This window comes from Acinetobacter sp. R933-2 (genome assembly GCF_030325485.1).
GTDB classification, from domain to species: Bacteria; Pseudomonadota; Gammaproteobacteria; order Pseudomonadales; family Moraxellaceae; genus Acinetobacter; species Acinetobacter sichuanensis.
This window is the reverse complement of record NZ_JACAIJ010000005.1, coordinates 115,343-173,013: the sequence shown is the minus strand read 5'-3', so window position 1 is coordinate 173,013 and position 57,671 is coordinate 115,343. Positions and strand designations below refer to the sequence as shown.

Here is a 57,671-nt window from a genome sequence, read left to right as displayed (position 1 = left end):
ACGCTTATATACAAGGCATTCCACCTGAAGCATTAACAATGGGTGCAATAGGTATATTAGCGCTGATTGCAAATGTGGTTTCTGCGGTTGTGTTATATGCATTTCGTGATGGTGACTCAAATATGCGTTCAGTCTGGTTGTGTAGTCGTAATGATGCCATTGGAAATGTTGCGGTAATTATGGCGGCAATAGGTGTTTTTGGCACAGGAAGTATGTTTCCTGACATTATTGTTGCAGTAATTATGGCTGTTTTAGGTTTGACAGGAGGTTATCAAGTGATTAAAAAAGCACAAGAAGAACGAAAAGCAGAAGTTCATTTGAGCCATTAAAAAACAATTTTTCAAAAGACCACCGATTTGTGGTCTTTTTTATTACTTGATTCAGTAAGATTGATTTATAGCCTAAAAAGACAAATTTGTGATTTGAACAATAAAAATTATTTAAAAAAGAATAGAGTTCATTGCATTATTGAATGTATATTAAGAAAAATGATATTTAATAAAAAATGAAAAAATCAGGACATTTCTCTATTTTAATTTTTGATATTTAGGCTAAGATGCTTTTAATTACAAATTTTAAAATTGATAAAAAAAGGACAGAATGATGAGAAGATTACCTGTTTATTTATTGCTAGATACCTCAGGATCTATGTTAGGTGAGCCGATAGAAGCCGTAAAAAATGGGGTCGAAATGTTGGTTTCATCTTTAAGACAAGACCCTTATGCTTTAGAAACTGCATATCTTTCGATTATTAGTTTTGATACCAAAGCAAAGCAGTTAATGCCATTGACTGAATTAGCCATGTTTAATACACCTAACTTACAAGCAACAGGTACAACTCAACTGGGTGAAGCACTGTCTTTGTTGGCAGATCAAATAGAACGAGAAGTCCAAAAAACCACGCCAGATACACGAGGAGACTGGAAACCATTGGTTTTTATTATGACAGATGGTGCGCCCACAGATGACTGGAAAAAAGGTTTTGAAAAATTAAAAAAAGTTAAAACAGGTATGGTGATTGCATGTGCAGCAGGACACAATGCTGAAACTGCAATTTTAAAGCAAATTACAGAAGTTGTTGTGGAGTTAGCTACAGCAGACTCAAATACCATCAAAGCATTTTTTAAATGGGTATCTGCAAGTATTTCAACAGGCAGTCAGAAAGTAGATGCAGGTCAAAAAGAAGTGACAGGTTTAAGTGATTTACCACCACCGCCACCAGAAGTGAATGTTGTACTGTAGTTTTGAGTCTTTATAAGCTTGGACAATGAAATTCTAGGTTTCAATTGCCCTCAAATTTTTAACGAAAAACAAAAAGGAAAATAACGTGGGAATTACACTCGCAAAAGGACAAGGTCTTTCATTAGAAAAAGCAGACAATAACTTGTCATTGGTAACCATTGGATTAGGTTGGGATATTGCTGAGCAGAAAAAAGGCTTTTTAGGTGGGCTATTTGGTGGGCAAACTGCTGAATACGACTTAGATGTCATCGCTTTTTTATGTGATAACAATGGCAAGGTTCAAAATTTGGGGCGAGATGCTTCAGGGCATCCGACATTAAATAATAGTGATGTAATTTTTTTCAATAATTTAAAACATCCATCAGGTCATATTTGGTTAACAGGAGATAACCGAACAGGTGCGGGTGATGGTGATGATGAACAAATTATTGTGAAATTAAATTCATTATCAACTGCTTATCATAAAATTGTTTTTATTGTGCAAATTTATGAAGGAAATAAAAATAAACAACATTTTGGTCAGGTACAAAATGCTTTCATTCGTGCTGTTGATGCGTCGGGTAAAGAAATGGTACGTTTTAACTTATCAGGGCAAGGGCAGTATGAACAACAACGATCATTACTTTTTGCTGAATTAGTACGTGAAAATTCAGGTTGGAAATTTAATGCGATAGGTTCATCTTCACCTTCAGATAATTTTGTTGAATGGCTAAAAGATTACGTTTAAAACTAGACCTAAATAGTTAAATAGATAGAGAATAATATGCGTCGACTCCCTGTTTATATTTTATTGGATACTTCTGGCTCTATGCGAGGAGAGCCCATTCACTCTGTAAATGTTGGTTTACAGTCGATGCTGAGTGCATTAAGGCAAGACCCTTATGCACTTGAAAGTGTATATCTCAGTGTGATTACTTTTGATATGCAAGCAAAGATTTATTTACCTTTGACACCTTTAGATCAAGTGCAATTGCCTGATATTGAAGTTCCAAGTGTTGGTGCAACATTTATGGGTGCCGCACTTGAATTATTGGCTGAAGATGTGCAAAAAAATATTAAAAAAAGTACAGAAGATCAAAAAGGAGACTGGCGACCTTTACTTTTTTTAATGACTGATGGCTCACCTTCAGATGTTTATGCGTATCAGCAAATCATCCCAACGATCCAACAACTTAATTTTGCTACAATTGTTGCATGTGCCGCAGGACCTAAAGCAAAAACTGAAGCTTTACAGCAACTGACTTCACAAGTGGTTGTGTTGGATTCGATGGACTCAAGTTCTTTTGCGAGTTTTTTCAAATGGGTATCAGCGAGCGTTGTTGCGGGAAGTAGTAGTGCTGGTGTTGTTGATAATATTGAATTGCCACCACCACCTTCTGAGATCCAATTGGTGTTGTAATAGACGTGACTGAACAGGTTTTTACTGATTGTATATCTGTAATGTCATGATTTTCTGATTTTAAATTTACACTCAAATACAGATTTTATAATAGGCAACGAATAACAATAAAAGGATGATTTTATGCGTCGACTACCGGTATTTTTTATGATTGATTGTTCAGAGTCTATGGCTGGACAACCCTTAAAAGCAGTACAAGAGGGAGTAGATTTTATTATGAGTAGTCTACGCACCGACCCTTATGCTTTAGAAACTGTATATATTTCTGTCATTGCTTATGCTGGTATTGTACGAACTTTAGTCCCATTAACAGAGTTATTTGCTTATCAAAAATGTGAATTACCCTTAGGTGGCGGAACACATTTAGGTAAAGCCTTACAGCATTTAGGCAGAGAAATTGATCGCTCAGTGATTAAAACCACAGCAGATGTCAAAGGAGACTGGAAACCCGTCGTTTACTTATTTACCGATGGTCGCCCTACGGACGAGTACCAAAGTGCGATACAAGAATGGAAAGCTCAATATGGTCATCGAGTGACGATGATTGTCATTGGATTGGGTCAAGATGTTGATTTTTCAATTTTAAAAGAATTAACAGAGCATTGTATTTCAGTCGATCAAATTGATCATGAATATGTCAAAGGTTTATGTAAATGGATTAGTGCATCAGTCGTATCACAAAGTGTGAGTGTAGCAAAATTTCAAAATGCCGAAGAGTTGCTTCCACTTGATCAGCGTTATATGAATTTAGCCAAATCAAAATTAACATTTAGAAAAAGTCATGCTGATGATCGAGTAGTTACATTTGTTGGGCGTTGTCAAAAATTACATCATCCTTATCTTTTAAAATATAGCCGAAATTTACAATATGGTGGTTTATCTGATTTAAATATTAATCTTTATAATTTTAAGTTAGAAGCCTGTGAAGCCATTAGTGAAGAGTATTTTAGTTGGACAGATCATAGTGCAGAAAAACCACAAATTAATACTTCAAAATTAGAAGGTTGGTCGCAATGCCCACACTGTTATGCCGATACCGCTTTTGCGATGTGTGGTTGTGGTAATTTGATGTGTTATGACGGCTATAGCGAGTATGTAACTTGTCCGTGGTGTCATCGTCAAATTAGCTTTTCCACAGAGGGCGGCGATTTTGATTTAACACGTGGGCAAGGTTAGAGCATCTTAAAATGGGTCATTTTAGAGGGATATTATGCAAGAGTTAGCGTGTAAAATAAAAAAAATTTTAGCAGTCAATGATCTTGGTTTGGATGAACAATTTATTGATTTCTTTAAAACAGAGCAGCAGTTACAACAATTATCTAGATTGATCTCTGAATTAAAAAAACAAAGCTCAATACAACCTGTACTCAATACAATTTCAGAACCTCATCAAGTTGAAAATAAAACTGAAATCGCATCGCAAGATGTCATGATAGACAAAGCCTTAGATTTAAATATTGAAAATGCGGTCGTTGTGGTTGAACCTGAACCAACTAAAAACAACTTAGATGTAGAAGATAAAGAACAAGATCATTTAGAACAAAATACAGCGCTTGTATTTGACGCTCAGCTTGACCAGAAAATTGATTTAGAACTGACCCAAGAACATCTTATTGCAGAGGCAGAGCAAAATGAGCAAGATCAATTGAAATTAAGTGAGATTTTAATTGATCCAGAGCAAGCCCGTACTGTACCTGAACAACAAGCACAAATTGAAAAAAATAGAGCAGAGATTACAGATGTGTTTAAATCAAAAATGATCAATGAGTTAAAATTCCAAGTAGATAATGCACGTGCAGGGCAAGAATATTGTTCAAAAATTCAAGTGATATCTACATTAGTACCAGAAAATATTGAATTTATTACTGAAAGTTTTAAATTTCCCAATGAGCAATTTCAGTTTGATGAACCATCACAAAGTATTCAAGGTCAACCCACTGAAGCTGACGAGTTTAATTTTTCATTTCAATATCGTGTGAATCATGAAATATATACAGGACAATGCCGTATCAATGTAATCCCAGACCCTCGTAGTTTATGGAAAGTGATAGAGCCTAAAGAAGGTCAAGCTTTTATTAAACCTCATACGGATCAATTGTGCATTGATACAGAAAATTATCAATTAATTGCAGCAAGTCGTCGTGGACGTTCACATGAACATGCGGGCAGTTTTAGAGATGATGATTTTTGTATTGCACATATTGCAAAAAGCTCTTGGTCTATTTTAGCCGTTGCAGATGGAGCAGGAAGTGCTGAATATTCTCGTGAAGGTTCTCGTGTTGCTGTAGAGATTGTACAAAAAGAATTTCAACGATATTTTAATGAATATACGATTGATGCTTTGGATGCTGATATTAAGTTATGGCAAGTAGATCAGCCGCAAGAAGCTGAAACACAACGTATTGCAAATAAATTAAACCAACAATTTTATAATGTATATTATGAAATTTATCGTTCTATTTTGACGCAACTCGATCAACTTGCACAAGAAATGAATGTTGCAGCGAAAGCATTTTCGACCACACTTTTGGTTGCGGTGATTTATCAACATCCTGAAAAAAATCTAATCAGTACTTTTTCAGTTGGAGACGGCGCTATTGCTGTTCTTAGTGACGATATGGTACGTATGATGAATGTTGCTGATGGTGGTGAATATGCAGGGCAGACTAAGTTTTTAGATCGTAGTATTCATCATGAGTTAGGTAGTCGTATCAAAATTGGCTGTTTTAAAGATTTAAATGCCGTATTGCTAATGACCGATGGTATTTCAGATCCAGTTTTTGAAACAGATGCGGGTTTGGCAAATCAGCAAAAATGGCTAGATTTATATGCAGAATTACAACCTATTTTTGCTCAAACTCAACCTGAGCAAGCGCTTTTAGAATGGATGCATTTCTTTAAAACAGGGCATCATGATGATCGTACTTTAGCGGCATTATGGAAGAAATCTTCTGAAAAATAGTACGGATTGTGGAAAATAATCTAGTTTTGAACTAAAAATATTTAAAAATCAGGTAGTCAAGCAATGTCGGCAAAAATCGTAAAATGTACTACAGTTGATGGACGTCCAATCGAATTTGTAGATGAGGTGATTGGATCAGGTGCCATGAAAGATGTCTATTTTTCACCTGATCGTAGTTATGTTGTATGTTTTTTTAGTAAAGAAAAAAATAAATTTTATGAGTCTAAAGCTGCATTTGAACAGCAAAAAGACCGCTTAAAAGAAATTGTGGGTAATAAATGGCAAGGTATTTTTAATGGTGTAGGCGGCGATTATTGGAAAAATATTTTTTGTTGGCCAGATGGTTTGATTGAGCATAATAATCTACTTGGAATTACGGCGCCAACGTATAAAAAACAGTTTTTCTTTGATTATGGCTCAAAAAATAATGATTTTTTAAATATTAAAGGGAAAGAAAAAGAAGGAAAGTGGTTTGCAAGTGCGAATAATCAAAACCGTTTCTTGGATGATCGAGAAAAAGGAACTTGGTTAAATTATTTAAAAATCAGTATATTGATATCACGTGCAGTACGTCGCATGCACGCTGCAGGTTTGGCACATTCAGACTTATCCTATAAAAATGTGTTGATAGATCCTGTGACAGGGAGTGCCTGCGTAATAGATGTTGATGGTTTGGTTGTACCAGGGAAATTTCCACCTGATGTTGTAGGAACGCCAGACTTTATTGCGCCTGAAGTGGTGATGACAAGCCATTTATCTAAACACGATCCTCAGCGTATTTTACCCAGTATTGCCACAGATAAGCATGCACTTGCAGTATTGATTTATATGTATTTATTGTATAGACATCCTTTGCGTGGTGGTAAAATTCATGATGTAGATGATCCACAAAAAGATGAAAATCTAGCGATGGGAGAGCGTGCTTTATTTGTTGAGCATCCAACAGATCAAAGTAATCGAGTAAAAGCGAATCAACTCAAACCTTCACAGTTACCTTGGGCTGATCCCGCACAAATTCCCTATACTGTGACAGGACCTTATTTAACTGAGTTATTTAATCGAAGTTTTATTGATGGTCTACATGATCCTAGCAAGCGCCCTTCAGCAAATGAATGGGAAACAGCTTTAGTGAAAACAGTAGACTTGGTACAACCTTGTTTAAATTCAGCATGTAGTCATAAGTGGTATGTATTTGATAATACGACAAAACCGAGTTGTCCATTTTGTAAAACAGTATTTACAGGAAAACTCCCTATTCTAAATTTATATTCAGCGCGACAAGGTTCGAGTTATCGTCCTGATAATCATCGTTTAATGGTATGGACAGGGCAGTCTTTGTTTGCTTGGCATGCCAATAGTATGATTGCACCAAATGAGCGTTTAACGACTGAACAAACAAAACGTAAAGGGTATTTTGTATTGCATCAAGATCGTTGGTGGTTGGTTAATGAAGACTTACCTGACTTGACTGATGTCCGCAGCAAGACTTCTATTCCAATTGGTGGAAAAGTAGAACTTACAGATGGTGCACAAATTTTATTATCTAAACAGGATGGTGGGCGTTTGGTGGTGGTGCAAATGGTTGAGGCTTAGCGCTTATTGTTCAATATAGATTTAAAAAAAATGGCGAAAATTTTCGCCATTTTTAGCTATTTAAGTTTTAAGCATTTAATTTAAACACATCATTTTGATGTGCTAGGTTGGATTTATCTAAACCAAAAGTTTTATAGCGTAATAAGACCATTTCTGCCCAATTACGATGTGTTGCAGGCTCAAGCATTGATCCCTGACTTTTAAATACACTTTTAGCATCAATTGCTAGGACTTGTTGCGCTTCTTGAAATTCGTCTACAGAAACCTGAAACGCTTTGTGAATGAAATCAATTTGAGAGGGATGAATTGCTGTTTTGGTATAAATACCGTTATTCATATCTTGTTCGAGTTCACTTAAAAGAATCTGAGTATTTTCAATGTGTTCACATACAGGTGAACTTAACTGAAAACCTGCAGGAATAAATAAACCTGCTAATTGTGAAATTAGCATACCTACAGGTGTTTGATAAATCGTTGTATTTTTAGGTCGACGTAAATGTAAGCAAGACAGTAGGTCATTGCCACCAATTCTTAAACATAAGGTTTTATGAAAGTCATATTTTAAAGCTTGTTGTAACTCAACATTATGCCCCATATCAAATATTTCTTTGGTTTCAAATGTTGGCATAAGATGAATGTGTGAGGGTAAAACGTCCATCCATTGCATTAAATTATGTAAGGTAAACTTAGGTAAAATCATTCCACTGATTGTGTGATTAAAATCCCAGTCAACAATATATTTTGCCATTTCAATATGACGTGGTCGGATAAAAACAGCAGGTGCTTTGAAGTCTGGATGTTCAGAACGGCGTTGTAATAACGCTTTTAAATTGACCATAGCCGTTTGTACATCTTTTTCTAACACAGCATCTTCTAAACAGACTGCAATAGATTTTAAATTTGGAAATTTTATACCTTGGGTGACTTCCCATAAATTTTCATGAGTTGCGGGAATATACATGGTCGCGCCAAGTTCTATAGCATGTTGTAATTGTTTCATGATTTTATTTTCCAACTTTTTTTATTAAGGTCACCGCATGATATGGACCTAAACGAGAACCTAAAATATCGATAGGAACATTTTGTTGTTGTGCAAAATGCAGCAATAATTGAACATGTGGATTGTTTTCATCGCGAATTAAAATTTTTTCAGGAACGCGGCGTAAAACAGCACGTGTGGCTTCAGCAATACTTGGTTTAATATGGTTAATATTTTCAATTTCATATTGTTTAGCAATCCAATCAACTGTACTTAAACAAAGTTGTTGTTGCTGTAGACGAATGTCATTGTTCCATTCAATGCTAGATTGAAGATGTTGTGTATCAATAATTTTTAAAATATCTTGAATAAATTTTACAGATAAATCATGATCTTGTAGGTGGTTGTAAATGACACAATCATGCCATTTTTCAGGATTAAAACAATCCTGTTCAGCTTCGGTTTGTAAAATCTCCTCCCTTAAAATGCTACGAGATGTTAAACCTGAAATCACTGAACCTAAAATACCAAAAGGAATGAGCCAGTCATCACAACTAGCACTTAACCATGAATATCCCCCTAAATCGGATAAGGTAACAAGGCGAGGAATAGTCCAACCTTCATCAAACAATGCAGGATAATCTTGTAAACTTTTTGTTAATTCACGGCAAATAGCCCCTTTACCTGTCCAACCATCAACAAAAACAATATTTTCAGCACCATGTTGTTGGATAATGGCATTTAAAGCAGCAAAATCTATACCACGATCTCGAATAATACTAATACCATAATGAAAACATTGTTGTTGTTTCGCAATGCAATGTTTTAACAAGACACCTAAAGGAATACCCGCACGGACTAAGCTGACTAAAATAATCGGTTGCTTTGGAAAATGAGTCATCAAAGCTAGACCAAGTTGCTGTACTTCTTGTGCCAAACGTTCCGCGCCATGTACAAATGCATGCTGAAAATGTTTTAAATGTTCAGCCGTTGGCGCTTTTTCTTCACTAATCATTTCTGAGTAGTGTTTTTTACCCGATTGAATCAGTCGTTCTTTTTCTGCGACAGGGGTGGTTTTGATCTGAGTAATATTGAGTAAAAATGTAATATCTTCTGGGCGATAAGAACCATGAAAACCTAAATTAGCTAAGATTGGGTTGATATCATTTAAATTAGACATGTCCTAAGAATCCTTTCTGTCGGTGATCATTGATGAGGTTTTGTGCTAAAAATTGGTCGAGTTGACTATTTTTTGGCATGCCAAACCAATCACAGCAGCTTAAAAAACCTGCATCTGAGAGACTATCTCCCCAACCTAAAATAGCACGTTCGCCTTTTGGATCATGTTTTTCAATAAAAAATTCAACTGCTTTTTGTTTCGAAACAAATTTTGGAATAACCGCTAAATTATTGCCATTGATATGAATATAACAATGCTCAATCACTTCGGCTGGTAAATGCTCAACCAATTGATCTAAGAACAAACCATTCTCTGGCTGATTTTGTTTAGCGACTGAATATATTTTTAGCCCATTTTCTTCGACTGTCCAAGTGCGGATTGAACCTAAATCTTGTGCAGTTTTGAGTAAAATATCAGGTAATTCATGTAATAATTCATTGAATTGTGCAACAGCTTGTTGTTGAATATTAAACCAATCTTGGTCAATATTTTGTTGATGGTCAATAATTGTGCCACCATGTGAGCATACCGCACCATATTGAAATGGTAAATGTACACGTTTTAAGGCTTCTACAGAACGGGCGGTGACAGGAACAACATCAGCAGATGCAAATAGCCAATTCACAAAAATCTGTTGCTTAGGTTTCATATACGATAAAGGCTGTCCACTAATATCAGTCGTTGCAATTTTATGCAAATCTGTGGGTGTCGATTTACGATTGGTTTGAAATAAAGTATCGTCTAAATCAACAAAAATTAATGGCTTATGGTTCATAGCTAATCACTTCTAAATTTTCAATTTGTGCAAAAAGTGCAGGATCTACACTATTTTTTTCTGTTTCAACGACCAATAAAACGCGGTCAAATTTTTGATGTTTCACGTTATAAGCGTAATTATTAATATTCAGCCCATAGTTGTCAGTAAATGAACAAATGCTTTGGATGGCATGTCCTTGCATAATAGGAGAGCGTGTTGTGGAGCTATAATAAACTTCAGCACCTTGTTGCTCTAATTGTTCTGCAAGTAAAAAGGGAATCCAACTAAACTCACCTGAGCCTAAAACTAGAATTTTTTCATGAGGATGTTTAAGTTTGACGTTAGACCATGCTGTACAGTCTAAAAAGCTAGGTTCACGCCCCCAGTTATGTGGAGCAATAATTTTCTGTGCTTCCTGATTGGTTTTATTTACATCAGGCATATGAATCTCAATGGCTTTATCATTATCTTGCCATTGCCAATGCCCATGTAACAAAGACACTACTTCAATTGGAACACCAACATCTAAGTCATCTAAATGTTGTTCTGCCCAATTCACTAAAGTCACTAAAATAATACGTTCAACTTGTGCTAAACCTGCTTTTTGTAAACTTAAAATGAGATTTTTAAAAGTTTTGCCAGTTGAAATCTCATCATCAACTAAAATGAGCGTTTTAGAATCAATAATATGCTGATGTTTTTTAGGATCATGACTGCTTAAGATAAATTGATCTTGTGCATGACTGTGTTCTTCTAAAAATAATCCTAAAGTGGGTAGAGCATCAACAGGATGACGTGTTGTAGTTAAAAATAAAGCATTCTCAGCAAAATCTTGTTTTAACTCACGATAAACGCCTGCACCTAGACCTACCGCCGTTTCAGCCATCCCAATCACTGAAATCGGATAAGGAAGGTCTTTAGGAATTAAAGCAGATAAATCAGCATAACTCCGTTGCATTGTTGAAGGGGCAACAGGAATATGTTTACCTAAGACTTTGGAAACAAACAAAAATGCGCGTTTAGGATTAATTCTTTCTGCAAAATCTAATAAATGATCTAAATCCCAATCAGGATGATGTTGACGAACTGAAACACGAATACAACCACGACTTAATTCAATTTCTTTCATTAATTAATCTTAATCCATTTTAAAGCTTTGTACTAAAGGCAATACTTTGACAGGTGAAAGCGGTGCCTCACGAGCTAAATCCAAGCCTAATTTTTGTGCAAAAAGTTCTGCAACTAAATTCACCCCAGTATGCTGGGTATATGCAAATCCGCCCGCAGGACGTGCATTAATTTCTAAAATATGCCATTTTTGATGTTGGTCTTGTTTAAACTGAATATTAATTAAACCGTCGCAATTAAAATGTTGAACGAGTTGTGTGCAAATTTCATGACAAGGGTGATCTAAAAAACACACTTGATGAAATTGATGTTTAATACGTGTGACTTGTGCCAAAACTTTACCATGATCACAAGCAATATCAACAGAACACTCTTCACCATTCAAATACGGCATAATCAAGTATTCAATACCTTGTTGAAGCTGTGCATACGCTTCGATAAATTGTTGTGTATTGGCAACAAAAGGTGATTTAAAGTGTTGAAAATAATCAATATCATTTTTTAAATTTACAAAGCCTGCACCATATACGCCATGTACAGGTTTGGCACAAATTTCACCAAACTGCGCTTGAGCAGTTTCAATGGCATTTTTTAAACTTGTCGTTGAATCTACTTTAAATGCAGGAATATAGGGTAAATTTAATGCTTTACATTTTTCTGTAAAAGCGTATTTATCATCCATAAGTTCAAGTTCAGCTAAGGACGATGCACCTGTAACCAATTGAATATTATGTTGTTTAAATTGTTCACGATAAGGTTCAATGTATTGGGCTCTTTTACCACAAAATAACAGATGAACTTTGTGAAAAATACATTGTTCTAACAACCATGCTGCTGACTCTTCAATAGGTGGTTGATGTATAAATAAATCTGCGATATTTAACAGCTCAGGGCGCTGCAAATTGTGTGAACAGATGATATGCAGTTGAGTGTTTAAAGTGGAATTTTTTAAAGCAGCAATAATATCTTTTTGACAGGAAAAACTTTCAGCAATCCAAACAGTAAAATAATTTTTCACAGTCAGTTTTATTCTCAAGTAAGTTAAATTTAAAAAAATTAAAGTTTAATAATAAATTTCTTGGATATTATTTTGTATATTTCTCGATATAAGAGAAAATAAAACAATTACAAAAAATTATCTCAGAAGCTAGGTAATCAATTATTAAAATCTTTTGCAATATATAATTAAAATAGAATCACTTGCAATCTTTTTTTAAATCTGCTTTGTTTATATTTTTGTTAAAAAAAAGAATTATATGCTTTGGTATGTCACATTTTTATGATAAAAATGAGTTATTCAAATATATTAAATCAGAGTAATTTAAATTTTGATTTCATTGGGAAATTCACTTTTTATAGATTTATAACAATGGCTTTGAGGATAATATGCAATTGATTGCAGGTAGTAATATTGGACTAAATCAACAAAATGTTGAAATTTTAATAAAAACAAATGTCCCAGCGCATGTCGATTTAGACATCACCGCTTATTTGTTAAACCAAACCACACAAAAAGTTCGTGGTGATCAGGATATGATTTTCTACGGACAAAAACAGACCACGAATCAAAGTGTAATCTTAACTGAATCTAACAGTAAAGCACCTTATCAGAGTAAATTAAGCTTTAATACGGCTTTAATTGATCCTCAAATCAGTAAAATTGCAATTTGTGCCACTTTAAATGAACCGCATGCAGTTCATGTACTCGCTCCAATTCATATCGAGTTACAGGAAAATGGGCAAACAGTTGCAACAGCAATTGTGGAAACTCAACAAAAGTCTGAGAAAGCTTTGATTTTGGCTGAGGTTTATAAGCATAATGAAAAGTGGAAATTTCGTTTTGTGAATCAGGGTTTTAATGGTGGGTTAAAACCACTCGCTGAAAACTTTGGTGTTGAAATTGCAGCAGAAACAACACAAGCTGCGCCAACGCCAACGCCAACGCCAACGCCAACGCCAACGCCAACGCCAACGCCAACGCCAACCTCAAGTTTAAATTTATCTAAAATTAAATTAGACAAAACCAATTCAAGTATTAACCTGACTAAAAAAGGCTCAGGTTTTGGTAAAATTTCAGTAAATCTAAACTGGAATCAAGGTCAGCAAACCCAATCTGGTTCATTTTTTAAGAAGTTAGTGGGTGGAAATAAAACAGTCGATCTCGATTTGGGTGCAATGATTCAGTTCAAAGGCGGTCAGATTGCATTGGTACAGCCATTGGGCAATCAGTTTGGACATTATGATCGTCCGCCATTCATTTATTTAGATGGTGATGATCGTACTGGCGCCGTGACGACAGGCGAGAACTTGCATATTAATGGTGATCGTTGGGATGAAATTGAGCGTGTAGTGATCTATACCTATATTTATTCGGGTGCAGCACAATGGGCTGCAACAGATGGTGTCGTGACGATTCGTATCCCAAATCAGCCTGAAATTGAAGTGCGTTTAACAGATGGTAATCATTTGACGACTTGCGCTATTGTTGAGTTAAAAAATATCGCGGGTAGTATTCAGGCAAATCGTGAGGTGCGTTATTTTAAAGATCAACAATATTTAGATCAGCATTACAGGTTTGGCTTCCGTTGGACACAAGGATCTAAAGATTAAAATTTTATTTATTTTTTATATTTAAGTTCATAAGAGAAAGGGTAGAAATACATGGCTATTACTTTAAATAAAGGTGGTAATTTATCACTAAGTAAAACAGACCCATCATTATCACAAGTACTTGTGGGTTTAGGTTGGGATGCTCGTGCAACAGATGGTGCGGATTTTGACTTAGACGCTTCAGCATTTTTATTGGGCGCAAACGATAAGGTTCGTGGTGAACATGACTTTATTTTCTATAACCAAACACGCTCTCCTGAAGGTTCTGTGGAACATACAGGCGATAACCGTACAGGTGATGGCGATGGTGATGATGAATCCGTCAAAATTAACTTGGGTTTAGTACCTGCGGATATTCAAAAAATTGCGATTACGGTGACGATTCATGATGCAGAGCAACGTGGTCAAAACTTTGGTCAAGTACAAAATGCATTTATTCGTATTGTTAATGATCAAAGTCAAGTTGAAATCGTTCGTTTTGATTTGAACGAAGATTATTCAACTGAAACAGCAATGGTATTTGGTGAATTGTATCGTCATAACGGTGAATGGAAATTCCGTGCTGTAGGTCAGGGCTATGCAGGTGGTTTGCGTGCAATGTGCCATCAATATGGCATTAGCATCTAAACGTTGAGTGGAATGAATGAAGCATTTTAGATTTTCGATCTTATTCACCATTATCTGTTTAGCAATTTCAGCATATTGGGGATTTACTCACGGACCTGATGCAGGTCTGATGATGATGTTTAAAGTATTGGCAATTACGGGTATTTTAGCCATCATGGAAGTGTCATTGTCATTTGATAATGCCGTTGTGAATGCTTCCGTACTTAAACATTGGGATATGTTTTGGCGTAAGTTATTCTTAACTGTCGGAATCATCGTTGCTGTATTTGGTATGCGATTGGTTTTTCCATTGCTCATTGTTGGTGTAACCGCAGATATGAGTATGGTTGAAGTGGCTAAGTTAGCACTAAATGACCCTAAAACTTATTCTGAAAAATTGATGGATCATCATGCTGAAATTGCTGCCTTTGGTGGTATTTTCCTATTATTAGTCTTTTTAAACTTCCTCTTTGATGATGAAAAAGATGAACATTGGTTTCATTGGATCGAGTCTAAATTAGCAGATTTAGGTAGCATTCAAGCGATTTCAGTTTTTATTTCACTGGTTGTATTGTTGGTGATCGCAGGTTTTGTACCAGAAGCACAGCGTTTAGTTGTGGTTATGGCAGGAATCTGGGGAATCGTGGTCTATGTGGGTGTGCAGGTCATTGGGCACTTACTTGAAGGCAGCGGTTCTGATGACGAAGATGAAGATGAAAAATCTTCAAATGGCAACGCAACAGTTACAGGTACGGTCGTAAAAGGTGGTATTGGTGGCTTCTTGTATTTAGAAGTATTAGATGCATCTTTTAGTTTTGACGGGGTCATTGGTGCATTTGCAATTACCAATGATGTTGTTGTGATTATGTTAGGTTTGGCAATAGGTGCGATGTTTGTTCGTTCTATGACCATTTACCTAGTTGAAAAAGGCACATTGGATGCCTATGTATATCTAGAGCATGGTGCGCATTATGCGATTGGTGCTTTAGCATTGATTATGCTCGCAAGTGGTACAGGTGTGCATGTACCTGAAGTTGTAACAGGATTGATTGGTGTAGCGTTTATTGTATGGGCGGTATTATCATCAATTTCGTATAGCAAGAAACAGCAAAAGTTAGAATCAACACAAGAAGGAAATTAAGACATGGCGATTAGCTTATCTAAAGGCGGTAACATTAACTTATCTAAAACTGCACCTACGATGAATAAAGTAGATTTAGGTTTAGGTTGGAACCCACGTGTAACTGATGGTAAAGCATTTGACTTAGATGCAGTCGCATTTTTAACAGATGAAAATGGCAAAGTCACAGGTGATGGCGATTTTATTTTCTTTAACCAAAAAGTATCTCCATGTGGTTCTGTAACGCATCAAGGTGATAACCGTACAGGTGATGGCGACGGTGATGATGAAACGATTTCTGTAGACTTGTCTAAAGTTCCTGCAAATATTGCGAAAGTTGTCTTTGCAGTTACCATTCACGAAGGTCAACAAAACGGTCAGAACTTTGGTCAAGTTGACCGTGCTTATATCCGTGTCATTAACCAAGATGCAAATGGTGAAGAGCTTGCGCGTTTTGACTTATCTGAAGATGGTAGCACTGAAGTTGCGATGATTTTTGGTGAATTATACCGTCACAGCGGTGAGTGGAAATTCAAAGCTGTAGGTCAAGGCTTTAACGGTGGCTTAGGCGCATTGGCTGCAAGCTACGGTGTTGCCGTTTAATCTGTAAAAACAGTATAAAAAGAGTACTAAAAGAGCAATCTTTTAGTACTTGAAAATAATTTGACAGTCTTTGTATTTTATAAAAATCGTTTTAAATCGATTATTTTCAAGTACTAAAATAGAGAATGATATATGCAACTGGTTTCAGGACAAAAGTTCGCACTGACCCAACTATTACAATCTACATTAGAATTGAGTGTACGTGTTCAAGTGCAAGCAAGTTTTGAAATTGATATTTCTAGCTTTGGCTTAGGGCAGCATGATCAGCTTTATCATGATGATTATATGACTTTTTATAATCAGCCAAAAACGCCTGAAAATGAAGTGCAATATTTTCAGCAAGCACAGCAACATATTTTTAAATTCGATCTCAGTCAGATTGATACTGAAAAAACGCCCCGTTTTGTGATTTGTGCGACAACAGATCAAACAACTTTAAATCATATCCAATCTATTCAAGTTGAGTTAGTCAATGCTGAGCAGCAAGTTGTAGCACATTATCCATTAAATAGTGCTCATTTTCAGCAAGAAAAAGCGGCTATGTTGTGTGAAATCTACTTTAAAAATGACGCTTGGCGCATGGCGGCGGTTGGGCAAGGTTTTAATGGTGGTTTAAAAGCGTTAGTTGAGCATTTTGGTGGTGAAGTTGCAGATGAAACTGCTGCTTCTCCTATCGAAAATACCGTAACTCAAAACCATGTACCTGCAACGACATCGACTTTAGATTTAAAGAAAAAAGTAGTGTTAGATAAAATTGAGAAATCTGCCCCACAGCTTTTAGAACTCACTAAAAAATCTTTGATCAGTTTAGAAAAGAATAACTTACTCAATGTGAAAGCACGGGTAGCACTTGTTTTAGACTATTCAGGTTCAATGAATCAGCAATATAAAAAAGGTGATGTACAAAAAGTCCTTGATCGGATTATGCCTTTAGCGGTGAATTTTGATGATGATGGTCGTTTTGAATGTTGGGCATTTGCACAGCATGCTTTACGTTTAAGCGATGTACATTTAGGCAATTTAAAAAACTATATCAACACAGAACAGGGCGGGCATAAAAAATGGGATGCTGGCGCACGTTTTAATAATGAACCTGCGGCACTGAATGCGGTGATTGATTATTTTATTCAAGAAAGCCCTTCCGATTTGCCTGTTTATGTGGTGTTTATTTCAGATGGCGGCGTATCTGAAACTAAAAAAATTAAACAAATTTTAAAAGATATATCCAATCAAGCAATTTTTTGGCAGTTTGTGGGCATTGGTGGTCGAAACTATGGTGTCTTAGAACAGTTAGATGAGATGTCGGGACGTGTGATTGATAATTGTAATTTTTTTGCAATGGACCATATCGACAGTATGCCTGAGTCGCAACTTTATGATTTGTTATTAAATGAATTTCCAATGTGGCTCAAAGCTGCGCAACAAAAAAATATAATCAAGTAGGACAAAGAGCAATGGCAACATTTACCTTAGTTGGTAGTCCAGAACCTTTTTTACATGTCAGTATGAAACGTGGTGAATCGATTTATTGTGAATCGGATGCCATGGTCATGGTTGAGCAAAATCTCGAAGTGACAGGTAAGTTACGTGGCGGTGTATTTCAGGCATTTATGCGTAAATTTACCTCAGGCGAGTCTTTGTTTCAGCAGCAAATCAAAGCTTCAAATGGAGATGGTGAATGTTTGTTGTCACCAAATTTAGATGGAGATATGCAAATTTTAGATGTTGGGCAACGGCAATATATTTTGTCAGACGGTGCATTTGTCGCTGCAACTGAACATACCAATATTAAAGCGAAAGTACAGAGTAATATTGGTGGTGCATTATTTGGCGGCACAGGTGGCTTTGTAGTGATGGAAACAGGTGGGCAGGGGCAAGTCTGTATTTCAGGCAGTGGCACCTTGCTTGAGTTAGATATTACCCCTGAACAAGGCGAGGTCACCATTGATAATGGTCATGTTGCAGCTTGGGATGCGTCTTTAAACTATAACATTGGTATGCCGACTTCAGGCGGCGGTGGTATTGTTGGCAATATTTTTAATAGCTTAACAAGCGGTGAAGGTTTAGTGATTAAGTTTCGTGGGCATGGCAAAGTGATTGTATGCTCTAGAAATCGTGCAAGTTATTTACAATGGTTGGCATCGGCTTTAGGTCGTGGAAACTCAAACTGAAGGAAACAATAAATGGGTATTAGTCTAGTAAAAGGTCAAAAAATTTCGTTAGAAAAACCAGATGGTTCTTCATTAACAAAAATTTATTTGGGTGCAGGTTGGGACGTTGCTAAAGGCGGTGGCTTTTTAGGTGGTCTATTTGGCGGCGGTGGTGGCTCTATTGATTTAGATGCTTCAGCAATTTTATTTGATGCCAATAAACAAGTGCTTGATAATGTTTGGTTTGCTCAGCTTCGTAGTCGTGATGGCAGTATTCAGCATTCTGGTGACAACTTAACAGGTGAAGGCGATGGTGATGACGAGAAAATCTTTGTAGATTTGACGCGTGTTCCTGATCAAGTTCAGCAAATCGTATTTACGATTAGTAGCTTCCGTGGTCAAACTTTTGAAAAAGTAGAGAATGCCTTTTGCCGTTTAGTCGATGAAACCACCAACACTGAAGTTGCAAAATATAATTTGTCAGCACAAGGTAATTATACTGCTTTGATTATTGCGAAAGTATATCGTCATAATGGTGCTTGGAAAATGTCAGCGTTGGGTGAGTCTTGTCAAGGTAAAACGATTCATGACATCGTACCTTCGGTATTGCCATTGTTGTAATTGATTATTTTTGATGACATAAAAGCCTAATTTTTAGAAATTGGGCTTTTTCTATATAGATTGCATGCTTTTGGTTTAGTTGTAATAAAAATAATGCATTTGCTATAACTGCGTTCAATAGTGAAAATATATTTTAAATAGGCGAATCATCATGCCAAGTATTATGATTGAAGTCAGACAACATTATACAGTTGATACTGAACTAGAAATAATGGAGGCTGTGCATAAAGCCTTTAGAGATGCTTTTAAAATTTTGCCTTATGATCGTAATATACGTTTTATAGAACATGAACCACAGCGTTTTCAATGTCCGCCAGATAAAGACAAACCTGAATTTTATACATTGATCACAATTGATGCTTTTATTGGGCGTTCTTTAGATGCAAAGCGAAAGTTATATGAAAATATTGTCAATAATCTTGTACCTTTAGGCATACCAAAAAATCATGTCAAAATAATATTACGTGAAATTCCTGCGGAAAATTTTGGTATACGTGGGGGAAAAGCTGCATGTGATATAGATTTAGGTTTTAATATAAATGTTTAAAATAAAAAAATAAGGGGTGATGATGAATAAAAATGTTTATATTTTTCAGGGAGAACGTGCAACATTTAGCTCGGCTGTATTTTCAAATATAGTACAAGCTACAGAGTGGATTGAGAAAAATAATTTAAGTGGGATTTTAACGGAATATATTCTGGATTATCCAGTATATGATTGGGCGGTTGATCAGGGTTATTTTAAACCGAAGTCTGAGATCGACTGTTCTTCTCAGTTTATCGGTAGATTTAGTTCAGCTTATCAAAAACATTGGCATTATATTCATGGTAAAACTGAGCAAGAATAAAGCCCACCCAAAGCTGATTTGAGTGAGCTTCATGCTATTTTTTATTTTGCGTTGGCAGCTTCAGTCTGGTTTTGTGCTGTGTTCTGACGTTTTGTCAAAATTACATGTGCCACGATACCAATACAAATGCCCCAAAATACTGAACTGAGACCTAAGAAGCTCATTCCTGAAGCCGTTGCTAAAAAAGTCAGTAAAGCAGCATCACGTTGACTTTCATTTTTCATTGCAGCAGAGATGTTAATCGCAATCGCACCCAGTAAGGCTAAACCTGCTAATGCAGCGACTAATTCTTTGGGTAATAATGTAAAAAGCATCACAATGCTTCCTGCAAATAAACCACCTAATATATAAAAAATACCATTGGCAATCCCTGCAATATAACGTTTTTCTTTCAGTTCATGTGCATCTTTACCCATACAAAGTGCCGCAGTAATCGAGGCAAGAACAATGGTAATTCCACCCACGCATGCAACAGCCATAGATGCCAGACTGGTTGCTGTGATGATCGGTTTAGCAGGGGTGTCGTAGCCACTTAACTTCATAATCGCCATACCGGGTAGAAATTGCCCAGATAAGCTCACCAATGTCAGCGGAATAGCAAGGTTAAGCGTTGAGTTCCAAGTCCATTCAGGCATGATGAATTGTGGAATAGCGAGAGAAAAATCGACATCAACGGGATTCATTTTGCCTAAAGCTAAACTTAAAATCACACCTGAAACAAGCACAAAAACCATGGCATAACGAGGGCTGAGTCTTTTTGCCACCAAATAAACCAAAAGCATGCCAAAAACAATCATTGGCATGGTGTCTGTGGCTTTAAATAAACCTAGCCCAAACTGAAATAAAATACCTGCCATCATGCCTGCGGCAACATCTTGTGGAATCCATTTGAGTAATTTATCAAAAGAACCTGAAATTCCAATCAAGAAAATAATCACTGCGGATGTGATATATGCAGCAACAGCTTCATTGAGTGATATATGTGGAAATAGTGTGACCAATAAAGCTGTTCCGGGAGCAGACCACGCTGTGATCACAGGAACTTTAAATTTAATGGATAAAAATATTCCAGCAACCGCAGCACCAATAGAAATGCCCCAGATCCATGAAATCATCATGGCATTGCTGACATTGGCTTGTTGTGCTGCTTGGAAAAAGATAATGAGTGGACCTGAGTACGAAATCAAGACTGCTAAGAAACCAGCAACTGTAGCTGAAATTGACCAGTCCTGTTTTAGGGTCTTAAACAGGGTTGCCATTGGGCATTTGCCTCCATGCGTGTTTAATTCAATGATCCTGCTGAATTGTGTTTAAAATTATGTAGCATTTAGAAAAAGTTAAATCCACATCGTAATGTAGATTTAAGTATTTAAAAAATAAAATGGGTGATCGGTTTAGCCCTGATCTCCACCACCGACAGGAACGACAGTACCTGTAATATAAGATGAGTCATCTGAGGCTAAAAATAAAATCGCATTCACTTGTTCTTGGATCGTGCCGTAGCGTCCTAAGAAAGTTCGATCAATGGTTTGATCAACCACTTGTTGCATCCATTGTTTTTCATTTTCAGACAAAGGATTGCTGTTACGTGGTACTTTTCGAGGTGGTGCTTCGGTGCCGCCTGTTGCTACAGCATTGATACGGATACCATCTTTCGCATGTTCAAAAGCCATTGCAGCAGTTAAGGCATTTACACCACCTTTAGATGCAGAATAAGGTACACGGTTAATACCACGTGTCGCAATTGAAGATACATTAACAATCGTACCTTTCTGATTCTTCAACATTTCTGGTAAAACTGCACGACAGCACCATAATGTTGGGAATAAAGAACGATTCACTTCCTTAATAATTTCTTCTTCAGAAAATTCTTGGAAGGGTTTCATCCAAATTGCACCACCGACATTGTTGATTAAGACATCAACACGACCGTATTTTTCAATTGCTTTAGCCACAACAGATTGAGCGCCTGCAAAAGTTTCTAAATCTGCTTTAATCGTGATCGCATCACCTTGATGCTGCAAAATTTCAGCTAAAACTTCATCTACAATTTCAGAGCGATCTGCGAGGATCACTTGTGCGCCTTCAGCAGCAACTTGCAGCGCAACACCACGACCAATCCCTTGAGCAGCACCTGTAACAATAACAACTTTATTTAAAAATCTTTGACGATCTGACATTTTTTTCTCCATGCTCAATTTTTTAAAACCGAATATTTAAAAACCTCGTTTTGAGTGCAAAACGAGGTTTGTGGAAAGCTTAGTTCGCAGAGAATTTTTCAAATAAGAAGTTTGCAGGTTTTACACCTTCTTGGTCTAACCAGCCACGAACGGCTTCGACCATTGGAACTGGACCACAAAGGTAAACGTCAACATCACCACCATTGAGCCATTCATTTTCAATATGACCTGTCACATAACCTTTACGTTCATGCGTAGAGTCAGCATGTGCTACAACAGTGCGATATTCAAACCATGGTAATTTTGCTTGTAACTCGTTAAGTTTTTCAATGGCAACTAAGTCAAAATCATTGGTTACACCGAAAACAAGACGTACAGGTTGTTCAGAACCTTTTTCTTCTAGAACTTGTAGCATTGACATAAATGGTGCAATACCTGTACCACCTGCAAGCATAAGAACAGGGCGAACAACATTACGTAAATAGAAGCTACCAAAAGGACCTGTGAATGTCATTTTGTCGCCAGCTTGAGCATTGGCACTTAAAAACTCGCTCATCTTACCATTAGGTACATTACGCACAACAAAGCCTGTTAAGCGGTTGCCTGGTTTTGAACTAAATGAATAAGAGCGTGTTTCTGCTGTGCCTGGTAGCGCAACATTGACATATTGTCCTGCAAGGAAATGAATATCTGGCTGACCTTCATCGAGTTGAATATCAAAGGTAATGGTCGATTCAGATAAGTTTTCTACACGTGCTAAAGTGCCTTGGAACTCGTGAATCTGAGTTTTACAGACATCAGAAGTTGCCTGAATCTGGAATACTGCGTCTGAAGTTGGTTTACATTGGCAAGCTAAAATATAGCCTTCTTCTGCTTCTTCAGGTGTTAAAGCATCTTCAATATAGTTTTCTTCAGGCATGTCATAAGAGCCAGACTCACAAAACGCACGACACGTTCCGCAAGCACCATCACGGCAATCTAAAGGAATGTTAATTTTTTGACGATATGCAGCATCTGATAAGGTTTCACCTTGAGCGACACTGATAAAACGCGTTACGCCATCTTCAAATTGAAGTGCAACATTATGGTTTGACATGGCTAGAATCCTACTTAAATTTTGATACTTCTGACATTCGCCAAATGGGAGTTTGACGAATGCCATCCTTGTTTGTTTTTAGAGGTGGTAGATATCAATGACTTGATTGATATAGTCATTTTTAAGTACAACGTATTTACTTAAAATCTGTGGTTGTTCACCTGAAAAATCAATTTCATAGCGAGACATACCAAAATAGCTATAACTGTTTTTATAACGGAAGCTCAATGTATTCCAGTTAAAACGAACAGTGACTTTATCGCCATCACGTTCAACAACTTCTACGTTAGCAATGTTGTGTGCAGTACGTGTATTTGGCATGGTTGCAGAAGAGCGTTCAGTTTTAATACGGAACACACGATCTTCTAAACCTTGACGGTCAGGATAATAAATCAATGAGATCTCAGCTTGAGGATCTTCAGTAAGTTTGTCATCGTCATCCCAAGCTGGCATCCAAAATGATGCAGATGGTGCATAACACTGTAACCATTCATCCCATTGTTCATCGTCTAGAAAACGAGCTTCACGATAGAGAAATTGTGCAATATTTTCTAATGATGCTTTGTCTTGCGCGCTCATGCATTTTCTCCTTGTGCAGACGTTTCTAACTCAGCCAATTCTTTTTCAGCTGCGATGGCATGTTTCATGGTTTTTAACCAATATTGATGTTGAGCAAGGTATAAGCCTTCATCTTCAGTTTTGATACAGCTTAATGCTGGTTTTAAACCAATTTCATTTGCAGCATCATCTGGACCTTGAATCCAATGTTTAGAACCACGGCACATGTCGTTCCATTCAAGTTCAATACCTGCATAACCTGCTTGACATGCGCGGAATTCTTCAAGGTCATCTGGTGTTGCCATGCCTGAAGCATTAAAGAAGTCTTCGTATTGGCGAATACGACGAGCACGTGCTTCAGGTGCTTCACCGACAGGCGCGATACAATAAATCGTAACTTCTGTTTTATTTACAGAGATTGGACGTAATACACGGATTTGTGAACCGAATTGATCCATCAAATATACGTTAGGATATAAACATAAGTTACGTGAACGCTCGATCATCCATTTAGACATCGCCGCGCCGTATCTTTCTGTATATTCTTCAGCTTTAGGGAAGTTTGGACGGTCTTCTGGGTTTGCCCATTGTGTCCAAAGTAACATATGACCGTGATCAAAACCGTAAGAACCACCGCCTTGTTTACCCCAAGAACCTGCGCTCATTGCACGAACATTATCAAGCTCTTGTTGCTTTTCTTTACGCTGTTGCGTTGTTGCTGCATAGTTCCAATGTACCGCAGAAACGTGATAACCATCTGCACCATTTTCAGCAGTGAGTTTCCAGTTACCTTCATAGGTATAGGTTGATGCACCACGTAAAACTTCTAAACCTTGTTCAGATTGGTCAACAATCATATCAATGATTTTTGTAGTTTCACCTAAAAATTCTTCTAATGATGGAACATCTGGGTTTAAGCTACCGAATAAGAAACCTTTATAGTTTTCAAAACGCGCAACTTTTTTCAGATCATGAGAGCCTTCTTGGTTGAAGCAATCTGAATAACCTGCTTCGCTTGGATCTTTAACTTTAAGTAATTTACCTGAGTTATTAAATGTCCAACCATGGAAAGGGCAAGTATAAGTTGCTTTATTACCACGTTTATTACGGCAAAGCTGAGCGCCACGGTGTGAACACGCATTAATCATTGCGTTCAATTCACCATTACGGTTACGTGCGATCAGAATCGGTTGACGACCAATATAAGTTGTATAGTAGTCATTGTTTTTTGGAATTTGGCTTTCATGTGCCAAATACACCCAATTTCCTTCGAAAATATATTTCATTTCTAGGTCAAAAAGGGCTTGGTCTGTAAATACTGAACGATGAAGTTTAAATTCACCTGTTTCATAATCATCTACAAGAAGCTCATCAATACGATCAAGATGGCTGGTATTAATCACTGGAATACGTGGCATGTCCGTTCTCCGACTGTCCAAATGTGGGCAAGTCACCGAAATATGTTTAAATATATTTCGGTTCCAAAAGCGCTTTAAATAAAAGGGAAATTATGCAGAAGCTCGACGACGTTCAACTTCGGTTGATGGCGCTTGAACTTGTTCTTTGACTAACTGAATATTGAATGTAATGTGTTTGAAAGCTTTGTTTAAACCACGACGCGCGATTTCAGCTTCGTCTGTGACATCTTCTGCGACTGCGACTAAACCATCACGTGTTGCAAATGCAAAGTCATCCCACAGGTACTGATCACCTTCGATATTAAATTGAGTGGTGAGTTTGCGATAACCTGGTGCAGAAACAAAATAATGAACATGAGAAGGACGGTTACCATGACGACCCAGTTTATCAAGTACAAACTGAGTTGTACCTTCTGGTGGACAGCCGTAACCTACAGGCATAGTCGTCTGAGCGACATATTGACCGTTGTTATCAGATAAAACTGTACGACGTAAATTAAAATCAGACTGAGATTTATCAAAGAATGAATAATTACCTAAGCTGTTTGCGTGCCAGATTTCAACTTTAGCACCTTCAATCAGTTGACCATTGGTATCTGTCACTTGACCTTCAATAAATAAAGTATCAACGTGATCAGACTCAGAACCATCGTCCATACGTGTGAAACCAATCGACTCAGGAGCACCTGCTACATACAGTGGACCTTCAATCGTACGCGGTGTTCCACCTGAGATGCCTGCTTTAGCGTCGGCTTCATCGGCACGTAAATCGAGATAATGTTCTAAACCAAGACCCGCAGCAAGTAGCCCAAGTTCATTTGCTTTACCTGCATCGGTAAAGTACTCAAGTCCTTTCCAAATTTCAGTTGCAGATAAATCAAGGTCTTCGATGGCTTGGAATAAGTCACTGACAAGACGGACGACGACTTGTTGCACACGAGCATCGACAACACCTGTGGCAGTGTCAACATTCATTTTTTTAACAAGTTCATTAATTTCTTGACGATTCATACTATCTATGCTCCTAGAGTATGAGGTCATCCTGAGCGACAAGCATTCCTTTTTGTAGCTGGCTGACAGGCTGGCCCAAATTTGATCACAACAACATGATTAGGCTTTTAAATCTCTAGAATAAAATTCCGTTTAAAAAAACTTCACTTTGTTGCTAATTTACTTCATGCTATATACCTTAAATGAATGAATTAGGTCTTGTCGAAGATCAATTATGTATTTTTTTATACTTCAAAGGTATTCGCTGTCATGGAACTTAGACACCTTCGCTATTTTGTTGCTGTTGTTGAGGAGCAAAGCTTTACAAAAGCAGCAGAAAAATTGTTTATTGCTCAACCACCTTTGAGCCGTCAGATTCAAAATTTAGAAAATGAGTTGGATGTTCAACTATTTATACGAGGAAGTCGCCCTTTAAAAACAACAGAAGCAGGTCAATTTTTCTATCAACATGCCGTTAAACTTTTGTCTAATGCTGAAGAAGTAAAGAGCATGACCAAGCGTGTTGGTCTAGCCGATCGCACATTAAATATTGGTTTTGTTGGTTCATTATTGTTCGGTTTGTTGTCAAATATTGTCTATTTATTTAAGCAACAAAACCGTGATGTCAAAATAGAAATGGTTGAAATGACCACAACAGATCAAATTGAGGCATTGAAAGAAGGACGTATAGATGTCGGATTTGGACGTTTAAGAATTTCAGACTCAGCAGTAAAACGCGTTTTACTACGAGAAGAACCGTTAATGGTGGCGGTGCATGGAAGTAGTCCTTTAGTACGCCAATATAAAGATGGAATTTACTTGGCAGACTTATTAGACCAGCATATTTTGCTATACCCAAACCACCATAAACCAAACTTTTCAACACAGATTCGTCATTTATTTTCAGAGTATGGACTCGACTTAAAAAATGCACGAGAAGTACGCGAGTTACAACTTGCTTTAGGTTTTGTTGCTGCTGCTGAAGGCATCTCAATTGTCCCAAGCAGTGCCCAAAATATACATTTATCCCATCTGCACTTTATACCTTTATTAGATGATGCTGCGGTGAGTCCAATCTTTATGGCAATGCGTAATATGGATGAAAATAATGATATTCACTCTTTATTTGATTGTGTTTATCAGGTTTATGACCTTGAGCAGATTGAATATGAGCGCCGCGTTCTCTAAAGAAAAATAATTTTGTGCTTAAAATTTAAACATACGTGCTTTTTATTTCAAGATAAATAGCACTTATTTTTTTGAATTGTTTATTTTTAATACATATTAAATTTGAAGTAGAATAATATTTCATCACTAAATATAGACCTTTGTCGCAATATAATCATTAACTGATTAGAAAATCTATTCAATATTATTATATTTATAAAAAATCTTACAAAAGAGCAGAAAATAATATAATGAGTTATTTAAAGATTAAACATCATAAGGCAAGAATTAAAATAAGACGATTTAAATTTTTTGTGAAAAAACCCTATTAAAATTCTCTTAATATGATTTTTTTAAATAAAATCCAAAATAGCGGTTAAAACCGTTCGTCATTTTGTAGAACTGCTTAAAAAAGCAGTTATTTAATTATAAGCTATTGTTATTTATATAATAAAAATAAAACCTACTTTTTAGGTATAGATTTATACGCAATTGGTTTTGGACATTAAAAACACTTTAATCCATTGTTTGAGAAATTTTCTACCGTTCACGCGCAGGAGGCGCAAAGTGTATGGCGAATTTAAATATAAATACAATTGTGGATGAAGCGAAGTTCACCCCATTTCATTGGAACGTATTAATTTGGTGTTTACTGATTATTATTTTTGATGGTTATGATTTAGTTATTTATGGCGTTGCATTACCATTATTAATGCAAGAGTGGGGATTATCTGCTGTACAAGCAGGTATGCTCGCAAGTACCGCCTTATTTGGCATGATGTTCGGTGCAATGTGCTTCGGAACCTTGTCAGACAAACTAGGTCGTAAAAAAACCATCATGATTTGCGTTGCAATTTTTAGTGGGTTTACTTTTTTAGGCGCATTTGCTTCCAACCCAATTGAATTTGGTATTTTACGTTTCCTTGCAGGCTTAGGCATTGGTGGGGTCATGCCAAACGTTGTGGCACTCATGACCGAATACGCACCCAAAAAAATTCGCAGTACATTAGTTGCTGTGATGTTTAGTGGTTATGCCATTGGTGGTATGACATCTGCATTATTAGGCGCGTGGTTAGTAACAGACTATGGTTGGAAAATCATGTTCTATATTGCCATTATTCCATTTGTTGCCTTGCCATTAATTTGGAAGTTTTTACCTGAATCCCTCATGTTCTTGACCAATAAGGGGAAAACTGAACAAGTCCGTCAAACTGTACAAAAAATTGCACCAGAAAAAAATATTTCTGCTGATACTGTATTTGTACTGAATGAAGCAACTGTAGGCGATGAAGCGCCATTACGTGCTTTATTCCAACAAGGGCGTACTTTCAGTACCTTGATGTTCTGGGTCGCTTTCTTTATGTGTTTACTGATGGTTTATGCATTAGGCAGTTGGCTACCAAAACTAATGATTCAAGCAGGTTACTCGCTTGGTGCAAGTATGATTTTCTTATTTGCATTAAATATTGGTGGGATGGTCGGTGCAATTGGTGGTGGGGTGTTATCAGACCGTTTCCATTTAAAACCTGTATTAACCATTATGTTTGCAGTTGGTGCAATCGCATTAATTTTACTTGGATTTAAGAGCCCACAAGCAGTTTTATATACACTGATTGCAATCGCAGGTGCGGCAACCATTGGTTCACAAATTTTACTTTATACTTTTGTTGCACAGTTTTATCCAGCCGCTGTACGTTCTACAGGCATGGGATGGGCTTCAGGCATCGGACGTATTGGTGCAATTGTAGGACCTGTATTAACAGGAGCGTTATTAACTTTACAATTGCCACATCAAATGAATTTCTTAGCAATTGCAATTCCAGGGGTAATCGCAGCACTCGCAATTTTCTTGGTGAATTTGAAAGCATCGGTAGACCAAAGCAAAGAGACTCGTCCTTCTGCCTCGGTTAAAAATGGATCAACAATAGAGTCATCTGTCAATTAAACTAAAGAAAAATAATTTAAGTTTTCTTTATCTTATTGAATCAGATACATTTATTCGTGGCATCAAAGGATGATGCCACTATCATCAAGAAATGAGGTTTGGATGAATACTCATAAGAAATTTTTTAAAGTAAAAACGCTTCTATTGGCTATGGGTGTATGTAGTACTGCGCTAACGCATGCAAAAGATGTGAATCCTGAAATTGAACAATTGCGTAATGAGATTAGTGAATTACGCCAACTGTTAAATCAGCAGACACAACAGCAGCAACAGCAAGCAGTACAATTGCAAAACTATCAGGAAGAAAAAGTTCAACTCGCAGCAAATACAACACGCGGTGGTTTGGCTTTAACTAAAGGTGGCGCTGAAATAAGCTTTTATGGAAATGTACGAGCTGATCTTCAATATCAAATTGAAGGTGGTCCAGCGAATAGACTATATAACCAAATCAGCACAGTTGCTTTAGATGGTGTCAATGAAAATAGCGACAACCTAAAATCAACCTTGTCGGCTACACGTTTTGGTTTTGATTTTAAAACGCCAACTCAAGTCGGTGATGTCGGTGGTAAGCTTGAAGTTGACTTCTTAGGCGGCTCGTCTTTAGATACCTTACGTATTCGTCATGCTTATTTAACCTATGGAAATTGGTTGGTTGGTCAGACATGGTCAAACTTTGCACCTGTAGATTTTATGCCTGAAGTCGTTGATGCACTTGGTTTTGTCGGTGGTTCAGTTAAACGTACACCACAGGTTCGTTATACGCAAAAATTAAATGCAGATACTAACTTTGTCTATGCTTTAGAAGACTCTAAAGATAGCAGTTCAGATATGCGTTTACCTGCTTTGACAGCACGACTTAACCATAAAATAGTGGATAATTTATCACTTGGTGCGCGTGCAATGGTGACTGAAAAACGTACCAAAGCAGATGAGCAAACAGCATGGGGTGTAGGTGTAGGTTTAAAATATGATGTAACACCAACTACAACATTGAAGGCGGACTACTACCATGTCAATGGTGACAGTAGTTTCGTGTCATGGACAAACCAAGGTTTTGTGACTGATGCGAATAATCAGATTCTTGAAACCAATGAATTTGATTCTATTACCTTCGGTATTACTCAACAGTTCAATGAAAAACTGCGTGGTACTTTGGCTTATGGTTATATGAAAGCGGATCAAAATGACCGTTATATCAATGCCCTTGCAGATAAAACCAAAGCCAACAAAGACTTATGGCAAGCATGGGGTAACGTATTTTATAGCCCAGTTAAACCACTCAGCTTTGGTGTTGAATATGTTTACGGTGAGCGTGAAGCATTTGGTGCAGCACCAAATGGCAGCAAAACAGGTGAAGATAATCGTGTAAATGCGGTGGCAATGTATAACTTCTAAGTTAAAGTTATATGAGTTAAAAGAGTTCCAATAAGTCGATATATAAACCTATTTTGACTTATTGGACTTTTATTTTACACATGATATTTTTAAAAATAAGAACATATTTTAGATGAAAAAGTTAAGCATATTTCTTTGCAAGTAGTACACAAATGAAGACCAGACAACTGACCATAAGCATGCTCATCGTGACTTGTTCACCCAATAAAAAAGCTGAAAGCATTAAGCCAATCAAAGGCTGTAATAATTGAATTTGCCCTATTTTTGCAATACCCCCAAGTGCTAAGCCTTTATACCAAAAGAAAAAACCGATTAACATACTAAAGATAGCAACATAAAAGAGTGCTAAAAATTCAGTAGTTTTAATGCCTGTAAAACTTTGAGGAAAATAATAAATGGTTAAGGGTGCCATGATTGGAAAAGTTAAAATAAGTGCCCAACAAATCACTTGCCAGCTACCTAATTCACGAGATAAATATCCACCTTCAGCATAACCTAGCCCACATAAAATAATCGCAACCAACATATAGGCATCACCAATTGCGATATCTTGGGTTGTACTCTGGCTGAACATAAAGATCAGTACAAAACTGCTGCCGAGTAGGGCAAATAACCAAAATTGAATACTAGGTTTTTCATGTGCTCGAAACACACCAAAAATTGCGGTTGAAAGTGGTAATAAACCAACAAAAACAATGGCACGAGATGAAGGAATACTTTGTAATGCTAAAGCAGTAAACAAAGGAAAACCAAGTACAACACCCAAAGCAACAAGACTTAAAGATTTTACTTGAGAAATACTGGGATATTTTAGTTGAAATTTATAAGAAAATAGCAAACAAAAAAGTCCCAAAACTGCTGCAATTGTAGCTCGGGCTACCGTGAGAAATTCAGGACTAAATCCTTGTACTGCAATACGTGTAGCAGGAAGTGAAGCTGCAAAAATTACAACGCCAATTAAACCATTGAGCCAACCTATATTTTGACGATTCATATTTTAAAATCTTGACAAATAAGGCTTATTTAAAGCTTTTATCTTTTTTGAAAAAAGCCACAGTACAATACAATAAAAAGAAACTGTTATGCTTCTGTATGCAGTACAATTTGAAAAAATAGACCAAAGTGCAGCCCATGACGATCAGTAAAATTGAACGAGTCATTGCTTTTATTCAGCAAGAGATTAGCAATAAAAAACTCATAGCAGGTACACGTTTAATGTCTGTGCGACAGCTTGCGCAACATTTAAACTATTCAGTCTCTACAGTGGTTGAGGCTTATGCGCGCTTAGTGGCTGAGGGTTTAATTGAGGCACGAACAGGCTCGGGTTATTATGTATCAACAAAGATGCAGGTCATTCACAATATTGAAAAACCTGTACAATACGAACGTGAAGTAGATCCTTTATGGATTTCACGCCAATCCCTAGAGGCTAAATCTGATGTCATTAAAGCAGGGTGTGGGTGGCTACCTGTGGAATGGATGCCTGAGTTAAGTCTTCGCCGAGCACTCAAACAGGTTGCCAAAGCAGAAGCTTCTCTTTTGGTTGATTATCCTATTCCACATGGTCATTTAGGTTTAAGACAATGGATCGCGCGAAAAAACAAAAAATATGATCTTGAATTGAGCGTTTCTCAAATCTTAATGACCGATTCTGCCACACAAGCAATTGATTTATTATTTCGAAAATTGTTAAAAGCAGGAGATGTCATTTTAGTGGATGATCCATGTTATTTTAATTTTTTAGCTTTAAGTCAAGTACATGATTTACACGTTATTTCAATTCCATTTACTGAGCATGGTCCAAGCGTACAGCATTTTCAGCAAGCATTATTATATCAACCCAAAATTTATTTAACGAATTCAGGCATCCATAACCCAACAGGTGCAACATTATCTATTGCACATGCGTATCAAATTGCAAAATTAGCAGAACAGGCAAATTTAATCATTATTGAGGATGATATTTTTGCTGAGTTTGAACAGATCCCAGCACCACGTTACTCATCTTTAATGGGATTTGAGCGCGTTATACAAATAGGCAGCTTTTCTAAAACAGTAACGGCGGCTATTCGTTGTGGTTATATTATTTCACATGAAAAATTTATTGATGAATGTATTGATTTAAAAATTGCCACCAATTTTAGTGGTGGGCATTTAAATGCAGAAATTATTTATCAAGCTTTACTTGATAGTAGCTATAAAAAACATCTGGATAACTTACATAAAAAATTATTAAAAACAATGCAGCTCACGATTCAATCATTGGCTAAACTTGGAATTGAACCTGTGATTATTCCTAAAGCAGGCATTTTTTTGTGGTGTCAGTTACCAAAACAGATGAATGCTTCAGTTTTATCAAAATTATGCTTGAAACAGGGTGTTATTTTAGCACCAGGAAACTCATTTAGTCAGTCACCTGATGCAGGGCAATTTATGCGTTTTAATGTTGCACAATGTGGGTATAAAAAAGTATTTGATGTTTTAGAAAGTGCAATGGAGGAAATGAAGAATATTCAATGAATATCATTGTTTAATCAGTATATTCTACATAATCCCAAAGGTTTAAACGGGCTTTAATTTCACTACGAATATTTGGTAATAAGGGTAAAAGTGTACCATCTATCCACAAGCTAAATGCTTGCGTTGAGATTTTTCGTTGTGCCGCATCAATAAGATGTACACCTTTGACCACAATCAAAGTTTGCTCAGAAACAACAGTTTCAATTCCTTTAAATAAAACCTGTAAGCTGTGACCTGTGTCAATGATTTGCCATTCTAGTTCTATTTCTATGTTTTTATTAGACTTTAAAATAGCTTGACCTTCAAGAAAATCATTTGTAGATAGACAGTCATGATCTACTCTTACTTTACTTAAAAACCACTTCTGCATTTTTAACTCATCTAAAGTGTGGTGGGGGATTAAAATATCATCAAGATTAAATTTTTGGCTTAAATCGAAAAATTGCATGGGAGGAAAACTTATAACAAAATAAACAATGAAAAATCATATTTTATGCCAAGCATTGTTTAGAGTAAAACCTTTGCAATACTTGGCTATTATTCTGTATAAAGAAACATCACTGATTGATTAGGCTTTATTTTGATGGCGATACAACAAGTTGCAAGCCCTATAGATCTTCGTAATCCCCAAGATGCAGCTTTATGGGCAAGCGAGGCAAATGAAAAAAGACCGTGGCGTTATGAATTTTTTAATTATTATTCACGTTTAATTAATAATTTGAATATTCAACCTATTTCTATTTTAGAGTTAGGTTCTGGTCCTGGTTTTCTGGCTCAATATTTATTAGAAAAGTGTGAAAATATTGATTATAGTGCTTTAGATTTTTCTGAAGCCATGCATGAGCTATCAAGAAGTAAATTATCAGCACAGCAGTTAGAAAAGACCACTTTTTATGTGGCAGATTTTAAAACAACAACGTGGGCAGATCATTTACCACAATATGATGTGATTATTATTCATCAAGCTTTGCATGAGCTGCGACATAAATCTTATGCCTTAAACTTTCATTGCCAAGTCAGAAAATTATTAAAACCTACAGCCATTTATTTGGTATGTGATCATATTTTTGCACCACATGCGATGCAAAATCATGATTTATATATGTCTACACAAGAACACGTTCAAAGTTTAAAGTCAGCAGGTTTTAAAGATATCGACTTGGTAATGCAAAAAGAAAGTTTGTGTTTATTTGAGTGCAAAGCTTGACTGTTGTGATGACTAACTTACATCATCCATTCAATCGGTAAATATGAGACACTATGCATCACACCACGCTGAAAACGTGTTGTTTCGGGTTCTTGAGTGTATTTTTTGATGCTGCCATCGGGTTTGTGGTCATACCAATTGATTTTGCCTTGTGAGTCGAGTTTAAGTTCATAGGCAACTTTTAATAGATAGGTATCAAGTAATAATGACACTTGTTCTTGCAGTTGATCTGACTCAACGACTAAGCCAACTTCAGTATTTAAGTTAAAAGAACGAGGATCAAGATTAAAAGAACCAATAAAAACTTTATTGTCTATATCAATAAATTTGGCATGTAAGCTTGATTTATCTTTACCTTTTTTAGGAATAACATTCCCTGTAACTACTTCATACCAAGTTCGATTTTTGCGTTCAATATAAGGTTTAAACTCATAGAGTTTTACACCACTTTTCAATAAATCTGTACGATATTTTTGATAAAAAGCATGAACTAATGCAACATCATTTGCGACAAAAGAGTTGGTCAGAACGCGAACATCAACGCCTTGCTTGGGGAATTGTGCTAAATATTGTGTACCTACTTTCGTTGGAACAAAATAAGCTGAAATTAAGTCCATTTCTTGTTTAGGTTCACCTAAATGTTGACGAATTTGGTGAGAAATTAATTCGCCATTTTGGGCTTGCCCTAAGGTTTTTTTAGGTGAATCTGCAAGGAAATGTGCGCGTGCCCAATTGATACGATTTTGCTTCAGCTCATTTGCGAGTTCTCGTTGTTCTGTATCCACTTTTGTATCGGTTTCAGGCTCTTTTTTTTCTAATTTTTGATAGTCTAATCTTAACTTTTCTAGATCTTTAGCATTGCCTTGAGTAATAAATTGTTGATTTGGATAGCTTAAATCATTTTTCCAAAAGTTTGAAAATACAGTATTTGCATCATGTACTGCTGTACCAAAAAATAAAATATCCATATCTGTAAACTGGAAGGATTCACTGGCATCAAAATATTCACTGCTAATATTACGTCCGCCAGTGACAGCAATAATACCATCGGCAATGATCAGCTTATTGTGCATACGATGGTTAATTTGCTTTAAACGGAAAATATAATCTAAAACTCTGAAGTGTCTAAATTTATAGGGATTATAGAGTTTAATTTCAATATTGGGATGTGTGCTTAATGCCTTTAATTGAGGGTCTATTTTTGTACCATTTTGGTCATCAATGAGTACACGAACTTTTACACCACGATCAGCCGCTTTAAGTAATTCATGTAGCATCAGATTGCCAATAAAATCATCAGCCCAAATATAGTACTGTAAGTCTAGGCTAGATTTTGCGTGACGAATTAAGTGAATACGAGCAGCAATACTTTGAAATGCATCACTCATGGCTAAATAAGCAGTTAAACCTTGTTGTAGTTGATTTTGAGTATTTTCCCCATTCAGCCAATGTTCACTATGAATCTGAATTTCATTGCTGGGTTTCGATTGATTCATAGGCAAACTGCATCCTGACAAAAAAGACAAACTTAGTGTGAGTGCAATTGAAGCGTGGGAAAATTTCATTCTTATTGAATAAATTGTTAAATTTTAATAAATCATAACACTAGTTATTGGTTGAATCATCAAATGAAAAAAGGTTACTGTAGCTAATCTGTTAAAGAACGACCCTATGAAGGATGATAGTGTATGAAATCACGTGCAGCGGTGGCATTTGCGCCAGGAAAACCTTTGGAAATTGTGGAGATTGATATTGCTCCACCACAAAAAGGTGAAGTGTTGGTTAAAATTACCCATACAGGTGTATGCCATACAGATGCATTTACCTTATCAGGCGATGATCCAGAAGGTGTATTTCCAGCAGTACTGGGGCATGAAGGTGCAGGCATTGTGGTGCAAGTGGGCGAAGGCGTAACCTCTGTTGCTGTGGGTGATCATGTTATTCCACTTTATACCGCAGAGTGTGGTGAATGTTTATTTTGTAAGTCAGGTAAAACCAACTTATGTACAGCAGTACGAGCAACGCAAGGTAAAGGTGTAATGCCTGACGGCACAACACGTTTTTCATATAATGGCGAGCCAATTTATCACTATATGGGATGTTCAACTTTTAGTGAATATACCGTTGTTGCTGAGGTATCATTAGCAAAAATCAATCCTGATGCAAATCCTGAGCATGTATGTTTACTTGGTTGTGGTGTAACCACAGGCATTGGCGCAGTACATAATACAGCGAAAGTACAAGAAGGCGACTCAGTTGCTGTCTTTGGTTTAGGTGGGATTGGTTTGGCTGTAGTACAAGGCGCTCGTCAAGCAAAAGCAGGACGTATTATTGTTGTCGACACCAACCCAGATAAATTTAAACTGGCTGAAGAATTTGGCGCAACTGATTTCTTAAACCCTAAAGATTATGATCAACCCATTCAACAAGTGATTGTAGAAATGACGGGTTGGGGTGTTGACCATTCATTTGAATGTATTGGTAATACCAATGTAATGCGTTCAGCACTTGAATGTGCCCATCGTGGTTGGGGTCAATCTGTGATTATCGGTGTTGCGGGTGCAGGTCAAGAAATTTCAACGCGTCCGTTCCAATTGGTGACAGGACGTAAATGGATGGGAACAGCATTTGGTGGGGTTAAAGGGCGTAGTCAATTGCCGGGTATGGTTGAAGATGCAATGAAAGGTGAGATTCAATTGGAACCTTTTGTCACACATACAATGGGCTTGCAAGAGATCAATGAAGCATTTGATTTAATGCATGAAGGCAAGTCAATTCGTACAGTGATTCATTTTTAAACTTCAAATCACAATTGTTAAAACTTTAAAATCAGCAGAGCCAAAGTTCTGCTGATTTTTTATTAATTTTGCAAGAATTTGACATTAAATTTCTATAAGTTTGCTAGTCTAGTGCCTTTATTTTGACTTTAAATTATTTATGAAAAATATTGTATTTTCTAGTGTTATTCTACTTTCCTTAAGTGCCTGTTCTACTGTTCAAAATCAACAGGAAGCAGCACCATTGATTGGGATGCCAAATCCTGCAAGTCAGTATTGTATTGAACAGGGCGGAAAGTTAGAAGTTGTGAAAGATGCGCAGGGTGAATCTGCCTATTGTCATTTGCAAAATGGTGAGAAAATTGAAGAATGGGCGTTATTTCACCAAAATCAAGCACAATGTGTTGCAGATGAAGCTAAAAAACTGATTGGTCAATCAAACTTATCAGATGAGATTATTAAGCAACTCACTCATGCTCAAAATATTCGTCATATACAACCAAATGATGCTGTGACACAAGACTATCGTGTGGAGCGAATTACCATTATCACTGATCCAGCCACACAAAAAATTGTGCAAGCAAATTGTGGTTAAGTACGAAAATTATCGTTGAAGTAGAAAAACCCAAGCGAACTTGGGTTTTTGATTCAATTTAACAATTAAGCCGTTGCTTTAATGACTTCAGCAAATGCATTTGCAACTGTGTCGATATTATTTAAGTTTAGACCTGCCGCACACATACGACCGCTACGTACTAAATAAATACCGTATTGATCTTTTAATGTATCCACTTGTTCAGCCGTTAAACCTGTGTAGCTGAACATACCTTGTTGTTTAACCAGATAGCTAAAATCACGTTCAGGCAATGCTGCTTCAAGTTTTGCTTTTAATAACTCACGCATTTTAATAATACGTTCACGCATTTCTTGTAGTTCAGCTTTCCAGTTTGCAGCCAAAGCTTCATCGTGCAATACATTGTCTACAATCAAAGCGCCTGTTGTTGCAGGGCTTGAATAAATACGGCGTACAGTTGCTTTTAATTGCCCCAAAACTTTCTGTGCAGTTTCTGCATCATCACAAACGAAGCTTAAGCCACCAACACGTTCGCCATATAATGAGAAAATTTTAGAGAAAGAGTTACTCACAATAAAGTTCATACCAGATTGATCTAAGGCACGAATCGCATAAGCATCTTCTTCTAAACCTTGACCAAAACCTTGATATGCAATATCCAAGAATGGAATGAGATCACGTGCTTTTAACACTTCAATCACACGATCCCATTGTGCAGGGGTTAAATCTGCACCTGTTGGATTATGACAACATGGGTGCAGTAAAACGATGCCTTTTGCTGGAATTTTATTTAAATCTTCGAGCATTGCTTCAATATTGACACCATTAGTTGCAGCGTCAAAATAGCGATAGAAATGAGAATTTACACCCGCACCATTAAAAATAGCGATATGGTTTTCCCAAGTCGGTTGGCTGACCCAGATATCAGATTCAGGGAAGTATTTTTTTAAGAAATCTGCACCGACTTTAAGCGCACCTGAGCCACCTAAAGTTTGAATCGTCACAACACGACCGTCTTTACGTGCTTGTGAGTTTTCACCAAATACAAGTGCTTGTGTTGCTTGATTATAAGTTTTAGAACCATCCATTGGTAAGTAAAGTTTTACTTTATCATTTAAAGGTTCAATATTTTTAAGCGCAGTTTTAACCGCTTCAAGCTGAGGAACGATATTGTCCTCATTATAATATAAACCGATACTCAAATTTACTTTTTGAGTACGTTCATCCTTACTATACTCTTCCATCAATGAAAGAATTGGATCACCTGCATAAGGATCGACATGTTGAAACATGGTGAAAAGTCCTAAATCAAACAAAGTTATTGTGTTTAGATAATATAAGCGAAATTTTGACTGACTCAACTCAGGATTGAAGATAAATTCTTATAAATCTTTCAACTTTAGTTTATATAGTGGATAAATTTTGTACTTTTTAAGGGAAAAGATCAATTTTAGTCATATTTTTTCTTTTAATCGATTTATGTAGATTGGAAAATTACGGTATAGATACAATAAAATATTGTTCAAGTTCAGCGATATTGCGATCATAATAGCGATCTAATTTTGAAAATATTTGGAATTCCCATGTTGTTAAATTATCAATGGCATCAACCTGAAAATGATCAACAACGTACACCGCTTGTGCTCATTCATGGTCTGTTTGGCAGTTTGAGTAACTTAGGTGGAATTGCACGTGCTTTGTATGCCACACATGCTGTCTTGCAAATTGATGTTCGTAATCATGGTCAATCACCCCATTCAAGTGAAATGAACTATCAAGTGATGGCACAAGATATTTTAGAAACCTTAGATCATTTAAATATTCAGCAGTTTTCTGTTATTGGTCATAGTATGGGCGGAAAAGTGGCAATGAAACTCACAGAGCTTGCCGCTGAACGCTTAGAACAGTTGTTGATCTTAGATATCGCACCATTTGCCTACCAAGAAAATCATCATGATCAAATTTTTAAAGCTTTATTTGCAGTTAAAAATGCTGCTATTCAGAGTCGAAAAGAAGCGACAGAGATTATGCGTGAATTTTTAAAAGAAGAAATGGTGATTCAATTCCTTTTAAAATCATTCAATAAAGGACAATGGTTGTTTAATGTTGATGCCTTATATGCACATTACCAAGATATTTTGTCATGGGTAGACATTCCACAATGGTCAAAACCAACACTATTTGTGCGAGGTGAAAATTCGCCTTATATTGGAAAAGCACTGTATGTAAATGCAATTGAGGCACAATTTTCTCATGCTCAGCTAGAAACAGTCGCAAATGCAGGGCATTGGTTACATGCAGAACAGCCCGAAAAAGTTTTAAATTTTATTCAAGCCTATTTAAATTAAGTAGAAGAATTATTTAGTATAAATAATCAATTCTAATTTAAATAAAAACCTAATTTCATGTGAAATATAATATTTCTAAATGAAATTAGGTTTTTTTATTTTATTAAAAAAATATAAAAACTTTAAATAAATCATAATAATGCATTGTTATTACATAATTTAGTAATAAAAAGTTAAATTTATCAATTTATTTTAAATAAATGTGATATATTTCGCAATTATTGTTAAGTGTTTTTATATTTTATGAGAAATATAATTTATTAAAACGACTTGATAATCTATACAATTTTTTAAAATCATTTTATATTAAAGGTCATTAAGCTTCTTTTTTAAACTAAAATTTATCGTGTTTTAAACTTTAATTATTTTTTATAAATCAAAGTTTAAGCTTTTAATTTTAATGTTTAAAAATATGGGTTTAATATGATACTTAAATATCTATTGATCAGATAGCTATTGTGATATGAAATGTTGATAAATATATCAATCTAGGTTTTTGCAAAAAGGATCGTATATGGCTCGGTTAGATTTGCCTCATGAGACACAAATGGGTCAGACGGATACGTCTCAAACAACGATTGTTCCTGCAAAAACGGTCATCAGTGATGAAGTTAAACTAACATTAGATCTGCTGCCTCATCTTGTTTGGATCAAACGTGCAGATGCTGTTTATGGTAACACTGCGCTTAAAGAATACCTAGGCACGGAGCAATCTCTACAGGATTGTGAGTGGCTAAAATGTGTTTATCAAGAAGATGCCGAACATTTATATAATTTGTGGAATCATGCTCAAAAAACAGGACAAAAATTTGAAAAAGAATGTCGTATTCGTGATGTAAATGATCAATATCATTGGTTTTTATTGATTGCCCAAAGTCATGCAAGAGCGGCTAAACAATTTGATTGGACCATTACCTGTACGTATATTCATGAACGTGCAGTGTTATTACGTGACACGACGGATTCATTGCGCGCGCATACAGATATGCTAGATGTTAGTGTGGATTGTATTAAAATCGTCCGTCCAAATGGAACGGTTTCACATATGAATCGTTCAGGTTGTATTGCATTATTAGGTAAAGAAAAAGTTAAAAAATTTGATATGGAATGGTTAGGTCTTTTGCCTCCTGAAGTACGAGATAAAGGGCAAATTGCAATTTCTGCGGCTGCAAAAGGTAAAAATGCACGTTTTGCTGGTATGAGTGGTGAAGGCGCTGCTCGTCAGTATTGGGACAATATTTTAACACCTGTCGTTAATGACGAAGGTCAAACGACCAGTATTTTATGTGTTTCACGTGATATTACTTTACAACGTATTGCTGAAAATAAATTACGTATTAGTAGTGAACGTGATGAATTAACAGGTTTAATGAATCGCCGTTCTTTTAAACAAAGATTAAAAAAATCCTTATTAAAAGCGAAAGCCAATAAAAAAATGGTTGGATTGATGTTGATTGATCTAGATCATTTCAAACACATTAATGATACTTTAGGGCATCCTGCTGGCGATCATTTACTCAGAATATTATCAAAACGTTTGAGTCATAGTTGTGATGAGCAGACTTATGTTGCGCGTTTAGGTGGTGATGAATTTGCAGTTGTGGTTGAAACATTAGATGATCTGGAAACATTCAAACAAGCAACACAAAAAGTATTAAGACAGTTAGATCGCCCAATCACATATACAGGTAAATTGATTAATGGTGGTATGAGCATTGGTTGTGCGATGTACCCACAAGATGCTAAAGATAGCTCAAATTTACTCAAATTTGCGGATACTGCCCTCAATAATTTAAAAGATGGTGGGCGCGGCGGTGTGCGTTTCTTTAATCAAGACATGTTAGAAATTACCTTGAAAAAAGCCAAACAGTTGGAAACAGCACGTAGAATTGTACGTGACAACAGTATTGAGCCACATTATCAACCTAAGGTAAATTTAGAAACAGGTAAAATTATTGGTTTTGAGGCATTGCTACGTTGGAAAGATACCGAGCATGGCATTCAACTCCCAAGCACAGTTGTTGAAGCATTTAATGATTATGAGTTAGCAACAAAAATTGCAGAAACAATGCATTTAAAAATTTTTAATGATATTGCATGTTGGTTACAGCAAGGTTTAGATGTTGTACCTGTTTCAATTAATGCGTCACCTGTCGAGTTTATGCGCGATAATTATGCTGAAACGTTATTGAAGCGTCTTGAAAAACAACAGATTCCACATCATTTGGTCGAGGTGGAAATCACAGAACATATTTTGGCTGAGCGTGGTTATGTTTATGTTGCACGTGCTTTAAATAAGTTAAAACAAGTGGGTGTGCGTATTGCCTTAGATGATTTTGGTACGGGGCATTCTTCTTTAACACACTTGCATGACTATCCTGTAGATAGCTTAAAAATAGATTGTGATTTTGTACATCGTATGAACAGTGAATTACCCATTCACGCCATTGTACAAGGTATTTCTCAATTAGGACCAATCTTGTCATTAGACATTATTGCAGAGGGAATTGAGACACAAGAACAGCTTGATAGTCTAAAGGAAGTCGGTTGTACTTTAGGACAGGGCTTTTTATTTAGTAAAGCCATTCAGTCAGATTGTGTTGTTGAAATGTTAAGTCATAATACTCTTCGGATAAAAAATGATTAATTCAAAAAAAGTGCTTGTAAAAAGTGTAAACAACGAGTATTTTAAATTTATACAGATTTTTTATGTGAATAAAATGTTAGTTAAACCTTTGATCAATAACGTATCTTATTATTTTTGGCAATTCTTTAGATAATTGCCTAGATACGTTTGGGCAAAAAAAGTTGCCCTTCAAAGTTAATACCTGATCGGCAACCCCGATCAGGTTTTTTTATGCACATATTTTTTAATTTTTTGGAGAACTTCATGAATACATTTAACTACGCATACTTTAGTAACTTTTATTGGTTTAACTTTACGCCAGTAACCTCTATTTTGCAGTCGAATAGACCCCATAAGCTCAAATAAAAGAGAGGGCTTTAAGTCCCTAAGGAAAAAAATGATGAATATGTTAAATCAAGCTTTACAACAAACTGCTCAGGCAGAAATACAACTGAGTACACCGATTCAATTAAAACAACAATTTCCATTGCAATCATCTCTTGCTGCTCAAATTGCAGAACAGCGCCAAACCATACAAAATATTTTAACAGGTAAAGATTCACGCCTGATGGTCATTACAGGTCCATGTTCAATTCATGATCCTGTGGCTGCACTTGAATATGCTCAAAAATTAAAAAATTTACAGCATTTAGTGTCAGACCAAATTTTTTTAGTCATGCGTACTTACATCGAAAAGCCAAGAACAACAATTGGATGGAAAGGCTACATGTATGATCCAAATCTAGATGGATCTTCAAATTTACAATTAGGCTTGGAAAAATCACGAGAATTATTTTTAAATATTATTGAAATGGGATTGCCTATTGCCAGTGAAATTCTAAGCCCAATGGCAACAGGTTATTTTGATGATTTATTGGCTTGGGGCGCGATTGGCGCGCGTACCAGTGAATCACAAATTCATCGTGAAATTTCAAGTCATATGCCATTTGCCATTGGTTTCAAAAATGGCACAGATGGTTCAATCCAAATTGCTTTAGATGCGATTCAATCTGCTTCGCATGTTCACCAATTCATGGGGATGGGGCAACATGGGCTACCTTGTGTTTTAGAAAGTGAAGGTAATCGTTTAGCACATTTGATTTTACGTGGTTCAAACTCTGGCTCGAATTATGATTTAGAGACAATCAATGCGATTCGTGAGCGCCATCAAGGTCTATTGCCTGCACTGGTGATTGATTGTAGTCATGGTAATAGTGCGAAAAATCCATTGAATCAGCCTGAAGTTTTATCTCAAATTATTGCTAAGCGTAAAGAAAGCCATGTGCGTGGTGTGATGCTGGAAAGCCATTTGCTGGATGGGCAACAAAAAATTTCTGAAAACATGATGTATGGTCAATCTGTTACAGATGGTTGTTTAGGTTGGGAAAAAACACAAAACTTATTATTGGATATGCATCAAAAAATGCAATCCGAATCATCTGCTTTGGTATGTGTTTAGGTAGATGAAACAGGCATTGAAGTACCGATATAAACGTACTTCAATGCTTTACTCATACTTAAATAAGGCTTGAATTAAGACAGAGATGAATTTTGTAAAAAATGATGCAATATTTCTTGTGCTTTAGTTTCTAGTTTGACTGCATATTTTTTATTTTCTGAACGTAAATATTGAATATTGATATCTGCTTTACGTAATTCACAAGTATGCCCAATTAACCATTTTTCTAAACTCTCTGCTGTAACTTCAAGATGAAATTGTAAGGCTAAAATATTTTGTCCAAGACGAAAAGCTTGATGAGGATAAAGCGCTGAACTTGCAAGGAGTTCAGCATTTTCTGGTAAATCAAAGGTGTCACCATGCCAGTGCAAGACAGCAGTTTCTTGTAATGTTGTTAAAGGGTTGTCAGCAAGGTCGATCAGTTGAAGAGAACTCCAACCAATTTCTTTTTGCGCTCCTGCATAAACTTTCGCACCTAAAGCATGAGCGATGAGCTGCGCACCTAAGCAGATGCCAATAGTGGGTAAGTTTTTTGCTAAACGTTGTTGTAAATATTGAATTTCTTCAGTTAGAAAAGGATAGTCTTCAGCTTCATAAACGCCAATGGGTCCACCTAAAATAATCGTTAAACCTTCGTGTTCAAAGGCTTTTTTTAAGTTGTCAACACCAGCTTCAAAATAGCGAACACGATAACCATGTTCATATAAAGTATCTTCAAAACTGCCTAAATCTTCAAAGGAAAGGTGTTGAATGGCATAAACAGTTTTAGGGAAATTTGAGTTCATTTGGGATTCTTATCGTGTGAGAAATGAGGGATTACGGCGATAAAGTATGTGTTTAATCGGCGAGTTCTGTATGAAATTTTATTGAACTCTTTTGTAAACTCAAACCAATCTAGTAAAAAAATATATGGAAAATCATTTTAATTGCTTAAAATTAAATCATATTTAAAATGCAATTTCTATTGATTATTCTTTGTTTTTTTGCTTTTTTATTCATTTTTATATTGCTCTAGTGCTTGATAAATAAAGTATTTACTTGATTTTAAAATGGACGCTTGGGTTTCAAGGTCAGGCATACTACGTGCTAATAGGATTGCACCAACCAACTGTGACATCAAGCCCCATGCTAATGCTTCATTGCCTAAATGTTTTGTGAAAAGCTGTTGTCCACGTAGCAGTTCTTTTTGATAAAGAGATTTAATATCGTGCTCTGTGCGTGAAATTTCAGCAGCCAATGCAGGTAAAATACAACCATGTTCAGCTTGCTGGACATGATCAATAGAAAGGTAACGTTCTATTTCAAAATCGACCCATGCTTTTACATCATGATGTGGATTTTTTTGCCATAAATGCACACTACGTTGTAGCTCATTTTCTATTAAGGCTTTAAATAATTCATTTTTAGATGAAAAGTGAGAATAAAAAGCACCACTGGTGACTCCAGCAGCTTTCATAAAACCATCGACACCTGTTGCACCAAAACCATTTTTTTTTGCCAATTGCCCACTGATTGACAATAACTCTTGCCGTTTTTGTGCTTTATAACCTGTTTTATAACGCATAAGATTCCTTTCAATTTTTCTTGACGCTATTGAAAAATTATAACATAGTGATCGTTATAGTAACGATCGTTATTTTATAAAAAATGTGCATAAGGAAAAATAAATGTCTAGTTCTAAAACACAGGGAAAAAAAGTTGCTTTAGTGATTGGTGCTGGTGATGCTACAGGTGGAGAAATTGCCAAACGTTTTGCGCAGGGAGGATATATTGCATGTATGACTCGGCGTAATGCCGATAAACTACAACCATTGATTGATGAAATTCAGCAGCAAGGTGGGGAGGCTTATGGTTTTGCCTCTGATGCACGTAAAGAAGAGCAGGTTATTGAGTTAATTGAGCATATTGAAAAAAATATCGGCGAAATTGATGTCCTCGTTTTCAATATTGGTGCAAATGTACCATGTAGTATTTTAGAAGAAACGGCACGTAAATATTTTAAAATTTGGGAAATGGCGTGTTTTGCGGCATTTCTTGTTGGGCGTGAAGTGGCTAAACGAATGGTGACTCGACAACAAGGAACGATTATTTTTACAGGTGCAACAGCAGGGATGCGTGGTTCAGCCTATTTTGCAGCTTTTGCAGGGGCAAAGCATGCTTTACGAGCTTTAGCACAAAGTATGGCACGTGAGTTAGGACCACAAAATATTCATGTGGCGCATGTGGTGGTAGATGGCGCAATTGATACAGAATTTATTCAAAACACATTCCCTGATCTTTATGCAAAAAAAGATCAAGATGGTATTTTAAATCCTGTGCATATTGCTGAAAATTATTGGCATTTGGCACAGCAACCTAGAGATGCTTGGACGCATGAGTTAGATTTACGCCCTTGGATTGAAAAGTGGTAATGACATTAGATGACGATTTAAAATATATTGTCAGCAATCAACACTCAATTAAGTATAAAAAAGGAATCTAAAAAAATGAATATCATTGAATTTTATTTTGATGTGGGTAGCCCATATAGTTATTTGGGTTTTCATCAAATTCAAAAAATTGCTGAGCAATATCAAGCGGAGATTATTTGGAAACCTATTTTGTTAGGAGCTGTATTTAAAGCTACAGGCAATAATAGCCCAATGATGGTACCTGCAAAAGCGCGTTATTCAATGTTAGATTTAAATCGTTGGGCAAAGCTTTGGGATATTCCTGTCAAAATGAATCCAAATTTTCCAATTAATACTTTAAATGCCATGCGTTTAATTACAGCAACACAACTTTTTGCACCAGAACAGTTTTTGACTGTTTTAGACGGTGTTTTTAAAGCAATGTTTGGTGAACCTCGTAATTTAAATGAGTTGGGTGAATTACTGCAAGTTGCTCAAGAGGCAGGTTTAGATGTTGAGCAACTTGAAATTTGGTTAAGTGATGAAAAAGTTAAAAATGAGCTGAAATTTTTAACGGAAGAAGCTGTGAATCGTGGTGTATTTGGAGCACCAACTTGGTTTGTGAATGATGAAATGTTCTGGGGAGTTGATCATTTGCACTTTGTGGAAAGTAGTTTAGTACCTGTTGAGTCATAATCGTTATTTGTTTTGATTTCATAACAGCTAAAAACAATTAAAGCGAACCGAAGTTCGCTTTAACTACTTAAAATCTATATGTTTAATTTAGAAGAAGCCCATTGCTTTGGTTGAATAACTCACCAATAAGTTCTTAGTTTGTTGATAATGATCAAGCATCATTTTATGGTTTTCACGCCCAATACCAGACTTCTTATAACCGCCAAATGCTGCATGTGCAGGATAGATATGATAACAGTTTGTCCAAACGCGACCTGCTTGAATCGCACGACCTGCACGATAAGACGTATGCGCTGAACGAGACCAAACACCAGCACCTAAACCATACATCGTGTCATTGGCAATACGAATTGCATCGTCATAATCTTTAAATGTGGTTACAGACAAAACTGGTCCAAAAATTTCTTCTTGGAAAATTTTCATGCTGTTGTCGCCTTTGAAAATGGTCGGTTCAATATAGAAACCTTGACCTACCTCTTGACGATCGCCACCACCTGTGAGGATTTGCGCGCCTTCAGCACGACCTGTTGCAATACAACCCAAGATCTTGTCTTGTTGCTCTTGCGATGCTTGCGCACCAATCATGGTATCTGTATCTAAAGGATGACCAGTTTTAATGCGTTTAACACGTTCAACTGCCATTTCTAAGAATTTATCTGCGATGCTTTCTTGAATCAGTGCGCGTGAAGGGCACGTACAGACTTCACCTTGGTTCAAGGCAAACATAGCAAAACCTTCTAAAGCTTTATCCAAATAGTCATCTTGTTTATCCATGACATCTTCAAAGAAGATATTTGGTGATTTACCACCTAATTCAAGAGTCACTGGAATGATATTCTCAGTGGCATATTGCATGATCATTTGACCGACTGCCGTTGAGCCTGTAAATGCAATTTTTGCAATACGTGGGTTGGTTGCAAGTGGGCGACCAACTTCAACACCATAACCATTGACGATGTTTAAGACACCTGCAGGTAAGATGTCTTGAATCAGTTCAGCTAAAACTAAGATACTTACAGGGGTTTGTTCCGCAGGTTTAAGGACAATACAGTTACCCGCAGCGAGTGCAGGTGCAAGTTTCCATGCTGCCATTAATATCGGGAAGTTCCATGGAATAATTTGCCCAACAACACCTAAAGGCTCATGGAAATGGTAAGCGATGGTATCTTCGTCAATTTCAGAAATACCACCTTCTTGAGCGCGTAAGCAACCCGCGAAATAACGGAAATGGTCAATACACAGTGGAATATCTGCTGCAAGTGTTTCACGAATTGGTTTACCATTTTCCCAAGTTTCAGCAACAGCCAATAACTCAAGATTTTCTTCTAAACGATCTGCAATTTTTAATAGAATATTCGAACGTGTTGTCGGTGAGCTGCTGTTCCATTGTGCTTTTGCTGCATGCGCTGCATCTAAAGCCAACTCGATATCTTCAGCAGAAGAGCGTGGTACTTTGGTAAAAGCTTTACCATCAACAGGTGAGATATTGTCAAAATATTCGCCTTTTACTGGAGCAACCCATTTGCCACCAATAAAATTTTCATATTGTGCTTTAAATTGTACTTTTGAACCTTCAGTATTTGGATCTGCATAGCGCATAAGAATTTCCCTTTACTTATTTTTAACGTTACATATAAATGACGATGGTGATCGTCGTTTGCCTTGATGATCTGAGCTTATGAGGTGAAAGGTTGGTAAAAGGTTGGAGTTAAAAAGGTGTAATTTGCGATACGATTTAAATTTTAGCAATCTTTTCTTTTTGCTGAGTGGATTGAGAAAATTAGATACACTTTAATTCAGTATAAAGCTTTGGTATTAAATGTCTTGACCTAGCCTAGATATTTTGTAAACAATGTCACTGTAGGTAAGAACAAGTAAAATGGAATGTAAAATTAAACGGATGTAAAAGGATGTTGAATATGCAAAGTTTAATGCAAAAGCGTCAACAAATCGAAAAGTTTAGACAAAGTAGTAGTTTATCCTTACATCAAGCAGATCAACTTGGGCAAAGTATTGCAAGTTCTTGGCAGCGTTCAAAGCAAGCTGATATTCCAATGGATCGTGAAGCAGCACCTTTACAAATTCAAAAAAATAATAAGAAAAAAGGGGCTTTAGAAGTTGCGCTGGATCAATGCGGTGATGAGCTTAAACATATCGCACAACAATCTTCAATGGTCATCGCAGTGGGTGATGTTGGTAGTACGATTGTCTGGTCTGCTGCCAGTGGCAATATGCGAAATGCTGCGGAAAAAGTGCATTTTGTGGAAGGTGGGCAGTGGCGTGAAGACTTCGTTGGAACCAATGCTTTGGCTTTATCATTAAAAACACAACAATCAAGTTGTGTATTTTCCAATGAACATTATATGAGTTCAATTCACGATTGGGTGTGCTATGCAGCGCCCGTGATCGATCCATATTCTAAAAATGTTTTAGGTGTTATTGATTTATCGACGACTTGGAGTCATCACAATAGTTTAGGTTTATTGGCAGCGGAGCGCTGTGCTTCGATCATTCAATCTGCTTTATTGAGCTATCAACAGCAGCAACTTTTTATTCGTGCTTTTGCTGTTCCTCAAGTGCTGTTCAATGGCAAGATTGTCGTTCTAACACCTCGTCAGATTGAAATCATCAGTATCTTGGCATTATGTCCACAAGGTTTGAATCTAGAAGGTTTACACCAAGCTTTATATGGTGAACGTAAAGTGAGTATGGGAACCTTAAAAGCTGAAATGTCGCAGCTTAGAGAGATTTTAGGCGGAATGTTAGGTTCACGTCCTTATCGCTTATTGGCACATGTTGAAGCAGATTTTTTACAAGCAGAAAATGCTCTAGATTCGGGCTATACCGACTCAGCACTAAAATTGTGTAAAGGCGTATTTCTTGCGAAAACGGAAAGTCCATTTCTTTGCGCATGGCGAGATTGTTTAGAGTCAAGATTAAGTGAAGCTATTTTTAAAGCCAATGAACCTGATGCTTTGCTGAAACATTTAGCGCATTTTCCAGAAGCGATTGATGCTGTAGAACGTTTAATTGAACTGACACCTATAGAACATCCAGCACATCAAATGCTCATGAAATATAAAGATGAGCATTGATCTGCTATAAATACGACTTAGTTAAAGCTCTTTTCGTGCTAACCATGAAAAGAGTTTTTGGTATACATCTGTACGTATTGCTGGAGCAGATAAGACCAAATCATGTAAACCATTCTGAATTGTCATTACAGTGACATCACCTTGTAATTTACTTGCATACTTTTGGATGCCTTTAACATCTAAAATCACATCAGTTGTTTGCGCGTCACGATTAAATCTTTTTGGGTTTGTGGTTTTATGTGAATGCATCACCAATGTTGGCACATCAACTTGGACGCCTGTATGAATTTCTTTTTGTGCTTCAAAAATTGCATGAACAAAACTTAAATACACTTTTGGATAGGTTTTTTTCTTCCAGTCTAAGTTAAAGTCCCATTCACCTTTGAGGTCTTTATGTAGGCTTGTGACATACCATTTATTTAGCTCACTTGGAAATTTTAAGTTTGGGAAGCGCCCACCTAAGGCACTCAGTTTTGGCAAAGCGAGTTTCTTTTTCCAACGCGGCATATTAAAGTTATAAAATGGGCTATTGCACCATAATGCTTTGATCAGTGGATGTGTTGGATAATGTGCTGCATAAAGTGTTGCGGTTAAACCACCTGTTGAATGTCCTGCAAGCACCACATGATCATGACCTTCCTGCCCAATGATTTTTAATGCCTCACTGATTTCGGCATCGTATTCTCGAAGGTCAAGCATATAATAAAATTTTTGATGCGGAAGATGAGAACGACCATATTTTCTTAAATCGAGCGCATAGAAATCATAACCATGTTGGTTAAACTGTTCAGCCATTTCTTTTTGAAAATAATAATCAATAAAACCATGAATATATAACACCGCTTTGGGTGTGGTTTGGTGTGCTTTTTTACGCACTAAAGTTGCAACGACTTTGCCTTCATAGTCATCAGGAAAATTTAAAGTCGCTTGTTCATAGCCTGTACCCAGTACATCAGGTTGATATATATAGTGTTGATTTGACATTTTTTATACTCTGATGAAGTGAATAATTCATCCTTGATGATAAAGTGATTTTTGTCAAATCATGTATGCATCTATTTTTTATTTTTAAATTTTATTGATAAATCTGGGTCTATCTAAAAAATAAAGATCAATCACCCATATAAAAAAAGGAATATCACCGAAGTGATATTCCAAAGGTAGTTAAACAGCCGTATAAATGGGAGAGGACTTACATCGCTGCTTCAAAAATCGCAACTACTTGAGCATCAGTCGCTTTACGTGGGTTTGTAAGCATACACGCATCTTTTTGCGCATTTGATGTCATCACGACATGATCTTCAGCTTTTACGCCAAGCTCAGCTAAACCAGACGGAATACCAATAGATGCTGATAATTTACGAATGGCATCAATGGCTGCTTGAGCTGCTTCAGTTACGGTTAAGCCGTGTGTATTTACACCCATAAGCTGCGCAATTTTTGCATAACGATCTGGGCATGAAATTAAGTTGAACTCGCAAACATGTGGTAATAAAATCGCATTACATACGCCGTGCGGAAGGTTATAGAAACCACCGAGTTGGTGTGCCATCGCATGTACATAACCGAGTGACGCATTGTTAAATGCCATACCCGCTAAATATTGTGCATATGCCATTGCATCACGTGCTTCAATATTCTCACCATTGGCAACCGCAGGGCTGAGCCATTCACTGATCATGCTAATTGCTTTTTCTGCACATGCATCTGTGATTGGGTTTGCTGCTGTTGAAACATAAGCTTCAACTGCATGTGTAAGTGCATCCATACCTGTTGCAGCAGTTAAAGCCGCAGGTTTAGCAATCATCAGTTTAGGATCATCAATTGCAACTAATGGTGTACAACGCCAATCAACAATTGCCATTTTGACATGTGTGTCAGTATTGGTAATGATACAGAAACGTGTCATTTCCGATGCTGTACCTGCGGTTGTGTTAATCGCAACCAAAGGTGTCATTGGAACTTTACTTTGATCAATCCCTTCATAGTCACGGATATGACCACCGCCTGCTGTCACTAAACCGATACCTTTTGCGCAATCGTGTGATGAACCACCACCTAAAGAAACAATAAAGTCACAACCATTATCGTTATATTCATTAACGCCATTATGTACGTTAATGTCTGTTGGGTTTGGTTCAGCGCCAGGGAATACATGACTATCTACGCCAGCTTCTTTCAAGTATTCAACAATAAGATCTGCAACACCAAATTTGAAAAGACCAGCATCAGTTACAATCAGTGCTTTTTTTGCACCTAAATTTTGTGCTTTAACGCCAACTTCTTTGGCACAGCCTGGTCCGAAAAGTGAAACACAAGGAATATAAAAACCGTTAGTTTGATCTGCAATATTTTTAAAAGCCATGGTGCGATTCCTTCTACCATATTTGTTATTAATCATCCGAAAGGTGATGATCACCTTGAGATTGAGTATCCGTGCTGTTCCTTATTTTTAATACCTACCTAAAACCTACCAAATAAAAAATGAAGAAAAATAAAGACTTTTAAATATATTGAGTTTTAGCAGAATGGATGTAACTAAAAAATATATGGCAAAAAATGGAGATGTCATTAGATAGGGTATAATGAAAAGCTGATACGTATATCGATATGACGAAGTATATTTACCCACCTGAATGAGACGTTAGCGATGTTGCCATCAGAAGATCAAGAAAAGATGCATCCTCATCAATGGACAGCACAAAGTTTATTGAATATTGCCCCTGCATTGATGCAAGTATTTCAAGATCAATGGGCATATTTACAGGATATTAATGCGGAAAATATGCTGCAAATTGGTCATTCACCGCAACACATCTCAATCGCGAACGGTCTATTTGTGATTGAATTTGATGAAGAAGTTCTTATAAAGCTGAGTAAACCCAATAAAGAACTTTCCTTTGAAAAAATTTCCCAATTTATTTTACAACACATTCCATTTTTTACAGGTCATCAGGTTGCTCAACATCCCACAACTGTTAAAACCAATGTACAACTTTTACGTCAAACTTTAATCGAACAGATATTTGAATGGGTGGATGCAGAAAATCGGATCGAACAATTTTTATATACAATTTCACAGCAAGATGCACACGCTATAGATCATTTATTGATGCAACAAAACTATTATGATCAGGCTTATTTAACAAAATTTGTGGAGATTGGACAGACGATCCCATTAGAAGTGGAATTGAATTTAAAGCATTTATGTTTGGCAAATTCAGTCCAAGGTGAACAGCTTATTTCGGTACAAGCTTTAATTCCACATTATGAAAAATTTTGCTTTTCAGCACAGTGGTTTATGCCAAAAGCCATTTATGATTTAGTACGATGTTTTTATCCAGAACAATTTCATTTGGTTGATCTTCTCAATAAGAAAACAGATTTTTCCTTGTTGATGCAACATGCTCAAGAAAAACCACACATGTTACCTTTTGCAAAACTCATGCATCGTGGCTATTGGCAATATCAAAATTTATTAGATAAAAAACAATTTTTAGATGCAAAAAGTGTGTATTGGGATGAGTCATTATTGGCTCGCCGTCCTGTTTTTTATCAAACAAAAACTGTAAATTGGCTGTTTAAACAAAGCTTTGAACTCAATTTATGGATCAGCCAATCGATTCAAAGCCCAAATTTGCGTGTCGCAATCACGGCATTAAGTTTAGTCGATTGTAGCTATGTGCATCCTCATGTCATTTTAATGACTTTAAAATATTTTCAAAATATTGCAGCGCGTTTGTTATTGGCAGATTGTCATGCGCTCGCCATACAACAACACTGGTTTTTACAAGCAGAAAATACACAGTATCGTTTAAATGGTCATACTGAACATTTAGAACAAAAAATGGTGATCAGTTCTTCGATGTTATATATTGAAGAATGGCTCGCATTACTGCATATTTTGTCGCAGAAAAATCAAAAAATTATTAAACAAAGTTATTTAAAACTCAGTCGGGCAATGCAAGCTTATATGATTTTTTTGCATCAAACTGTGCAGAACATTCCATCCGAGTTATATGAATTTATTGAACCTTCAGCGCAACAACACGATGATTTTTTTAAAATTTTAAAACAACATCAGATCAGTGTGTCGGATTTTAGACAACATTTTAAACATTATATACCACATCAAAATCGCAGCATGAGTATTTTTGATTCTTATGTTGCGGATTATTTACTTGAACACTTTTCACAACAGAAAGTCTTGAATAAAAATATGACTTGGCAAGGTTTGTTTCAACATGCTTATGAATGGCATCAGCAGCTTGAGTTTGATGTGGCATTAAGCCATTTGAAATATAAAGTAAATATTGAAGAATGGGAGCGGTTGTCACCTGAAGCTGTCATTTATTTTGAAGAATGGTATTTTGAAGAATTACATCAGTTACAACGTGTCATTCAAGAATCTGTAGATTATAAACATTGCTTAGCGCATGTTTATGCAGAGCGTATGTCCGTTTATGAATATGTCGCATTTCATGTCTATGCGGAACAAAATCCTGAACAATGTTTAACTTTAGGCTGTTTGTATCAAAATGGGCAGTTACAATTTGATCAGTTGAAATATCCGAGTAATCGTGCCGCAGATGAAGCGTGTTTAAATAAAGTCTACGCATTTATTGCAGAATTTAATTTAACACTTCGTAAAAAAGCAGCAGATGCACGGATTTTTGCTTAAAAACTTAACATTTATGGCAAAAATCGTTAGGCTATAGCAGTCTGATAAGGTCTAGGTTGTTATGAAACAAGAAACTGCACTTAAATTAATGAAAACAGGTGAAAATGTCTTTTTGACAGGTTCCGCAGGTGCAGGAAAGACCTATACTTTAAATCAATACATCAACTATTTAAAAGTGCGAAAAGTTCCTGTCGCGATCACTGCATCTACAGGCATTGCAGCAACGCATATGAATGGAATGACAATCCATACATGGGCAGGGATTGGAATTAAAGACATACTTTCAGACGATGATTTAAAGCGGATGAAAGAACGTAAATACTTAAAAGAACATTTAGAAAATGCCCAAGTTTTGATTATTGATGAGATTTCGATGTTGCATGCAAAGCAACTCAATTTAGTCAATCAAGTTCTAAAATACTTTAAAGAATCCGATGAAGCTTTTGGTGGTATTCAAGTGATTGCTGCTGGAGATTTTTTCCAGTTACCCCCTGTAGGCAAAAATGATGAAAAAAATCGAGATAAATTCTGTTTTATGTCAAATGCTTGGGTTGAGGCGAAGTTTCGTGTGTGTTATTTAACGGAGCAATATCGCCAAGATGATTCTGCATTAAATGATATTTTAAATGCGATTCGAGCGCAGAGTATTCAAGCACAGCATATTCAGGCTTTACAAGCGACAAAAAATCAAGATATTGGCGATACTTATACCCGTTTATATACACATAATATGGATGTCGATAGTCTTAATTTTAAACATTTAAATGAAATTTCAGGTAAAGAACATCAGTTTGTTGCTGTCACAGATGGCAATGAAAAACTCATTGAAACCTTAAAGTCTTCAGTACGTGCGCCTGATGAGTTAACGCTAAAAAAACATGCCAAAGTGATGTTTGTAAAAAACAATTTTGATATGGGCTATATTAACGGCAGTCTGGGTGAGGTGATTGGTTTTGAGGAAGATGATGAATTAGGCATTTTGCCAAAAGTTAAACTCAATGACGGAACAACATTATTAGTAGAGCCTGAAACATGGTCAGTGGATAATGATGCAGGTAAAACCATCGCGAGTTTACAACAAGTACCTTTGCGTTTGGCTTGGGCGATCACGATCCATAAATCACAAGGCATGACGCTAGAAGCAGCGGAGATTAATCTCACACATACCTTTGAAAAAGGACAAGGCTATGTCGCACTTTCACGTTTAAAATCTATAGATGGATTACGTTTACTTGGTTTTAATGAGCAAGCTTTAGAGTTAGACAGTTTAGCCATTAAAGCAGATCGACGTTTTCAGGAGTTATCAACGGAAGCTGAACAGAATTTTGCAGAAACGGACTTAACAGTACAACACAATGCATTTATTCGTCATTGTGGAGGGACTTTAAATGCAACTGAAATTCAACGCAATGAGAAAAAGCTGGCAAAAAATAATGGCAAAACTAGCTATGCCACAGCAACTTTAGATGAAACACGTGAATTATTTGAAAATGGTTATGACATTCAAGATATTGCACAAGAACGTGGTTTGACCCCTGCAACGATTATTAACCATTTAGCCAAACTACATCGTGAACAAGGTTTAGATATTTCAGTGGCAAGCCCAGATGAAAATGTACTTGAGCAAGTTCGAAAAATTTATAAAAAACTGCAAAAAAGACAAGATCCAAGTCATTTTAGTGAAGATGGTAACATAAAGTTGCGTCCTATAGTCGAGCTAAGTAGTCCTCGTATGGGATATGACCAAGTACGCTTGGCATTATTATTTATTGAATAAATTCTTATAAAGACCGCTTGTATTTTTTTAGTCAAAACAATAGTCAAAACAATCATTGCTTAAAATAGATAGATGATTGTTTTGGCTTATTGAATTTACGCTTGTTTAATTTGCCATTTTTAAAATATTTATAAAAGGTGACTTGAGTTTTTTATAGATAATGGCATAGTGATTGCTACACAATAATAAATATTATTGCAGGAGAGATGTCTTCTGTAGACACGCCGAAGGAGCAACGACCCCGGAAACTCTCAGGCAAAAGGACTGTAATAATAAACAAGATCTGGAGAGTAGTCATTTAGGTGACTCACCGAAGGGGATGGAAAAAATACATAGGTGTGTATTTGTATCCGAAGCTCTCAGGTACCAATGACAGATGGGGCATACATGAAATTTTGTATTTCAAAGGAGTATGCACATGCGTCATATTGTTGTAATTGGTGCGGGAATCACAGGTGTAACAACAGCTTATGAATTAGCCCAACTTGGTTATGCTGTCACTGTTATAGACAGACATCTTTTTCCTGCAATGGATACTTCTTTTGCCAATGGTGGACAATTATCTGCTTGTAATGCAGAAGTTTGGAATCAAAAAGCCACAGTACTCAAGGGTATAAAGTGGATGTCTAAAAAAAATGCACCTTTATTATTAAATCCTTCTTTTAGTTTGCATAAATATAGCTGGCTAATGGAATTTTTAGGAAATATTAAACATTATCAAGCCAATACCAAAGAAACAGTACGTTTAGCCTTGTTGGCAAGAGCACGTTTATTTGAAATTGCAGAACAAGAAAACATTCAGTTTGACTTAGAAAAACGTGGAATTTTACATTTTTATCATAATGAAGCTGATTATAAGGTTGCAACCTCAGTCAACGATTTGTTGTGTGCAGGTGGTTTAGAGCGCCATGCAATTACTCCTGAGGAAATTACTCAAATTGAGCCGAGTTTAACAGGCAATTATTATGGTGGTT

Annotated in this window: 52 protein-coding genes and 1 riboswitch (2 of these 53 running past the window's edge); of the genes, 32 read left to right on the top strand and 20 right to left on the bottom strand. The window is 36.4% G+C overall.

Annotated elements, in window-relative coordinates; genetic code table 11:
- The 7 genes from HX005_RS07730 to HX005_RS07700 all read left to right on the top strand — a co-directional run.
- Positions 1-329 carry the 3' portion of a cation efflux transmembrane domain-containing protein gene (locus HX005_RS07730; protein WP_286376905.1) on the top strand. Its footprint begins 298 nt before the window's first position, so only the last 329 of its 627 coding nucleotides appear in the window; its start codon lies beyond the left edge, outside the window; the stop codon is at positions 327-329.
- 274 nt (positions 330-603) lie between these two features.
- Positions 604-1,242: a vWA domain-containing protein gene (locus tag HX005_RS07725; protein ID WP_107008656.1), complete on the top strand. Its 639-nt coding sequence runs from the start codon at positions 604-606 to the stop codon at positions 1,240-1,242.
- An 85-nt stretch (positions 1,243-1,327) separates the two neighbouring features.
- Entirely contained in the window at positions 1,328-1,969 is a 642-nt protein-coding gene (locus HX005_RS07720; protein WP_107008657.1) for a TerD family protein, read from the top strand.
- A gap of 36 nt (positions 1,970-2,005) precedes the next feature.
- Complete coding sequence (locus tag HX005_RS07715) at positions 2,006-2,641, top strand: vWA domain-containing protein (RefSeq protein ID WP_286376904.1); 636 nt, start codon at positions 2,006-2,008, stop codon at positions 2,639-2,641.
- Between the two features lie 123 nt (positions 2,642-2,764).
- Complete coding sequence (locus tag HX005_RS07710) at positions 2,765-3,817, top strand: TerY-C metal binding domain-containing protein (RefSeq protein ID WP_286376903.1); 1,053 nt, start codon at positions 2,765-2,767, stop codon at positions 3,815-3,817.
- A gap of 34 nt (positions 3,818-3,851) precedes the next feature.
- The gene (locus HX005_RS07705; protein ID WP_286376902.1) at positions 3,852-5,603 is read left to right on the top strand and encodes a PP2C family serine/threonine-protein phosphatase; all 1,752 of its coding nucleotides are present in this window, start codon (positions 3,852-3,854) and stop codon (positions 5,601-5,603) included.
- Between the two features lie 63 nt (positions 5,604-5,666).
- Complete coding sequence (locus HX005_RS07700; protein WP_286376901.1) at positions 5,667-7,196, top strand: helix-hairpin-helix domain-containing protein; 1,530 nt, start codon at positions 5,667-5,669, stop codon at positions 7,194-7,196.
- Between the two features lie 67 nt (positions 7,197-7,263).
- Here HX005_RS07700 and HX005_RS07695 read toward each other — a convergent pair whose 3' ends face one another.
- The 5 genes from HX005_RS07695 to HX005_RS07675 are packed head-to-tail and all read right to left on the bottom strand — an operon-like array spanning position 7,264 to position 12,258.
- Complete coding sequence (locus HX005_RS07695; RefSeq protein WP_286376900.1) at positions 7,264-8,196, bottom strand: HpcH/HpaI aldolase/citrate lyase family protein; 933 nt, start codon at positions 8,194-8,196, stop codon at positions 7,264-7,266.
- Positions 8,197-8,200: 4 nt separating this feature from the next.
- Positions 8,201-9,355 carry a cysteine protease StiP domain-containing protein gene (locus HX005_RS07690; protein WP_286376899.1) on the bottom strand — a complete coding sequence of 385 codons (1,155 nt, stop codon included), beginning with the start codon at positions 9,353-9,355 and terminating at the stop codon, positions 8,201-8,203.
- A complete protein-coding gene (locus HX005_RS07685) occupies positions 9,348-10,130 on the bottom strand; it encodes an HAD family hydrolase (protein WP_286376898.1) in 783 nt (260 codons plus the stop codon). The genes HX005_RS07690 and HX005_RS07685 overlap by 8 nt, the downstream gene beginning before the upstream one ends.
- On the bottom strand, positions 10,120-11,241 hold the full coding sequence (locus HX005_RS07680) for a phosphoribosyltransferase domain-containing protein (protein ID WP_286376897.1): 1,122 nt from the start codon (positions 11,239-11,241) through the stop codon (positions 10,120-10,122). Before HX005_RS07680 ends, HX005_RS07685 begins: the two co-directional genes overlap by 11 nt.
- A 9-nt stretch (positions 11,242-11,250) precedes the next feature.
- On the bottom strand, positions 11,251-12,258 hold the full coding sequence (locus HX005_RS07675; protein ID WP_286376896.1) for an ATP-grasp domain-containing protein: 1,008 nt from the start codon (positions 12,256-12,258) through the stop codon (positions 11,251-11,253).
- A gap of 368 nt (positions 12,259-12,626) precedes the next feature.
- Here HX005_RS07675 and HX005_RS07670 point away from each other — a divergent pair, with 368 nt between their 5' ends.
- The 9 genes from HX005_RS07670 to HX005_RS07630 all read left to right on the top strand — a co-directional run bounded on the left by HX005_RS07670 (position 12,627) and on the right by HX005_RS07630 (position 19,798).
- Positions 12,627-13,850 (top strand): TerD family protein, encoded by a 1,224-nt coding sequence (locus HX005_RS07670; RefSeq protein ID WP_286376895.1) that lies wholly within the window; start codon positions 12,627-12,629, stop codon positions 13,848-13,850.
- A gap of 51 nt (positions 13,851-13,901) precedes the next feature.
- Complete coding sequence (locus HX005_RS07665; protein ID WP_107008667.1) at positions 13,902-14,477, top strand: TerD family protein; 576 nt, start codon at positions 13,902-13,904, stop codon at positions 14,475-14,477.
- Between the two features lie 16 nt (positions 14,478-14,493).
- Positions 14,494-15,597, top strand: a complete 1,104-nt coding sequence (locus tag HX005_RS07660) for a DUF475 domain-containing protein (RefSeq protein WP_107008668.1) — start codon at positions 14,494-14,496, stop codon at positions 15,595-15,597.
- Between the two features lie 3 nt (positions 15,598-15,600).
- Positions 15,601-16,179, top strand: coding sequence for a TerD family protein (locus tag HX005_RS07655; protein ID WP_107008669.1), 579 nt, complete (start codon positions 15,601-15,603; stop codon positions 16,177-16,179).
- 132 nt (positions 16,180-16,311) lie between these two features.
- On the top strand, positions 16,312-17,622 hold the full coding sequence (locus tag HX005_RS07650; RefSeq protein WP_286376894.1) for a vWA domain-containing protein: 1,311 nt from the start codon (positions 16,312-16,314) through the stop codon (positions 17,620-17,622).
- A gap of 11 nt (positions 17,623-17,633) precedes the next feature.
- Positions 17,634-18,350, top strand: a complete 717-nt coding sequence (locus HX005_RS07645; RefSeq protein ID WP_107008709.1) for a TIGR00266 family protein — start codon at positions 17,634-17,636, stop codon at positions 18,348-18,350.
- Between the two features lie 12 nt (positions 18,351-18,362).
- The gene (locus tag HX005_RS07640; protein ID WP_107008671.1) at positions 18,363-18,950 is read left to right on the top strand and encodes a TerD family protein; all 588 of its coding nucleotides are present in this window, start codon (positions 18,363-18,365) and stop codon (positions 18,948-18,950) included.
- A gap of 151 nt (positions 18,951-19,101) precedes the next feature.
- Positions 19,102-19,497 carry a tautomerase family protein gene (locus HX005_RS07635; protein WP_286376893.1) on the top strand — a complete coding sequence of 132 codons (396 nt, stop codon included), beginning with the start codon at positions 19,102-19,104 and terminating at the stop codon, positions 19,495-19,497.
- A 22-nt stretch (positions 19,498-19,519) separates the two neighbouring features.
- Positions 19,520-19,798, top strand: coding sequence for a DUF7710 domain-containing protein (locus HX005_RS07630; RefSeq protein ID WP_286376892.1), 279 nt, complete (start codon positions 19,520-19,522; stop codon positions 19,796-19,798).
- A gap of 41 nt (positions 19,799-19,839) precedes the next feature.
- Here HX005_RS07630 and benE read toward each other — a convergent pair whose 3' ends face one another.
- The 6 genes from benE to catA all read right to left on the bottom strand — a co-directional run bounded on the left by benE (position 19,840) and on the right by catA (position 26,061).
- On the bottom strand, positions 19,840-21,057 hold the full coding sequence (benE, locus tag HX005_RS07625; protein WP_286376891.1) for a benzoate/H(+) symporter BenE: 1,218 nt from the start codon (positions 21,055-21,057) through the stop codon (positions 19,840-19,842).
- Between the two features lie 135 nt (positions 21,058-21,192).
- Positions 21,193-21,978 (bottom strand): benzoate diol dehydrogenase BenD, encoded by a 786-nt coding sequence (gene benD, locus HX005_RS07620; protein WP_107008675.1) that lies wholly within the window; start codon positions 21,976-21,978, stop codon positions 21,193-21,195.
- 79 nt (positions 21,979-22,057) lie between these two features.
- Positions 22,058-23,074, bottom strand: coding sequence for a benzoate 1,2-dioxygenase electron transfer component BenC (gene benC / locus HX005_RS07615; protein WP_107008676.1), 1,017 nt, complete (start codon positions 23,072-23,074; stop codon positions 22,058-22,060).
- Between the two features lie 78 nt (positions 23,075-23,152).
- On the bottom strand, positions 23,153-23,653 hold the full coding sequence (benB, locus tag HX005_RS07610; protein WP_107008677.1) for a benzoate 1,2-dioxygenase small subunit: 501 nt from the start codon (positions 23,651-23,653) through the stop codon (positions 23,153-23,155).
- Complete coding sequence (gene benA / locus HX005_RS07605; protein WP_107008678.1) at positions 23,650-25,050, bottom strand: benzoate 1,2-dioxygenase large subunit; 1,401 nt, start codon at positions 25,048-25,050, stop codon at positions 23,650-23,652. The genes benB and benA overlap by 4 nt, the downstream gene beginning before the upstream one ends.
- Positions 25,051-25,140: 90 nt before the next feature.
- Positions 25,141-26,061: a catechol 1,2-dioxygenase gene (catA, locus tag HX005_RS07600; RefSeq protein ID WP_286376890.1), complete on the bottom strand. Its 921-nt coding sequence runs from the start codon at positions 26,059-26,061 to the stop codon at positions 25,141-25,143.
- A gap of 249 nt (positions 26,062-26,310) precedes the next feature.
- On the opposite strand from catA, the gene HX005_RS07595 reads away from it, so the two are divergent.
- From HX005_RS07595 to HX005_RS07585, 3 genes are all read left to right on the top strand, one after another.
- Positions 26,311-27,228 carry a LysR family transcriptional regulator gene (locus HX005_RS07595; RefSeq protein WP_107008680.1) on the top strand — a complete coding sequence of 306 codons (918 nt, stop codon included), beginning with the start codon at positions 26,311-26,313 and terminating at the stop codon, positions 27,226-27,228.
- A gap of 550 nt (positions 27,229-27,778) precedes the next feature.
- The gene (locus tag HX005_RS07590) at positions 27,779-29,152 is read left to right on the top strand and encodes an MFS transporter (protein WP_107008681.1); all 1,374 of its coding nucleotides are present in this window, start codon (positions 27,779-27,781) and stop codon (positions 29,150-29,152) included.
- A 102-nt stretch (positions 29,153-29,254) separates the two neighbouring features.
- Complete coding sequence (locus HX005_RS07585; RefSeq protein ID WP_286376889.1) at positions 29,255-30,547, top strand: DcaP family trimeric outer membrane transporter; 1,293 nt, start codon at positions 29,255-29,257, stop codon at positions 30,545-30,547.
- Between the two features lie 121 nt (positions 30,548-30,668).
- On the opposite strand, the gene HX005_RS07580 is transcribed toward HX005_RS07585, so the two are convergent.
- Positions 30,669-31,541 (bottom strand): DMT family transporter, encoded by an 873-nt coding sequence (locus tag HX005_RS07580; protein WP_286376888.1) that lies wholly within the window; start codon positions 31,539-31,541, stop codon positions 30,669-30,671.
- A 137-nt stretch (positions 31,542-31,678) separates the two neighbouring features.
- Between HX005_RS07580 and HX005_RS07575 the strand changes: the two genes are divergently transcribed.
- On the top strand, positions 31,679-33,067 hold the full coding sequence (locus HX005_RS07575; protein ID WP_286376887.1) for an aminotransferase-like domain-containing protein: 1,389 nt from the start codon (positions 31,679-31,681) through the stop codon (positions 33,065-33,067).
- Positions 33,068-33,077: 10 nt separating this feature from the next.
- On the opposite strand, the gene HX005_RS07570 is transcribed toward HX005_RS07575, so the two are convergent.
- A complete protein-coding gene (locus HX005_RS07570; RefSeq protein ID WP_286376886.1) occupies positions 33,078-33,515 on the bottom strand; it encodes a hypothetical protein in 438 nt (145 codons plus the stop codon).
- A gap of 135 nt (positions 33,516-33,650) precedes the next feature.
- Between HX005_RS07570 and HX005_RS07565 the strand changes: the two genes are divergently transcribed.
- Positions 33,651-34,274, top strand: coding sequence for a class I SAM-dependent methyltransferase (locus HX005_RS07565; RefSeq protein ID WP_286376885.1), 624 nt, complete (start codon positions 33,651-33,653; stop codon positions 34,272-34,274).
- A gap of 17 nt (positions 34,275-34,291) precedes the next feature.
- On the opposite strand, the gene HX005_RS07560 is transcribed toward HX005_RS07565, so the two are convergent.
- Complete coding sequence (locus HX005_RS07560) at positions 34,292-35,770, bottom strand: phospholipase D family protein (protein ID WP_286376884.1); 1,479 nt, start codon at positions 35,768-35,770, stop codon at positions 34,292-34,294.
- Positions 35,771-35,962: 192 nt separating this feature from the next.
- Between HX005_RS07560 and HX005_RS07555 the strand changes: the two genes are divergently transcribed.
- Positions 35,963-37,072, top strand: coding sequence for an S-(hydroxymethyl)glutathione dehydrogenase/class III alcohol dehydrogenase (locus tag HX005_RS07555; RefSeq protein WP_286376883.1), 1,110 nt, complete (start codon positions 35,963-35,965; stop codon positions 37,070-37,072).
- A 139-nt stretch (positions 37,073-37,211) separates the two neighbouring features.
- A complete protein-coding gene (locus HX005_RS07550; RefSeq protein WP_286376882.1) occupies positions 37,212-37,646 on the top strand; it encodes a putative hemolysin in 435 nt (144 codons plus the stop codon).
- Between the two features lie 65 nt (positions 37,647-37,711).
- Here the strand turns inward: HX005_RS07550 and HX005_RS07545 are convergent, their stop codons facing one another.
- Positions 37,712-38,917: an amino acid aminotransferase gene (locus tag HX005_RS07545; RefSeq protein WP_107008690.1), complete on the bottom strand. Its 1,206-nt coding sequence runs from the start codon at positions 38,915-38,917 to the stop codon at positions 37,712-37,714.
- Between the two features lie 291 nt (positions 38,918-39,208).
- On the opposite strand from HX005_RS07545, the gene HX005_RS07540 reads away from it, so the two are divergent.
- The 3 genes from HX005_RS07540 to HX005_RS07530 all read left to right on the top strand — a co-directional run bounded on the left by HX005_RS07540 (position 39,209) and on the right by HX005_RS07530 (position 44,058).
- Positions 39,209-39,973 (top strand): alpha/beta fold hydrolase, encoded by a 765-nt coding sequence (locus HX005_RS07540; protein WP_286376881.1) that lies wholly within the window; start codon positions 39,209-39,211, stop codon positions 39,971-39,973.
- 514 nt (positions 39,974-40,487) lie between these two features.
- Positions 40,488-42,620, top strand: coding sequence for a bifunctional diguanylate cyclase/phosphodiesterase (locus HX005_RS07535; RefSeq protein WP_286376880.1), 2,133 nt, complete (start codon positions 40,488-40,490; stop codon positions 42,618-42,620).
- Positions 42,621-42,999: 379 nt separating this feature from the next.
- Positions 43,000-44,058, top strand: a complete 1,059-nt coding sequence (locus HX005_RS07530; RefSeq protein ID WP_286376879.1) for a 3-deoxy-7-phosphoheptulonate synthase — start codon at positions 43,000-43,002, stop codon at positions 44,056-44,058.
- Between the two features lie 74 nt (positions 44,059-44,132).
- Here the strand turns inward: HX005_RS07530 and HX005_RS07525 are convergent, their stop codons facing one another.
- Together HX005_RS07525 and HX005_RS07520 are read right to left on the bottom strand one after the other, a co-directional pair.
- Positions 44,133-44,843, bottom strand: a complete 711-nt coding sequence (locus tag HX005_RS07525) for a glutamine amidotransferase (protein ID WP_286376878.1) — start codon at positions 44,841-44,843, stop codon at positions 44,133-44,135.
- A gap of 206 nt (positions 44,844-45,049) precedes the next feature.
- Positions 45,050-45,622, bottom strand: coding sequence for a TetR/AcrR family transcriptional regulator (locus HX005_RS07520; RefSeq protein ID WP_286376877.1), 573 nt, complete (start codon positions 45,620-45,622; stop codon positions 45,050-45,052).
- Between the two features lie 103 nt (positions 45,623-45,725).
- Between HX005_RS07520 and HX005_RS07515 the strand changes: the two genes are divergently transcribed.
- Together HX005_RS07515 and HX005_RS07510 are read left to right on the top strand one after the other, a co-directional pair.
- Positions 45,726-46,469: an SDR family oxidoreductase gene (locus HX005_RS07515; protein ID WP_286376876.1), complete on the top strand. Its 744-nt coding sequence runs from the start codon at positions 45,726-45,728 to the stop codon at positions 46,467-46,469.
- A gap of 75 nt (positions 46,470-46,544) precedes the next feature.
- Positions 46,545-47,144 carry a 2-hydroxychromene-2-carboxylate isomerase gene (locus tag HX005_RS07510; protein WP_286376875.1) on the top strand — a complete coding sequence of 200 codons (600 nt, stop codon included), beginning with the start codon at positions 46,545-46,547 and terminating at the stop codon, positions 47,142-47,144.
- Between the two features lie 87 nt (positions 47,145-47,231).
- On the opposite strand, the gene exaC is transcribed toward HX005_RS07510, so the two are convergent.
- Positions 47,232-48,743 carry an acetaldehyde dehydrogenase ExaC gene (gene exaC, locus HX005_RS07505; RefSeq protein WP_286376874.1) on the bottom strand — a complete coding sequence of 504 codons (1,512 nt, stop codon included), beginning with the start codon at positions 48,741-48,743 and terminating at the stop codon, positions 47,232-47,234.
- A 311-nt stretch (positions 48,744-49,054) separates the two neighbouring features.
- Here exaC and HX005_RS07500 point away from each other — a divergent pair, with 311 nt between their 5' ends.
- Complete coding sequence (locus tag HX005_RS07500) at positions 49,055-50,239, top strand: sigma-54-dependent transcriptional regulator family protein (RefSeq protein ID WP_286376873.1); 1,185 nt, start codon at positions 49,055-49,057, stop codon at positions 50,237-50,239.
- 21 nt (positions 50,240-50,260) lie between these two features.
- On the opposite strand, the gene HX005_RS07495 is transcribed toward HX005_RS07500, so the two are convergent.
- Both HX005_RS07495 and mdh read right to left on the bottom strand, forming a co-directional pair.
- Complete coding sequence (locus HX005_RS07495) at positions 50,261-51,223, bottom strand: alpha/beta hydrolase (RefSeq protein WP_286376872.1); 963 nt, start codon at positions 51,221-51,223, stop codon at positions 50,261-50,263.
- A gap of 208 nt (positions 51,224-51,431) precedes the next feature.
- A complete protein-coding gene (mdh, locus tag HX005_RS07490) occupies positions 51,432-52,604 on the bottom strand; it encodes an iron-dependent methanol dehydrogenase (protein ID WP_107008702.1) in 1,173 nt (390 codons plus the stop codon).
- Between the two features lie 285 nt (positions 52,605-52,889).
- On the opposite strand from mdh, the gene HX005_RS07485 reads away from it, so the two are divergent.
- The 3 genes from HX005_RS07485 to HX005_RS07475 form a co-directional block, all read left to right on the top strand.
- Complete coding sequence (locus HX005_RS07485) at positions 52,890-54,920, top strand: hypothetical protein (RefSeq protein WP_286376871.1); 2,031 nt, start codon at positions 52,890-52,892, stop codon at positions 54,918-54,920.
- A gap of 61 nt (positions 54,921-54,981) precedes the next feature.
- The gene (locus tag HX005_RS07480) at positions 54,982-56,697 is read left to right on the top strand and encodes a DEAD/DEAH box helicase (RefSeq protein WP_286376870.1); all 1,716 of its coding nucleotides are present in this window, start codon (positions 54,982-54,984) and stop codon (positions 56,695-56,697) included.
- A gap of 188 nt (positions 56,698-56,885) precedes the next feature.
- Positions 56,886-56,974: riboswitch (glycine riboswitch) on the top strand.
- Positions 56,975-57,115: 141 nt separating this feature from the next.
- A protein-coding gene (locus HX005_RS07475; protein WP_286376869.1) for a D-amino acid dehydrogenase crosses the window boundary here: on the top strand, positions 57,116-57,671 show its beginning. Its footprint extends 692 nt past the window's final position; 556 of the gene's 1,248 nt are visible here — the first part of the coding sequence; its start codon is at positions 57,116-57,118; the stop codon falls past the right edge of the window.

Coding starts and splice junctions, on each gene's coding strand:
- HX005_RS07530 (WP_286376879.1), top strand. CDS start 43,000: ATGAATATGTTAAATCAAGCTTTACAACAAACTGCTCAGGCAGAAATA.
- HX005_RS07635 (WP_286376893.1), top strand. CDS start 19,102: ATGCCAAGTATTATGATTGAAGTCAGACAACATTATACAGTTGATACT.
- HX005_RS07690 (WP_286376899.1), bottom strand. CDS start 9,355: ATGTCTAATTTAAATGATATCAACCCAATCTTAGCTAATTTAGGTTTT.
- HX005_RS07480 (WP_286376870.1), top strand. CDS start 54,982: ATGAAACAAGAAACTGCACTTAAATTAATGAAAACAGGTGAAAATGTC.
- HX005_RS07510 (WP_286376875.1), top strand. CDS start 46,545: ATGAATATCATTGAATTTTATTTTGATGTGGGTAGCCCATATAGTTAT.
- HX005_RS07575 (WP_286376887.1), top strand. CDS start 31,679: ATGACGATCAGTAAAATTGAACGAGTCATTGCTTTTATTCAGCAAGAG.
- HX005_RS07595 (WP_107008680.1), top strand. CDS start 26,311: ATGGAACTTAGACACCTTCGCTATTTTGTTGCTGTTGTTGAGGAGCAA.
- HX005_RS07550 (WP_286376882.1), top strand. CDS start 37,212: ATGAAAAATATTGTATTTTCTAGTGTTATTCTACTTTCCTTAAGTGCC.
- HX005_RS07660 (WP_107008668.1), top strand. CDS start 14,494: ATGAAGCATTTTAGATTTTCGATCTTATTCACCATTATCTGTTTAGCA.
- HX005_RS07580 (WP_286376888.1), bottom strand. CDS start 31,541: ATGAATCGTCAAAATATAGGTTGGCTCAATGGTTTAATTGGCGTTGTA.
- HX005_RS07725 (WP_107008656.1), top strand. CDS start 604: ATGAGAAGATTACCTGTTTATTTATTGCTAGATACCTCAGGATCTATG.
- HX005_RS07570 (WP_286376886.1), bottom strand. CDS start 33,515: ATGCAATTTTTCGATTTAAGCCAAAAATTTAATCTTGATGATATTTTA.
- HX005_RS07650 (WP_286376894.1), top strand. CDS start 16,312: ATGCAACTGGTTTCAGGACAAAAGTTCGCACTGACCCAACTATTACAA.
- HX005_RS07560 (WP_286376884.1), bottom strand. CDS start 35,770: ATGAATCAATCGAAACCCAGCAATGAAATTCAGATTCATAGTGAACAT.
- HX005_RS07670 (WP_286376895.1), top strand. CDS start 12,627: ATGCAATTGATTGCAGGTAGTAATATTGGACTAAATCAACAAAATGTT.
- HX005_RS07515 (WP_286376876.1), top strand. CDS start 45,726: ATGTCTAGTTCTAAAACACAGGGAAAAAAAGTTGCTTTAGTGATTGGT.
- HX005_RS07645 (WP_107008709.1), top strand. CDS start 17,634: ATGGCAACATTTACCTTAGTTGGTAGTCCAGAACCTTTTTTACATGTC.
- HX005_RS07695 (WP_286376900.1), bottom strand. CDS start 8,196: ATGAAACAATTACAACATGCTATAGAACTTGGCGCGACCATGTATATT.
- benD (WP_107008675.1), bottom strand. CDS start 21,978: ATGTCAGATCGTCAAAGATTTTTAAATAAAGTTGTTATTGTTACAGGT.
- HX005_RS07495 (WP_286376872.1), bottom strand. CDS start 51,223: ATGTCAAATCAACACTATATATATCAACCTGATGTACTGGGTACAGGC.
- HX005_RS07565 (WP_286376885.1), top strand. CDS start 33,651: ATGGCGATACAACAAGTTGCAAGCCCTATAGATCTTCGTAATCCCCAA.
- HX005_RS07525 (WP_286376878.1), bottom strand. CDS start 44,843: ATGAACTCAAATTTCCCTAAAACTGTTTATGCCATTCAACACCTTTCC.
- mdh (WP_107008702.1), bottom strand. CDS start 52,604: ATGGCTTTTAAAAATATTGCAGATCAAACTAACGGTTTTTATATTCCT.
- HX005_RS07630 (WP_286376892.1), top strand. CDS start 19,520: ATGAATAAAAATGTTTATATTTTTCAGGGAGAACGTGCAACATTTAGC.
- HX005_RS07665 (WP_107008667.1), top strand. CDS start 13,902: ATGGCTATTACTTTAAATAAAGGTGGTAATTTATCACTAAGTAAAACA.
- HX005_RS07585 (WP_286376889.1), top strand. CDS start 29,255: ATGAATACTCATAAGAAATTTTTTAAAGTAAAAACGCTTCTATTGGCT.
- benE (WP_286376891.1), bottom strand. CDS start 21,057: ATGGCAACCCTGTTTAAGACCCTAAAACAGGACTGGTCAATTTCAGCT.
- HX005_RS07640 (WP_107008671.1), top strand. CDS start 18,363: ATGGGTATTAGTCTAGTAAAAGGTCAAAAAATTTCGTTAGAAAAACCA.
- HX005_RS07545 (WP_107008690.1), bottom strand. CDS start 38,917: ATGTTTCAACATGTCGATCCTTATGCAGGTGATCCAATTCTTTCATTG.
- HX005_RS07680 (WP_286376897.1), bottom strand. CDS start 11,241: ATGAAAGAAATTGAATTAAGTCGTGGTTGTATTCGTGTTTCAGTTCGT.
- exaC (WP_286376874.1), bottom strand. CDS start 48,743: ATGCGCTATGCAGATCCAAATACTGAAGGTTCAAAAGTACAATTTAAA.
- HX005_RS07590 (WP_107008681.1), top strand. CDS start 27,779: ATGGCGAATTTAAATATAAATACAATTGTGGATGAAGCGAAGTTCACC.
- HX005_RS07685 (WP_286376898.1), bottom strand. CDS start 10,130: ATGAACCATAAGCCATTAATTTTTGTTGATTTAGACGATACTTTATTT.
- HX005_RS07655 (WP_107008669.1), top strand. CDS start 15,601: ATGGCGATTAGCTTATCTAAAGGCGGTAACATTAACTTATCTAAAACT.
- HX005_RS07715 (WP_286376904.1), top strand. CDS start 2,006: ATGCGTCGACTCCCTGTTTATATTTTATTGGATACTTCTGGCTCTATG.
- HX005_RS07535 (WP_286376880.1), top strand. CDS start 40,488: ATGGCTCGGTTAGATTTGCCTCATGAGACACAAATGGGTCAGACGGAT.
- benC (WP_107008676.1), bottom strand. CDS start 23,074: ATGTCAAACCATAATGTTGCACTTCAATTTGAAGATGGCGTAACGCGT.
- HX005_RS07705 (WP_286376902.1), top strand. CDS start 3,852: ATGCAAGAGTTAGCGTGTAAAATAAAAAAAATTTTAGCAGTCAATGAT.
- HX005_RS07710 (WP_286376903.1), top strand. CDS start 2,765: ATGCGTCGACTACCGGTATTTTTTATGATTGATTGTTCAGAGTCTATG.
- HX005_RS07520 (WP_286376877.1), bottom strand. CDS start 45,622: ATGCGTTATAAAACAGGTTATAAAGCACAAAAACGGCAAGAGTTATTG.
- HX005_RS07485 (WP_286376871.1), top strand. CDS start 52,890: ATGTTGCCATCAGAAGATCAAGAAAAGATGCATCCTCATCAATGGACA.
- HX005_RS07500 (WP_286376873.1), top strand. CDS start 49,055: ATGTTGAATATGCAAAGTTTAATGCAAAAGCGTCAACAAATCGAAAAG.
- HX005_RS07540 (WP_286376881.1), top strand. CDS start 39,209: ATGTTGTTAAATTATCAATGGCATCAACCTGAAAATGATCAACAACGT.
- catA (WP_286376890.1), bottom strand. CDS start 26,061: ATGAATCGTCAAGAAATTAATGAACTTGTTAAAAAAATGAATGTTGAC.
- HX005_RS07555 (WP_286376883.1), top strand. CDS start 35,963: ATGAAATCACGTGCAGCGGTGGCATTTGCGCCAGGAAAACCTTTGGAA.
- HX005_RS07700 (WP_286376901.1), top strand. CDS start 5,667: ATGTCGGCAAAAATCGTAAAATGTACTACAGTTGATGGACGTCCAATC.
- benA (WP_107008678.1), bottom strand. CDS start 25,050: ATGCCACGTATTCCAGTGATTAATACCAGCCATCTTGATCGTATTGAT.
- benB (WP_107008677.1), bottom strand. CDS start 23,653: ATGAGCGCGCAAGACAAAGCATCATTAGAAAATATTGCACAATTTCTC.